52 protein-coding genes (2 of these 52 cut by a window edge) are annotated in these 57,671 nt (G+C 36.2%); all 52 read left to right on the forward strand.

Annotated features, from left to right (window positions below):
• Positions 1-92: the 3' portion of a PolC-type DNA polymerase III gene (locus GHC26_RS10655; RefSeq protein WP_163971253.1), read on the forward strand. Its footprint begins 4,198 nt before the window's first position; only the last 92 of its 4,290 coding nucleotides appear in the window; its start codon lies beyond the left edge, outside the window; its stop codon occupies positions 90-92.
• Positions 93-1,143: 1,051 nt separating this feature from the next.
• Positions 1,144-2,013, forward strand: coding sequence for an STAS domain-containing protein (locus tag GHC26_RS10660; RefSeq protein ID WP_163971254.1), 870 nt, complete (start codon positions 1,144-1,146; stop codon positions 2,011-2,013).
• Between the two features lie 250 nt (positions 2,014-2,263).
• Positions 2,264-2,734: a ribosome maturation factor RimP gene (rimP, locus tag GHC26_RS10665; protein ID WP_163971255.1), complete on the forward strand. Its 471-nt coding sequence runs from the start codon at positions 2,264-2,266 to the stop codon at positions 2,732-2,734.
• A 14-nt stretch (positions 2,735-2,748) separates the two neighbouring features.
• On the forward strand, positions 2,749-3,870 hold the full coding sequence (gene nusA, locus GHC26_RS10670; protein WP_163971256.1) for a transcription termination factor NusA: 1,122 nt from the start codon (positions 2,749-2,751) through the stop codon (positions 3,868-3,870).
• 13 nt (positions 3,871-3,883) lie between these two features.
• A complete protein-coding gene (gene rnpM, locus GHC26_RS10675; RefSeq protein WP_163971257.1) occupies positions 3,884-4,165 on the forward strand; it encodes an RNase P modulator RnpM in 282 nt (93 codons plus the stop codon).
• Positions 4,158-4,457, forward strand: a complete 300-nt coding sequence (locus GHC26_RS10680) for a YlxQ family RNA-binding protein (RefSeq protein ID WP_163971258.1) — start codon at positions 4,158-4,160, stop codon at positions 4,455-4,457. The genes rnpM and GHC26_RS10680 overlap by 8 nt, the downstream gene beginning before the upstream one ends.
• A 15-nt stretch (positions 4,458-4,472) precedes the next feature.
• Entirely contained in the window at positions 4,473-6,629 is a 2,157-nt protein-coding gene (gene infB, locus GHC26_RS10685) for a translation initiation factor IF-2 (protein WP_163971259.1), read from the forward strand.
• A complete protein-coding gene (locus GHC26_RS10690; RefSeq protein ID WP_163971260.1) occupies positions 6,626-6,904 on the forward strand; it encodes a DUF503 domain-containing protein in 279 nt (92 codons plus the stop codon). Before infB ends, GHC26_RS10690 begins: the two co-directional genes overlap by 4 nt.
• Positions 6,905-6,931: 27 nt before the next feature.
• Entirely contained in the window at positions 6,932-7,276 is a 345-nt protein-coding gene (gene rbfA, locus GHC26_RS10695; RefSeq protein WP_163971261.1) for a 30S ribosome-binding factor RbfA, read from the forward strand.
• 101 nt (positions 7,277-7,377) lie between these two features.
• Positions 7,378-8,274, forward strand: coding sequence for a tRNA pseudouridine(55) synthase TruB (truB, locus tag GHC26_RS10700; RefSeq protein ID WP_163971262.1), 897 nt, complete (start codon positions 7,378-7,380; stop codon positions 8,272-8,274).
• A gap of 58 nt (positions 8,275-8,332) precedes the next feature.
• The gene (locus tag GHC26_RS10705; protein WP_163971263.1) at positions 8,333-9,271 is read left to right on the forward strand and encodes a bifunctional riboflavin kinase/FAD synthetase; all 939 of its coding nucleotides are present in this window, start codon (positions 8,333-8,335) and stop codon (positions 9,269-9,271) included.
• A 521-nt stretch (positions 9,272-9,792) separates the two neighbouring features.
• Positions 9,793-10,062, forward strand: a complete 270-nt coding sequence (gene rpsO / locus GHC26_RS10710) for a 30S ribosomal protein S15 (protein WP_163971264.1) — start codon at positions 9,793-9,795, stop codon at positions 10,060-10,062.
• A 704-nt stretch (positions 10,063-10,766) separates the two neighbouring features.
• A complete protein-coding gene (pnp, locus tag GHC26_RS10715) occupies positions 10,767-12,884 on the forward strand; it encodes a polyribonucleotide nucleotidyltransferase (RefSeq protein ID WP_163971265.1) in 2,118 nt (705 codons plus the stop codon).
• A gap of 109 nt (positions 12,885-12,993) precedes the next feature.
• On the forward strand, positions 12,994-13,950 hold the full coding sequence (locus GHC26_RS10720; RefSeq protein WP_163971266.1) for a polysaccharide deacetylase family protein: 957 nt from the start codon (positions 12,994-12,996) through the stop codon (positions 13,948-13,950).
• 31 nt (positions 13,951-13,981) lie between these two features.
• On the forward strand, positions 13,982-15,205 hold the full coding sequence (locus GHC26_RS10725; protein WP_163971267.1) for a M16 family metallopeptidase: 1,224 nt from the start codon (positions 13,982-13,984) through the stop codon (positions 15,203-15,205).
• Between the two features lie 73 nt (positions 15,206-15,278).
• On the forward strand, positions 15,279-15,512 hold the full coding sequence (locus GHC26_RS10730; protein ID WP_163971268.1) for a YlmC/YmxH family sporulation protein: 234 nt from the start codon (positions 15,279-15,281) through the stop codon (positions 15,510-15,512).
• A 392-nt stretch (positions 15,513-15,904) separates the two neighbouring features.
• On the forward strand, positions 15,905-16,792 hold the full coding sequence (gene dpaA, locus GHC26_RS10735) for a dipicolinic acid synthetase subunit A (RefSeq protein WP_163971269.1): 888 nt from the start codon (positions 15,905-15,907) through the stop codon (positions 16,790-16,792).
• Positions 16,789-17,394 (forward strand): dipicolinate synthase subunit B, encoded by a 606-nt coding sequence (gene dpaB, locus GHC26_RS10740; protein WP_163971270.1) that lies wholly within the window; start codon positions 16,789-16,791, stop codon positions 17,392-17,394. The genes dpaA and dpaB overlap by 4 nt, the downstream gene beginning before the upstream one ends.
• Positions 17,395-17,434: 40 nt before the next feature.
• On the forward strand, positions 17,435-18,478 hold the full coding sequence (gene asd, locus GHC26_RS10745; protein ID WP_163971271.1) for an aspartate-semialdehyde dehydrogenase: 1,044 nt from the start codon (positions 17,435-17,437) through the stop codon (positions 18,476-18,478).
• A gap of 15 nt (positions 18,479-18,493) precedes the next feature.
• A complete protein-coding gene (gene dapG, locus GHC26_RS10750; RefSeq protein WP_163971272.1) occupies positions 18,494-19,720 on the forward strand; it encodes an aspartate kinase in 1,227 nt (408 codons plus the stop codon).
• A gap of 31 nt (positions 19,721-19,751) precedes the next feature.
• Positions 19,752-20,618 carry a 4-hydroxy-tetrahydrodipicolinate synthase gene (dapA, locus tag GHC26_RS10755; RefSeq protein ID WP_163971273.1) on the forward strand — a complete coding sequence of 289 codons (867 nt, stop codon included), beginning with the start codon at positions 19,752-19,754 and terminating at the stop codon, positions 20,616-20,618.
• Between the two features lie 112 nt (positions 20,619-20,730).
• Positions 20,731-21,486 carry a ClpP family protease gene (locus GHC26_RS10760; RefSeq protein WP_163971274.1) on the forward strand — a complete coding sequence of 252 codons (756 nt, stop codon included), beginning with the start codon at positions 20,731-20,733 and terminating at the stop codon, positions 21,484-21,486.
• The gene (locus tag GHC26_RS10765) at positions 21,483-21,689 is read left to right on the forward strand and encodes a YlzJ-like family protein (protein WP_163971275.1); all 207 of its coding nucleotides are present in this window, start codon (positions 21,483-21,485) and stop codon (positions 21,687-21,689) included. Before GHC26_RS10760 ends, GHC26_RS10765 begins: the two co-directional genes overlap by 4 nt.
• A gap of 133 nt (positions 21,690-21,822) precedes the next feature.
• Positions 21,823-24,120: a DNA translocase FtsK gene (locus GHC26_RS10770; protein ID WP_163971276.1), complete on the forward strand. Its 2,298-nt coding sequence runs from the start codon at positions 21,823-21,825 to the stop codon at positions 24,118-24,120.
• A gap of 246 nt (positions 24,121-24,366) precedes the next feature.
• On the forward strand, positions 24,367-25,092 hold the full coding sequence (locus tag GHC26_RS10775; RefSeq protein WP_163971277.1) for a GntR family transcriptional regulator: 726 nt from the start codon (positions 24,367-24,369) through the stop codon (positions 25,090-25,092).
• Positions 25,093-25,204: 112 nt separating this feature from the next.
• Positions 25,205-26,311 (forward strand): BMP family lipoprotein, encoded by a 1,107-nt coding sequence (locus tag GHC26_RS10780; RefSeq protein WP_163971278.1) that lies wholly within the window; start codon positions 25,205-25,207, stop codon positions 26,309-26,311.
• 430 nt (positions 26,312-26,741) lie between these two features.
• Positions 26,742-28,250, forward strand: a complete 1,509-nt coding sequence (locus GHC26_RS10785) for an ABC transporter ATP-binding protein (RefSeq protein WP_163971315.1) — start codon at positions 26,742-26,744, stop codon at positions 28,248-28,250.
• Entirely contained in the window at positions 28,250-29,296 is a 1,047-nt protein-coding gene (locus GHC26_RS10790) for an ABC transporter permease (protein ID WP_163971279.1), read from the forward strand. The genes GHC26_RS10785 and GHC26_RS10790 overlap by 1 nt, the downstream gene beginning before the upstream one ends.
• A complete protein-coding gene (locus GHC26_RS10795; protein WP_163971280.1) occupies positions 29,297-30,256 on the forward strand; it encodes an ABC transporter permease in 960 nt (319 codons plus the stop codon).
• A gap of 210 nt (positions 30,257-30,466) precedes the next feature.
• Entirely contained in the window at positions 30,467-31,759 is a 1,293-nt protein-coding gene (gene yfmF / locus GHC26_RS10800) for an EF-P 5-aminopentanol modification-associated protein YfmF (RefSeq protein WP_163971281.1), read from the forward strand.
• A complete protein-coding gene (gene yfmH, locus GHC26_RS10805) occupies positions 31,752-33,035 on the forward strand; it encodes an EF-P 5-aminopentanol modification-associated protein YfmH (protein ID WP_163971282.1) in 1,284 nt (427 codons plus the stop codon). Before yfmF ends, yfmH begins: the two co-directional genes overlap by 8 nt.
• A gap of 9 nt (positions 33,036-33,044) precedes the next feature.
• Positions 33,045-33,764: an elongation factor P 5-aminopentanone reductase gene (gene ymfI, locus GHC26_RS10810; protein ID WP_205599216.1), complete on the forward strand. Its 720-nt coding sequence runs from the start codon at positions 33,045-33,047 to the stop codon at positions 33,762-33,764.
• Positions 33,765-34,639: 875 nt separating this feature from the next.
• Positions 34,640-34,900: a DUF3243 domain-containing protein gene (locus GHC26_RS10815; protein ID WP_163971283.1), complete on the forward strand. Its 261-nt coding sequence runs from the start codon at positions 34,640-34,642 to the stop codon at positions 34,898-34,900.
• Positions 34,901-35,041: 141 nt separating this feature from the next.
• Complete coding sequence (locus GHC26_RS10820) at positions 35,042-35,833, forward strand: YmfK family protein (protein ID WP_163971284.1); 792 nt, start codon at positions 35,042-35,044, stop codon at positions 35,831-35,833.
• A 17-nt stretch (positions 35,834-35,850) separates the two neighbouring features.
• Positions 35,851-36,765: a helix-turn-helix domain-containing protein gene (locus GHC26_RS10825; RefSeq protein ID WP_163971285.1), complete on the forward strand. Its 915-nt coding sequence runs from the start codon at positions 35,851-35,853 to the stop codon at positions 36,763-36,765.
• A 74-nt stretch (positions 36,766-36,839) separates the two neighbouring features.
• Positions 36,840-37,421 (forward strand): CDP-diacylglycerol--glycerol-3-phosphate 3-phosphatidyltransferase, encoded by a 582-nt coding sequence (gene pgsA, locus GHC26_RS10830; protein WP_163971286.1) that lies wholly within the window; start codon positions 36,840-36,842, stop codon positions 37,419-37,421.
• Positions 37,418-38,659: a competence/damage-inducible protein A gene (locus GHC26_RS10835; RefSeq protein ID WP_163971287.1), complete on the forward strand. Its 1,242-nt coding sequence runs from the start codon at positions 37,418-37,420 to the stop codon at positions 38,657-38,659. Before pgsA ends, GHC26_RS10835 begins: the two co-directional genes overlap by 4 nt.
• 147 nt (positions 38,660-38,806) lie before the next feature.
• Entirely contained in the window at positions 38,807-39,844 is a 1,038-nt protein-coding gene (gene recA / locus GHC26_RS10840) for a recombinase RecA (protein WP_163971288.1), read from the forward strand.
• Positions 39,845-41,440: 1,596 nt separating this feature from the next.
• Positions 41,441-43,006, forward strand: coding sequence for a ribonuclease Y (gene rny / locus GHC26_RS10845; protein ID WP_163971289.1), 1,566 nt, complete (start codon positions 41,441-41,443; stop codon positions 43,004-43,006).
• A gap of 128 nt (positions 43,007-43,134) precedes the next feature.
• Positions 43,135-43,932 carry a TIGR00282 family metallophosphoesterase gene (locus GHC26_RS10850; RefSeq protein ID WP_163971290.1) on the forward strand — a complete coding sequence of 266 codons (798 nt, stop codon included), beginning with the start codon at positions 43,135-43,137 and terminating at the stop codon, positions 43,930-43,932.
• Positions 43,933-44,039: 107 nt separating this feature from the next.
• Positions 44,040-44,300 carry a stage V sporulation protein S gene (locus GHC26_RS10855; RefSeq protein ID WP_163971291.1) on the forward strand — a complete coding sequence of 87 codons (261 nt, stop codon included), beginning with the start codon at positions 44,040-44,042 and terminating at the stop codon, positions 44,298-44,300.
• Between the two features lie 166 nt (positions 44,301-44,466).
• Positions 44,467-46,035 carry a tRNA (N6-isopentenyl adenosine(37)-C2)-methylthiotransferase MiaB gene (gene miaB / locus GHC26_RS10860; protein ID WP_163971292.1) on the forward strand — a complete coding sequence of 523 codons (1,569 nt, stop codon included), beginning with the start codon at positions 44,467-44,469 and terminating at the stop codon, positions 46,033-46,035.
• Position 46,036: 1 nt separating this feature from the next.
• Positions 46,037-46,465, forward strand: coding sequence for a RicAFT regulatory complex protein RicA family protein (locus tag GHC26_RS10865; protein ID WP_163971293.1), 429 nt, complete (start codon positions 46,037-46,039; stop codon positions 46,463-46,465).
• Positions 46,466-46,722: 257 nt separating this feature from the next.
• Positions 46,723-47,298, forward strand: coding sequence for an outer spore coat protein CotE (locus tag GHC26_RS10870; protein WP_163971294.1), 576 nt, complete (start codon positions 46,723-46,725; stop codon positions 47,296-47,298).
• Positions 47,299-47,852: 554 nt separating this feature from the next.
• The gene (gene mutS / locus GHC26_RS10875) at positions 47,853-50,444 is read left to right on the forward strand and encodes a DNA mismatch repair protein MutS (RefSeq protein WP_163971295.1); all 2,592 of its coding nucleotides are present in this window, start codon (positions 47,853-47,855) and stop codon (positions 50,442-50,444) included.
• A gap of 17 nt (positions 50,445-50,461) precedes the next feature.
• Positions 50,462-52,324, forward strand: a complete 1,863-nt coding sequence (gene mutL / locus GHC26_RS10880; protein ID WP_163971296.1) for a DNA mismatch repair endonuclease MutL — start codon at positions 50,462-50,464, stop codon at positions 52,322-52,324.
• 68 nt (positions 52,325-52,392) lie between these two features.
• Positions 52,393-52,842 (forward strand): Dps family protein, encoded by a 450-nt coding sequence (locus GHC26_RS10885; protein ID WP_163971297.1) that lies wholly within the window; start codon positions 52,393-52,395, stop codon positions 52,840-52,842.
• Positions 52,843-52,865: 23 nt separating this feature from the next.
• Positions 52,866-53,801, forward strand: coding sequence for a tRNA (adenosine(37)-N6)-dimethylallyltransferase MiaA (miaA, locus tag GHC26_RS10890; protein WP_163971298.1), 936 nt, complete (start codon positions 52,866-52,868; stop codon positions 53,799-53,801).
• Positions 53,802-53,842: 41 nt separating this feature from the next.
• Positions 53,843-54,067, forward strand: coding sequence for an RNA chaperone Hfq (gene hfq / locus GHC26_RS10895; protein ID WP_163971299.1), 225 nt, complete (start codon positions 53,843-53,845; stop codon positions 54,065-54,067).
• Between the two features lie 140 nt (positions 54,068-54,207).
• Positions 54,208-55,134, forward strand: coding sequence for a stage V sporulation protein K (spoVK, locus tag GHC26_RS10900; RefSeq protein ID WP_163971300.1), 927 nt, complete (start codon positions 54,208-54,210; stop codon positions 55,132-55,134).
• 91 nt (positions 55,135-55,225) lie between these two features.
• Positions 55,226-56,458 carry a GTPase HflX gene (gene hflX, locus GHC26_RS10905; RefSeq protein ID WP_163971301.1) on the forward strand — a complete coding sequence of 411 codons (1,233 nt, stop codon included), beginning with the start codon at positions 55,226-55,228 and terminating at the stop codon, positions 56,456-56,458.
• Between the two features lie 13 nt (positions 56,459-56,471).
• A protein-coding gene (locus GHC26_RS10910; protein WP_163971302.1) for a methionine gamma-lyase family protein crosses the window boundary here: on the forward strand, positions 56,472-57,671 show its 5' portion. 42 nt of this gene lie beyond the right edge of the window; the window shows 1,200 of its 1,242 coding nt (coding positions 1-1,200); its start codon is at positions 56,472-56,474; its stop codon lies off the right edge, out of view.

Genomic DNA, 57,671 nt, shown 5'->3' on the forward strand with positions numbered 1-57,671 from the left:
GTAGTAAAATTTCAAAAACAGTCTTAGAGTACTTGGACAATCACGGTTGTTTAGAAGGAATGGCCGAGAAAAACCAGCTTTCATTATTTTAGATTGATGGATTCTATTCGTAAATATAAGAGGTCTAGTAGTGACCTCTTATATTTTTTAAGGTGTTTTCAAAAAGATTGTTGCTTTTTCAAGTATAAATCTTAATGCATAGTTGATTTATTATGCGCAGTAAATGTTTAGCATAGCTTCCTTACATTCTTTATAAGATGACTGTTAAACCAACGCTGTGGAAAACACTCGCTTTCACCATGGGCACAAGTGCGACATCTGTTCAAACTCTCTCTGTTCGTTTTCACGGTGTCTTCTTTGCCACGGGGAACGCTTCAGCCTCCTCGCGAGCATTGTCTAGGTCTAGCACCTCCCCCTCGAGGTCTTAAGTCAATCCTCTTTGTGGCACAAAACGCCACGCCGAGGCTCGTCTTAAGCTTGGCAGATAAGAAAAACTTTCTTACTGCATAAGTGCAACTAAGGCTTTCGCCACTTGGCGAAAAGCCAAGTTTTCTAATCGGGGGTGACCAAGTCGCTAGACCTTTTCTATTAAAAGCGCTCGCTGTGGGGTCTTCAGACTGTTCCTTTTCCCATATGAGTCTCGCATTTTCCACAGCTCCGAATAGTTTTCTAAATTAAAAAGACACAATATTGACAATGTCTATCATTCGCTTTGATCAACTGTTATATTGTCAATAGTAATGATAAAAACGAGGGCAGCACAACTTAGCGGAGGAAAAACACGAAGACTCCTGCGGAAAAACGAGCCCAAGAGACCCCGCAGTGTGGGTTTCACGAGGAGGCTCGTGGGGAGTCCGCGGAAAGCGTAGTGTTTTTCCGAAGCGGAGCAATGTGCCTATTCTAGTTACTGCGCATCATATAGATGTTGCGACGTTAAAAACACCAAAGAATACGAAAATAGCCTTTTTTAAAATCAGTTTTTTAAAAGGAATTTACTTTTCAAGTATAGATTTTTATGAATAGTTCAACTGTTTTGGAGAGAAAAGAACAAGATTACTACCTTGATAATAGTGCTAATTAATGTTCTCTTTGGATAAATTCATATATAATAATATAAATAATCGGATAATGGGAGTGAGCGTTTTGGACTTAACATTTTATCAAGGTCAAAAAATACGTGAATTTTTAATGAACAATAGAGAATTATTTGAGGAGAAGTTACTTGAAGAAGCTGTAAATGTACGAGATAAAATTGAAGAAATTAAGCTAATAGGAAATATTAATTTAGTAAACAATGCTCATAAACTTGTCTTACTAGTTGTCGATGAAAAGCAAACTGAGGTAACAGAGTTTGCCAAGCAAGAGGGAATTGTATGGGCAAAGTTTAATTTAACATTGTCATTTAAATTAGAGTGGGTTCAAGCAATACGTCGTACACTGTGGCATTTCCTTTATCAATATGATAAATTAATTCAAAAAGATAATGATATTGTTGAATTTTATACCATGGAAAATAAAGTAAATACATTGATTGATGAGTTTTTAAATAATTTCTTTTTAAGTTATTCGAAATACAAAGATGAATTAATTGAATCACAACGCCAATTGGTTGAAAAACTCTCTGTACCTATTATCCCAATCAATACATCAATTAGTATTTTACCGTTAATCGGGAAGATTGACTCCTATCGAGCAAATATTATCGACGAAAAGGTTTTACAGGAGATCGGTACAATGCGTGTACAGACCTTAATTATGGATTTATCTGGTATTGCACAGATGGATTCAGATGCCGTTCAATATTTTATGAAGTTATTAGATGGTATTTCTATGATGGGGTGTGAAGCAGTTATAACTGGAATGCGGAGTAAAATAGTTAGAGATTTTATTAAGTATGATACATCATTCGGTAAAAATATTGAAACAAAAGGGACATTACAACAAGCATTAAAAGAGTATTTAAATAGTAAGGAAACAGCTCAATATAATGAAATAGGAAAGAAATTATTATAATATTAATGCTAAAAAGGTGATATTCTTGCAATTGAAATTTTCTTATGATATATTTTAAAAGGTAAGTAGTAATGAATCGAACGGTTAAAAGAGTGGGAGCCTTCCCACTCTTTCTTCATACTATCTAGCTTCTGTCAACCCTCCCTTGCCACTAATTTGGCAGGGGTTTTATATTGATTCAAATTAAATTGGGTAGGTTAGTTCATACTAAAAAATAACAACTACAACTGAATAAAGGAGGAAATGCACGTTGACTTCGCAAGTTGTAAAAACAACCGAAACCTTAATAGAGCCGATATTACAAGATATGAATCTTGAACTAGTCGATGTAGAATATGTAAAAGAGGGAAAGAATTGGTTTCTTCGTATCTATATTGATAAACCAGGCGGTGTGGACATTAGTGAATGTGGCATTGTGTCGGAACAATTAAGCGAAAAATTAGATGAGGCAGATCCAGTACCTGAAGCTTATTTTTTAGAAGTTTCCTCACCAGGTGCAGAAAGGCCTTTAAAAAAGAAAGAGGACTTTCAGGAACATTTATATAACAATGTTTATGTAAAATTATACGAACCGATTGATGGGAATAAAGAATATACAGGGGAATTAATCGCATTTGAGGATGATATTGCGACAATTTCATATAAAGAAAAAACAAGGAAAAAAGAAGTCGAGATACCATATAACAAAATTGCAAAGGCTAGACTGGCCGTAACATTTTAAAGGGGGAAAAGAAAGTGAGCAGTCAATTGTTTGATGCGATTGATTATTTAGAAAAGGAAAAGGGTATTGATAAAGACATTTTGTTAGAAGCATTAGAAGCTGCATTAATATCAGCATATAAAAAGAACTTTAAATCAGCTAATAATGTACGTGTCGATTTAGATGAAGAGCATGGATCTATGCGTGTATATGCTCGTAAAACGGTTGTAGAAGAAACAGATGATCCACAACAGGAGATTTCATTAGATGAAGCAAAAGAAATAGATCCAAATTATGAATTGGACGATATTATCGAAGTAGAAGTAACCCCAAAAGATTTTGGAAGGATTGCGGCACAGGCAGCGAAACAAGTCGTCACTCAACGTGTCCGTGAAGCGGAACGAGGCGTGATTTTTAATGAGTATGTCGAACGAGAAGAAGATGTAATGACAGGAATCATTCAACGAAAAGATCCGCGCTTTGTGTATGTTCATTTAGGTAAAGTAGAAGCAAAACTAGCCGCTTCTGAACAGATGCCAACAGAGGAATACCATGTCCATGATCGAATTAAAGTGTTTGTTACAAAAGTGGAAAGTACAAGTAAAGGACCACAAATTTATATTTCTCGAACACACCCAGGACTTCTTAAACGGTTGTTCGAAATGGAGGTTCCGGAAATATATGATGGGGTTGTGGAAATCAAATCTGTAGCTCGTGAAGCTGGGGACCGTTCTAAAATTTCTGTTCATGCAGAAGACCCAGAGGTGGATGCAGTTGGTTCTTGTGTTGGTCAAAAAGGTCAGCGTGTTCAAGCGATTGTGAATGAATTAAAAGGGGAAAAAATTGATGTAGTAGAATGGTCAGAAGACCCTGTCGTATTTGTAACCAATGCGTTAAGCCCATCAAAAGTATTAGAAGTAATTGTAGATGAAGAAGAGAAAGCAACAACGGTCATTGTCCCTGATTATCAATTATCATTAGCAATTGGAAAAAGAGGGCAAAATGCACGACTTGCTGCTAAGTTAACGGGTTGGAAGATTGATATTAAAAGTGAATCAGAAGCTAGAGAAGAAGGACTGCTATCCGATGATGTAGATGAAGAAAATACGAATGAGGAGAGTGCTTATTCTGACATTGATGGCGATTTGTTTGAATAAGGAGGAGATTTAAATGGTCCGAAAGCGAAAGGTACCTTTACGAAAATGTATTGTTACAAATGAAATGCGACCAAAAAAGGAGTTAATCCGTATTGTTCGAAATAAAGAAGGAAAGGTTTTTGTCGACCCAACAGGTAAACAAAATGGTCGAGGTGCCTACCTAACAAAAGATTCAGATGTCATTCGAAAAGCTAAAAAAACAGGTATCTTAAATCGACAGTTTGATACGGAAGTCGATATAAGTATCTTTGATGAACTAGAACAATATGTACAAGGAAACTCAGGTAATGAATAGTTACTTAAACATTGTTGGTCTCGCATTTCGAGCTAGAAAATGTTCCATTGGGGAAGAAAGCATTATCCGTGACATTAAAGGAAAACGTGCTAAGTTAGTGTTATTAGCTAATGATACAGGTGCACAAACAAGAAAGAAAATAACAGATAAATGTAATTCGTATGGTATACCTTTACGAATTGTAGATGATAGAGAAACACTATCACAAGCTATAGGAAAGTCACATAGAGTAGCTGTTGCGATTTTAGACGAAGGATTTGCAACTAAAATTAAATCGTTACTCGCTAAATAATTCGGGGGTGAATGTATGAGTAAAACACGAATATATGAATATGCAAAAGAAAAGAATACATCAAGTAAAAATGTGATTGAACATCTAAAAAGTATTGGGGTAGAAGTGTCCAATCATATGTCAACAATAACGGAAGATACTAAAGCAAAATTAGATAAGCAATTCGCACAAAAACAAGAGACTTCTACTAAACCAGATTCTACTAATAAAGCGGACAAATCGAAAAATGAAGATAAACAGCAAAACCGTAAACAAACAAAGCCAAATCAATCTAACCAAGATTCAAAAAAGCATTCAAATAAAAGGAAACAAAAACCTAATCGGAAACAAGATAAACATAAAAATAAGCATCAAAAGAATGGAAAAGGAAAAGCTAATAATCCATCAGGAAATCAACAGCAGCCAAAGAAACAAAATACCCCGAACAAAATCACGTATAGCGAAACATTAAATGTAAGTGATTTAGCGGAAAAACTGCATAAAGAGCCGTCTGAAATTATTAAAAAGCTTATGTTTTTGGGTGTAATGGCCACAAAAAATCAAGATTTAGATGATGATGCTGTTGAACTAATCTGTTCTGAATATGGAGTCGAAGTTGAAAAAGAAATTATTTTAGATGAAACAGATTTTGATAAATATCGTGAAGAAGATAAAGAAGAAGATCTTGACGAGCGTCCTTCTGTTGTAACGATCATGGGCCATGTTGACCATGGTAAAACTACACTATTGGATGCAATACGCCATACGAAGGTTACAGAAGGTGAAGCTGGTGGAATTACCCAACATATTGGTGCATACCAAGTAGAAAGTGGCAATAAAAAAGTAACGTTTTTAGATACACCAGGTCATGCCGCTTTCACAAGCATGCGTTCTCGTGGAGCACAAGTAACTGATATTGCGATCTTAGTAGTAGCTGCTGATGATGGTGTGATGCCACAAACAATTGAAGCAATTAACCATGCTAAAGCTGCTGAGGTACCGATTATTGTTGCTGTCAATAAAATTGATAAAGAAGGTGCAAACCCTGACCGAGTAATGCAAGAACTGACGGAGTATGAATTGATACCGGAAGATTGGGGTGGCGACACAATCTTTGTACCTCTTTCTGCTCTACAAGGTGAAGGTATAGATGATTTACTGGAAATGATTTTACTTGTAGCAGAAGTAGAGGAGCTAAAAGCGAACCCAAATAAAAATGCATTTGGTAGTGTAATTGATGCACAATTAGATAAGGGAAAAGGTTCTGTTGCCACATTACTTGTTCAAGAAGGAACATTACGTGTTGGCGATTCACTCGTTGTAGGGAACACATTTGGTCGTGTTCGTGCAATGGTGAATGAACTAGGGCAACGCTTAGAGGAAGCAGGGCCTTCAACACCTGTCGAAATAACTGGCTTAAATGATGTTCCACAAGCAGGGGATCAGTTCCTAGTATTCTCCGATGAGAAAAAATCACGTCAAATTGGCGAAGCACGTCAACAAAAGCACATTCAAGAAACACGAACTGAGCAAACAAAAGTTAGTTTAGATGATCTATTTGAGCAAATAAAACAAGGTGAAATGAAGGATATCAACATCATTATTAAGGCAGATGTTCAAGGATCTGCGGAAGCCTTAGCAACTTCTTTACAAAAAATTGATGTGGAAGGTGTCAAAATAAATATTATCCACACTGGTGTTGGTGCAATTTCAGAATCTGACATTATCTTAGCATCTGCATCCAATGCAATTGTTATTGGTTTCAATGTTCGGCCAGATGCCAATGCAAAAAAAGCAGCAGAAACAGAAAAAGTAGATATTCGCTTGCACCGTGTCATTTATAAAGTGATGGAAGAAATTGAATCAGCAATGAAAGGGATGCTTGACCCAGAATACGAGGAAAAAGTAATTGGGCAGGCTGAGGTACGTGAGATCTTTAAAGTGTCGCGTATTGGTACAATTGCTGGAAGCTATGTAACAGATGGCAAAATCACAAGAGATTCTGGAGTTCGACTAATTCGGGATGGCGTTGTGCAATTTGAAGGTGAAATTGATGATTTAAAACGTTTTAAAGATGACGTGAAAGAAGTTGCACAAAACTATGAATGTGGAATTACCATTAAGAACTTCAATGACATTAAAGAAGGCGATATTATTGAAGCCTTTGTTATGGAGGAAATTGAACGAAAATGATCCTTTATGCTGAGATTGAGTGTATGATGTATGAAGGTCACTCCTTAAAGGATAAACGCTCGATTATAAAACGGTTATTTCAAAAATTACGTCAAGAATTTAATGTGGCATTAACAGAGCTAGACTATCATGATTTATGGCAAAGAACTAAAATCGGTATTGTTACCATTTCCAACAATACGAAACACGCTGAACAAGTCTTACAACGAGTTCTACAACGAATTGATAATTATTCTGAACTAGAACGTACCATAACGAACATTGAACATGTATAAAGGCTGCTAATTGATAGAGGTGATTCGATGAGCGATTTACGTGCAAATCGTGTAGCAGAACAGATGAAAAAAGAACTTGGTGGGATACTAACCCAGAAAATTAAAGATCCACGCGTTGGGTTTGTAACAGTAACCGATGTTGAAGTAACTGGTGATTTGCAGCAGGCTAAAATTTATATTTCTGTGTTAGGTGACGAAAAACAAAAGCAGGACACATTAGTTGGATTAGCAAAAGCAAAGGGATTTATTCGTTCTGAAATTGGTAGCCGTATTCGACTACGGAAAACTCCGGAGCTTACGTTTGAATTTGATGAGGCTTATGAATATGGCAATCGGATTGAAACGATTTTGCGTGATTTAAATAATAAATGATACATGTGATGGTGAAAATCTGGCTTAACCGACGTAGGTTTAAGTCAGATTTTTCCATAGTTTTTCAAGAATATGCAGGACGTAAAATGGAGGGCTTAATTATGGATGGTATTTTGCCGTTATGGAAGCCAAAAGGAATGACATCCCATGATTGTGTTGTGAAAATTAGAAAATTATTTGGTACCAAAAAAGTAGGTCATACTGGTACACTAGACCCAGAGGTAGAAGGTGTCTTACCAATCTGTATTGGTGCTGCGACTAAGATCGTTCCTTTTTTAACAGATACGAAAAAAACATACATAGCAGAGTTAGAATTAGGCAGTGCAACAGATACAGAAGATGCTCAAGGGGAAATAATAAAGCAAAAGTCAGTTGCAAACATGCCATCTAAACAAATAATTGAAAACATGCTACAATCATTTAAGGGAAAACAAATTCAAATTCCACCAATGTATTCAGCTGTTAAAGTAAACGGCAAAAAACTATACGAGTATGCAAGAGCAAATGAAACAGTGGAAAGACCTACAAGAGAAATCACAATTTATACGTTAGACTATTTAGATCATGATCCAAAACATAAACGAATTAAATTTAAAGTGGTTTGTTCAAAAGGTACATATATACGGACATTATGTGTTGATATTGGAAAAGCACTTGGATATCCAGCACACATGTCAGATTTAACCCGAACAGCTACTGGCTCAATTACATCAAATGAGGCATGTTCCTTTGATGTAATTGAAAAAAAAGTTCAACAAGATCAAGCGATGTCGCTCCTTTTACCGCTAACAGAAGGCTTAAGCCATTTAGATCGTGTAGATGTTGATTCATCAACAAAGGAAAAAGTACTACATGGGCAGAAACTAAAAAAAACAGGTCAATTAGTAAAATCTGACCCATTTATGGTAATGTACGGTCAACAATTATTAGCAATCTATCAAAAGCATCCAACAAATTCAAACGAAATCAAACCTGTACGTGTCTTTCCAGTTGGATAGGTGGTAGGAATAGAAGCATTTTAATTAAGAGAAATGAAATAAGTGTAGGTGAAAACCATTGCAAACGATTGAATTGATCTATCCTCATACGTTTATTCAAGAAGATCTACCGGAAACTATAGCAGCTATCGGTTTTTTTGATGGGATACATAAGGGACACCAAAAAGTTATTCAAACTGCTAGCCAAAAAGCAAAAGAGCAACAGATGGAAACAGCTGTTATTACGTTCTATCCTCATCCATCAGTGGTATTAAGTAAGGGGACAAAAGATGTAAAATATATTACCCCTTTCCGAGAGAAGCAAGAAATTTTAGAAGCACTTGGTGTAGATCGGCTTTATATTATTACGTTTGATATATCACTTGCCTCGTTAGCACCAGAACAGTTTATTAAACATTTCATTATTGGATTGAATATTAAACATTTAGTTGCAGGTTTCGATTTTACGTATGGTCATAAAGGAAAAGGAAATATGCAAGTAATAGCGGATCACGCTAAAGGTTTCTTTGATTATACAACCATCGACAAAGTTACTTCAAATGAACAAAAGGTTAGTTCTACTAGAATCCGAGAACTCTTGCAACAAGGTGACATGGAGGAAGCTAATTACCTATTAGGGAGACCCTTAAGTACTTATGGTACTGTTGTTGAAGGTGAACAACGAGGTAGAACAATTGGTTATCCGACTGCTAATTTACGTGTGAGTCCAGATGCTTTATTACCTAAAAACGGTGTTTACGCTGTAAAAGTGCAGTATAGGGGAGATATATACGAGGCAATGGCAAGTATTGGTGTGAAGCCAACCTTTACATCAGATATTATCGAGCCAATTGTAGAGGTTCATATATTTGATGTTACCCATAATTTGTATGGAGAAGAATTAAAAGTGTTTTGGTACAAATTTATTCGAAATGAAGAAAAGTTTAGTGGAGTAGATGAACTGGTCGAAGAAATCACAAATGATGAAAAGATTATTCGTCAATATTTTGCTAAATAATAGGAACAAAAGCTAGAAGCGTCTTGATTATCCCGATTAGAAAGCTTGGCTTGTCGCCAAGTTTTAATGGGGAAAGCCTTAGCTGCACTTATGCAGTAAGTAGTTTCTTATCTGCCAAGCATAAGTCAAGCCTTGAGGTGGTGCTTTTTGCGCGTAATGTGGCTTGACTTATGAACTCGAGGGGGTAGGCGCTGGCCGATGAAAACTCGGGCATCCTTATTTCTATCGGCACTAGGAGTCAATCGCTCTCACTGGCTAAAATCGTCACGTCAATCGCAACGCCAGCACTAGGACGTCAATCGCTCGAAGCTGGACGTGGCTTTTCCTATGAGAGGTAGTAATGAGGCCAACTTTTTTATACTTTCTTGTAAAAAAAACCAATTCTAGTATTTTCACAGTTTATCCTTGCATTTCTCGTCTAAATCATGTAATCTAAGGAACGTAAAACCTTCTCTTGGCAAATCGAAACTCCGACGTTTGCTAGGGGATAGGGGATATGAAAATAATAGGAGGTGCGCCAAATGGCTATCACAAAAGAACGTAAAAATGAAATCATTAATGAATTCAAAGTTCATGACAATGACACTGGTTCTCCAGAGGTACAAATTGCAGTACTTACGGAAGAAATCACTAAATTGAATGAGCATTTACGTACCCATAAAAAGGACCATCACTCACGTCGTGGGCTCTTAAAAATGGTTGGTAAACGTCGTAATTTACTTAATTACCTACGTAAAAAAGATGTTACACGTTACCGTGAACTAATTAAAAGGCTGGGACTACGTCGCTAGTAAGAAAAAAGCAGGAGCAATCCTGCTTTTTTTGCAGAGAAAATAATTTTTTCTCTATCTATCAGAACAAAAGCTAGAAGAGCCTTGATCACCCCCGATTAGAAAACTTGGCTTGTCGCCAAGTGGCGAAAGCCTTAGTTGCACTTATGCAGTAAGAAAGTTTTCTTATCTGCCAAGCCTCGACCTGGTGCTTTTTGCGCGTAATGTGGATTGACTTATGACCTCGAGGGGGTAGGCGCTGGCCGATGAAAATTCATGCGTCCTTATTTCTGTCGGAACTAGGACATCAATCGCTCGGAGTTGGACGTGGCCTTTCCTATAAAAGAGTAATAAGGCCAACTTTTTATACTTTCAAAAAAGGTTTTTCTTTTAAATACAATAAATAAGGCTGTTTTCTAAAAGATTAAGCATAGTTGATAAATGATGCGTCTTAACTTACCGTTCCAGCAGAACATTTCGCTTTCACACAGCATTGAATTGCACTCATCTTTAAAAGGATCGAAGTAAAGGAAGTTGAATAACGACGCATTATATAGAAGAAGAAACATTAAAAATAACAAAGAATACGAAAAGAGCTTAAACAAAGTGCTCTTCTAAAAGGTCATCTAATCATGCAGTAAAATTTTACTTACATAAAATTTACAATTACGCTTATAAACTATAAAATGAGAGATAGAATGTTTAAAGAAAGGAGTACAACATACATGGCAGAAGAAGAAAAACAAGAATTCTCCACTGAAATTGCTGGTAAACCATTTATCGTCGAAACTGGAGAATTAGCAAAACAAGCAAATGGTGCATGTATGATCCGTTATGGAGATACATCTGTATTATCTGTAGCGACTGCATCAAATGAACCAAAAGATTTACCTTTTTTTCCATTAACCGTAAATTATGAGGAGCGGCTATATGCTGTCGGAAAAATTCCAGGGGGTTTCATTAAAAGGGAAGGAAGACCAAGTGAAAAAGCGATTCTGTCGTCCAGATTAATTGATCGTCCAATTCGTCCGATGTTTCCAGACGGATTTCGAAATGAAGTACAAGTGATCAGTACGGTTATGAGTGTGGATCAGGATTGTTCATCTGAAATAGCTGCGATGATTGGTTCATCCATTGCCTTAAGCATTTCAGATATCCCATTTGCTGAACCAATTGCAGGTGTTCATGTTGGACGAGTTGATGGTGAATTTGTCATTAATCCAACCATTGAACAAGAGGAAAAAAGTGATATTGATTTAACGGTTGCAGGTACAAAAGATGCCATAAACATGGTAGAAGCTGGTGCAAATGAAGTACCAGAAGAAGTGATGTTAGAGGCTATCATGTTTGGTCATGAAGAAATTAAACGACTTGTTGCCTTTCAAGAAGAAATTGTACAAGCAGTTGGAGCTGAAAAATCAGATGTTAAATTAATTCAATTAGATGAAACTTTAACTGCTAAGGTAGAAGAAGAAGCAAAAGACAAAATTAAAGAGGCCATACAGGTTAAGGAAAAGCATGCACGTGAACTAGCAATTAGTAATACTAAAGAGGAAGTACTTGCTGCTTATGAAGAAGAAGAGGAAGAAATTATAAAACAAGTACAATCCATTTTAGATAAGTTAGTTAAAGAAGAAGTTCGCCGACTTATTACAAAAGAAAAAGTACGTCCTGATGGTCGTAAAATTGATGAAATACGTCCTCTTTCTTCTCGTGTACGTGTACTTCCAAGAACGCATGGTTCAGGTTTATTTACAAGAGGACAGACACAAGCACTCAGCATTTGTACATTAGGTGCATTAGGAGATGTACAAATACTAGATGGGCTTGATTTGGAAGAATCAAAGCGGTTTATGCATCACTATAATTTTCCACAATATAGTGTAGGGGAAACAGGTCCTATTAGAGGCCCTGGTCGTCGTGAGATTGGTCATGGAGCATTAGGGGAACGGGCACTTGAAAAAGTAGTTCCTTCTGAAAAAGAGTTTCCATACACCATTCGTTTAGTTTCCGAAGTATTAGAATCCAATGGCTCTACTTCCCAAGCAAGTATTTGTGCGAGTACACTAGCAATGATGGATGCAGGCGTTCCAATTAAATCACCAGTTGCAGGTATAGCAATGGGGCTAGTGAAGTCTGGGGATGACTATACGATCCTTACAGATATTCAGGGGATGGAAGATGCTTTAGGTGACATGGACTTTAAAGTAGCTGGGACAGAGCAAGGTGTTACAGCATTGCAAATGGACATTAAGATTGATGGTCTATCACGTGATATTTTAGAAGAAGCACTAAACCAAGCGAAAAAAGGCCGTATGCAAATATTAGATTCAATGTTAGCTACCATCCGGGAACCTAATGCCGAACTTTCGCAATATGCGCCGAAGATTTTAACGATGAGTATTAATCCAGATAAAATTCGTGATGTAATCGGTCCAAGTGGTAAACAAATTAATAAGATTATTGATGAAACAGGCGTTAAAATTGATATTGAACAAGATGGTAAAATTTTCATTTCATCTACGGATGCGAAAATGAACGATAAAGCTAAGCAAATTATTGAAGATTTGGTTCGTGAAGTCCAAGTTGGTGAAATGTATTTAGGGAAAGTAAAACGAATCGAAAAATTTGGTGCTTTTGTTGAACTGTTTAAAGGTAAAGATGGCCTTGTTCATATTTCTGAACTAGCTGAGGAACGTATTAACAAAGTAGAAGATGTCGTCTCAATTGGTGATGAAATCCTAGTAAAAGTAAAAGAGATTGATAATCAAGGTCGTGTTAATGTTTCCCGTAAGGCAGTTTTAAAAGAACAAAAGGACAAGGAAGCTAAATCTAAATCGTAATATAAAACAAGAAGCTGGCAAACCAGTTTCTTTTTTTATTCTAAGGATATTCATTTTTCATATCTTGTCCCCCTCCTTCATAAGAATGAAGAGAGGAGGAGGCATGGATATGTATCGTTATGGTAAATATATTCATATGATCGTGTTTGCTTTTGTTGTTCTAATAACATTTAATTATGATTATAATCCATTTGAACTAAATGAGAGGATGGATGATTTTCAATTTACGGAAGGTGTAGCAAAGACGGAGGATCCCTTGTACATCGAAATATCAGAAAAAAGCTATGACTATACTGAACCTCCTCAAGATGCTGTGATTGATGAGGTATGGAAAAAGATGCCTGGTCTAAATGGACTAGAAGTGGATATCGATAAATCGTATAAACAAATGAAAAAGGAGAAAACATTTAATGAGTCATTACTTGTATTTAATGAAATTCCACCAGATGTAACATTAAAGGATTTACCAGCTGCACCGATCTATCGGGGACATCCCGAAAAAGACATGGTTTCCTTCTTAATTAATGTTTCTTGGGGTGGAGAACATATCCCACACATATTGAACGTGTTGAAAAAACATGATGTGAAAGCAGCATTTTTTATAGAAGGTAAGTGGGCAAAAGAGAATTCTGATTACGTCAAAATGATTGATGAACAAAATCATGTGATTGGTAATCACGCATATAATCATCCTAATATGGAACGATTATCTAAACAAGAAGTACGGGAACAACTGACACAAACAAATGAAATTATTAAGGCAATTATAGGTGAAACTCCAAAGTGGTTTGCACCACCAAGTGGTAATTACAATGATCAAGTGGTGGATGTGGCATATGATTTAAAAATGGAAACGATTCTTTGGAGTGTAGATACAATTGATTGGAAGAATCCGTCAGTTTCTGTTATGATAAACCGCATAAATAATAAAATCCACCCAGGTGCAATGGTTTTAATGCATCCTACATCGTCCATTGCACAGGGGTTAGAAGAAATAATTGTCACGATACAAGATAAAGGGTATAGAATAGGCCCAATTGACAAATTATTGAGTGAAGAAAGGTAAGAATGAACTAGTACACATAGGAGGATCTATTGTGATTGAAAAACATACAAGTAAAAATGGTCTACGAATTGTAACGGAACATATCCCAACAGTTCGTTCTGTTACCATTGGAATATGGATATTAACTGGATCTAGAAATGAATCAGAAAAAAATAATGGTATTTCTCATTTTTTAGAGCACATGTTTTTTAAAGGAACGGAAAATCGCTCTGCCAAAGACATTGCTGAAGCATTCGATGCTGTTGGAGGCCAGGTTAATGCATTTACATCTAAGGAGTATACATGTATTTATGCAAAAGTAATTGATACACACAAAGAATATGCTCTTGATATTTTAGCAGATATGTTCTTCCATTCCTCCTTTGATGCGGAGGAAATGGAACGGGAAAAGAAAGTCGTACTAGAAGAAATTAAAATGTATGAAGATACACCAGATGATATTGTCCATGATTTGTTAGCACGTGCATCATTTGGCGACCATCCATTAGGCCATCCTATATTAGGAACAGAAAAGCAGCTACAATCTTTTACACCTGACCACCTACATCAATATATGAACAGTCGTTATACACCAGAGAATGTAGTGGTATCTGTAGCTGGGAATGTGGATGATGCATTTGTAAAAAAAATTGATCAATATTTTGGAAACTATACGACGGAAGCAGGAACGACTAAGATAGATAAACCAACTTTCCTGGGCAATCATATCGAACGAAATAAAGATACCGAACAAGCCCATCTATGTATTGGCTATAATGGACTTTCGGTAGAAGATGAGGCTATTTATAGCCTGATTGTAATGAATAACGTTCTTGGAGGTTCAATGAGTTCAAGGTTATTTCAAGAAGTCCGTGAAGAACAGGGACTAGCATATGCCGTGTTTTCCTACCATTCTTCGTTCCTGGATCATGGATTGTTGACCATTTATGGTGGAACAGGAAAAGAGCAGCTCCCACTGCTGCAGGATACAATCCACAAAACGGTTGATACACTGCGAAAAGAAGGATTAACAAATAAAGAACTAAATAATAGTAAAGAACAACTTAAAGGCAACTTGATGCTAAGTTTGGAAAGTACAAATAGTCGGATGAGTCGCAATGGTAAAAATGAATTATTATTACAACGTCATCGTACATTAGATGAAATGATTCATCAAATTGATGCTGTTGATCATGATTCAATTAGCCATGTGATCCAAACTGTATTTAATCAACCAAATGCAACAGCTTTAATAGCACCTGAGAAGCAAAAATAACCTATGTGTTAACGCATAGGTTATTTTTATACGCATATATTGTAATAATAGCAGTTGCTGGGAGGGGATAGTAGTGCGATATAGTGATATTAGTGGGAAAGAAATCGTTAATATCAGACATGGATCACGTTTAGGGGTTTTAGGTCAAACTGATTTGGAAATCGATGAAAAGTCTGGTCAAATCCAGTCGTTTATTATCCCAAATTATAAATGGTTTGGGCTAAAAAAAGAAGGAGAAGAAGAAAAAATACATTGGAATGCGATAAAAAAAATAGGAGAAGATATGATTATGGTCGAAATGGATTAATCCTATTCTATTTTTAGGAAAGGCTAGTACCTCTTATAGGTACTAGCCTTTTTTTGCACGTTGGGAAAGTATAAAATTTTAGCTAAGGAGTGGACTCGATGTTGCAAAATTTTAATGTCCCAAGTATAAGAAAAACTAACACATTCGTTAAAGTACGAGCGAATGCGAGTTTTTCTAACACGTTAGGAAAGTATAAAATTTTAGCTAAGAAGTAGACTCGACGTTGCTAAAATTTAGATGTCCCAAGTATAAGAAAAACTAACACATTCGCTAAAGGACGAGCGAATGCGAGTTTTTCTAAGATTTTTTTAAATGAGAATCACCAACCAATGATAGCAACATAAGCTATAACGAAATGTAAAAAGTGCATAATCCAGAGAGGTGTTAACATAATGAATCAACATATCGCTGTAATAGGCGGGGACGCTAGATATTTAGAATTAATTCATCAACTACAAACATTGAACGATACCACTATATATATCATTGGATTCGATAAAATTAACCAAGGTTTTACAGGGTTAAAGCAGGTTGAATTCTCAGACTTAGAAGTTGATCAGCTAGATGCTGTCGTTTTACCCATAACGGGTACAGATGAAAATGGTAACGTAGAGACAGTGTTTTCTGATCATACCATTCAATTAACAGAAGATTGGTTTTCACAATTAAGAAAAAATACGATGATCTTCACAGGAATTGCCAACGATTATTTAGAGAAGGTATCAGCACATGGAAATCTTTCGTTAATTCCACTTTTAGATCGTGATGATGTAGCTATCTATAATTCCATACCAACTGCCGAAGGAACAATCATGATGGCAATTGAACATACTGATTATACTATTCATGATTCACGAGTCATTGTAACTGGATTTGGTAGAGTAGGGCACACCGTTAGTAATAAATTTTCCGCTCTTGGTGCAAAAGTATCGGTCGCATCCAATAGCATAAAAGAATTAGCTCGAATCACAGAAATGGGTCTAGAAGCAATTCCGCTAAAAGATCTTCATTACTATACACATCGATGTGATATTTTAATTAATACCATTCCTGCACATGTCATTACAAAAAAATCTATTCAACATCTTCCCACACATGCACTGATTTATGACCTAGCTTCAAAACCTGGTGGCACAGATTTTGATTATGCTGAGCAGCGGGGAATTAAAGCAATCTTAGCAAAGAGTTTACCAGGTGTTGTTGCTCCAAAAACCGCTGGTAAAATCATAGCGGATGTCATCATTCAATTTATGGAAGATGGAAAGGAGTTAACTGTATGACATTAGAAGGAAAACGTATCGGTTTTGGTTTAACTGGGTCTCATTCTACTTATCATAAGGTGATTCCACAAATAGAGCGACTAGTTGACTTAAAGGCAGATGTAGTTCCGATCGTGTCGTATACGGTTAGGAATACGGATACAAAATTTGGTAAAGCTAATGATCATATTGCAAAAATTGAGGCAATTGCAGGGAAACGTGTCATTTCTACGATACCGGAAGCAGAGCCATTAGGTCCAAAAAATCCAGTAGATTGTATGGTCATTGCACCTATGACAGGGAACTCTTTAAGCAAGTTTGCAAATGCTATGAATGATTCACCTGTTTTAATGGCGGCAAAATCAACATTAAGAAATGGAAATCCTATTGTGTTAGGTATTTCTACAAATGATGCTCTTGGCTTAAATGGTGTTAACCTAATGCGTTTAATGGCCACAAAAGGAATCTATTTTGTTCCATATGGGCAAGATGATCCATTTAAAAAGCCTAATTCCTTAGTATCTCACATGGAATATATACCAAGTACGATTGAAACTGCTCTTCAAAATGAACAACTCCAACCAATTATTATTCCTCATCATACGTCAAATATGGTAAAATAAATTCGTTATATGTTTCATAAGTGTGAAAGGAGTCATCTATATGGCAAAAGATCTTTATAATGTAGCAGTAGTTGGTGCAACAGGTGCAGTTGGTGAAAAGATAATACAAATGTTAGAAAAGAAAGCTTTTCCAATTAATCAACTTAAATTATTAGCATCCAAACGTTCGGCAGGAAATAAGGTTATGTTTAAGAATGAAGAAGTAACCATAGAAGAGGCTACACCAGAAAGTTTTAATGGGGTAGATATTGCCTTATTTTCTGCAGGTGGTTCCGTATCTAAACAACTTGCACCAGAGGCAGTAAAACGTGGTGCTGTTGTAATTGATAATACGAGTGCTTTTCGTATGGACGAAAATGTGCCATTAGTAGTACCAGAAGTAAATGAAGCTGATATAAAACAGCATAATGGAATAATTGCGAACCCGAACTGTTCAACAATCCAAATGGTTGCAGCTTTAAAACCAATTCAAGATTCTTTTGGGTTGAAGCGTGTTATCGTTTCAACTTATCAAGCAGTATCAGGTGCAGGTACTCAGGCTGCAGATGAATTAGAAAATCAGTCGAAACAATTTTTAGACAACAACGAATTAGAAGCTTCTATTTTACCTGTAAAAGGAGAAGAAAAACATTATCCAATTGCATTTAATGCATTACCACAAATTGATGTATTTCAAGATAATGGCTATACGTTTGAAGAAATGAAGATGATTAATGAAACGAAAAAGATAATGCATGCAGATAATTTATCTGTTGCAGCTACTTGTGTTCGTTTACCATTCTTCACCTCTCATGCTGAAAGTGTTTATGTTGAAGTTGGAAATAATGATATAACTGTTGAGGACTTGTGGAATAAACTTCGAGATGCAGAAGGAATTGTATTAGAAGATGACCCAAGTTCTCAAACATACCCAACTCCATTAAGTGCCGCAAATAAAGAGGAAGTTTTTGTTGGCAGAGTTCGAAAAGATTTGGATCAACCAAATGGTTTCCATCTTTGGATTGTGTCTGACAATCTTCTAAAAGGTGCTGCATGGAATACGGTTCAAATTGCAGAGCGTTTAGTGGAAAATAAATGGTTATAAGATAGAGGTGTGACAATGCAGGTTTTAGTTCAAAAGTTCGGTGGAACATCTGTACAAACGGAAGAAAATCGCGACCATGTGATTAAACACATTAAGAATGCGTTAGTAAAAAATTATAAAATTGTTGTTGTTGTTTCGGCATTAGGAAGAAAACCTGCCCCATATGCGACAGATACACTATTAAATATGGTCGATTTTCCTGCAGGCTATAGTTCAAATCGTGAACTTGATTTACTAATGTCTTGTGGGGAAACGATTGCCTCTGTTGTACTATCTAATGAACTTAAAAAACATCATATTACAGCCACCGCTTTAACTGGAGCACAAGCAGGCTTTGTCACAAATGATGACTTTACAAAAGCAAAGATAAAGGAAGTAAACCCAAAACGAATATTGGAAGAACTTGAAACAAATGATGTTGTTGTTGTAGCAGGATTTCAAGGACAAACCAAAGATGGTGATATTACGACGATTGGTCGGGGTGGCAGCGATACTACTGCAGCTGCTCTAGGTGCTACATTACAAGCAGAGTGTATTGAAATATTTACTGATGTTAACGGAATTATGACAGCCGACCCACGTGTTGTTGAATCTGCTAGGCCTTTAGATGTTGTAACCTATACAGAGATTTGCAACTTAGCTTATCAAGGTGCTAAGGTTGTTCATCCACGTGCAGTTGAAATTGCAATGCAAGCTAAAATTCCGATGCGTGTACGCTCGACGTATTTACAAGATGAAGGAACTTTAGTTACTGCATCTAGAGCACAAGAGATAGGAAGAGATATTACAGATCGTTTGATAACAGGGATAGCACACATCGATTCCATTACGCAAATAAATGTGCAAACAAAAGAAGAATCCTACCACTTACAATCGGAAATTTTTAAAGCGATGGCTGAAGCTGGTATATCGGTAGATTTTATCAATATTTCACCAACAGGGGTTATATATACCGTTCCAAAAGAAAATACGGAAAAGGCAATTCATATCTTAGAAACATTAGGATTTGAACCGACGATCGTAGAAAATTGTGCGAAAGTCTCTGCTGTTGGGGCTGGTATGACTGGGGTTCCTGGTGTTGCTTCTCGAATTGTGCAAGCCTTAACAGATGAAGGTGTACAAATATTACAATCAGCTGATAGCCACACAACCATCTGGGTGTTAATCCGAGAAAAGGATGTAAAAACTGCGGTCAACGCATTGCATGAGGTATTTGAACTAGGTAATATCACACAGTCCTGATTAATTATCGAAAAAAGAAGGGTGAAGCGTAATGAATTTTGGAAATGTATTAACGGCAATGGTTACACCGTTTGATAAAGCAGGAAATGTTGATCTCGATCAAACCACTAAATTAATTGAATATTTATTAGCTAATGGAACAGAAGGATTAGTAATAACTGGTACCACTGGAGAATCCCCAACACTATCAAAGGATGAAAAAATTGATTTATTTCACCATGTTGTACGTGTCGTAAACAAACGTGTCCCTGTTATTGCTGGTACAGGTAGCAATAACACTAAAACCACCGTCGACTTAACGAAGGAAGCCGAAAAAAGTGGTGTCGATGGTGTGATGCTAGTGGCTCCATATTATAATAAACCAAACCAACAAGGTTTATATGAGCATTTTAAGACAGTTGCCAATGAAACATCATTACCAGTTATGCTTTATAATATTCCTGGTCGATCGGTTGTGAAAATGTCTGCAGATACTATTATACGATTGAGTGAAATCGAAAATATCGTATCAATCAAAGAAGCAACTGGTGACTTTGATCAAGCAGCGGAAATTATCGAAAAAACACGAGATGATTTCTCTGTTTATTGTGGAGATGATGGGTCCACATTACCGATGCTATCCATTGGTGCTGATGGTGTTGTATCCGTTGCATCTCATGTGATCGGAAAAGAAATGCAATCTATGGTAGAAGCATATCGACAAGGCAATGTTACCGAAGCTGCTTCTATTCATCGGAAATTATTGCCTGTTATGAATGGATTATTCCAAGCACCATCTCCTACGCCAGTAAAAGCTGCTTTAGCATTAAAAGGAATTGATGTTGGAAGTGTACGTCTTCCATTAGTACCACTGACTACAGAAGAGAATAACAACCTAGAACAATTATTAAAATCATAAGAAAAACATCGGCCTTAGATAAGCCGATGTTTTTTTATCCTATTTCGCATGTTACTCTTTTTTTCGCTCATACTAAAGGGTAATGATGAATTAGGATAGGAGTGATTGAAATATGAATAACCATACACAAAATAATAATAAAGAAAAGAAAGATGACCAAAATCAAAACCAAGGTGATAATACCCAACAAAGTTCCTTAGTTCAAAAAATACAGCAACTAGGACAATCAAATGTTCCAACAGCACCGGATTCTAATATTCATGTACTCTCTATTATTGGTCAAGTCGAGGGGCATATTCAGTTACCTCCTCAAAATAAAACGACTAAATACGAACATCTTCTTCCACAGTTGATCGCGATCGAACAAAATCCCAAAATTGAAGGGGTTGTAATCCTTTTAAATACTGTAGGAGGAGATGTTGAAGCTGGCCTAGCTTTATCCGAAATGATTGCATCCATTTCAAAACCGACTGTATCCATTGTTCTAGGCGGTGGTCATTCGATTGGTGTACCTATAGCAGTTGCTACAGATTATTCCTACATTGCACCAACAGCTACTATGACAATACATCCAGTACGACTAACTGGTTTAGTCATCGGTGTTCCGCAAACCTTTGAGTATTTAGACAAAATGCAGGAACGTGTCATAAACTTTGTTATCCAACACTCGAATATTAAAGAAGAAAAATTTAAAGAGCTTATGTTTGCTAAAGGAAATTTAACCCGTGACATAGGAACAAATGTAGTTGGAACAGATGCTGTAGAATATGGTTTAATTGATGGAGTTGGTGGGGTGAAAGAAGCAATGGATAAAGTTAACGAGTTAGTAGGGAATTCACCAAATAATGAGGATCAGGTGATACAATGATATTATATACTCCATTGACACAAGAAGAAGTATTCCCAAATGATCAAGAAAGCACCAATCGTCATCACATTACGTTTCAAGGGAGAGAATGTTACGTAGAAGAAACAAAAGATGGTACCTATCAATTAATCCAATTATTATCAACTGATCCGCAAGACTTCTTAGATGAAAACTTTGCACCTGGCACTGTTATTCCTAAGTAATATTCATGCTTAACCAAAGTTAATATATGGTATAATGAAAGTAGTATGTAAGATATGCCCTTGTCTGTTATAATGACAAGGGTTTTTCATTAATCTCTACTAGTAAGGCTAGTTAATATAGAGGTGAAGAAACATGGCTAAAAAGCGACAAAAAAAGAAAAGTAAATTAAAAAAACAAGTAAAATTTGAATTAATAGGGCTGCTATTTATATTTTTAGCTATTCTTGGAAGTGGTGCCAGTATCATTAGTGAAGGTATGATTCCAAGTGGTCTTGAATACATATTTCGATTTTTTCTTGGAATTTGGTATTTTGTTGCATCCATTCTATTGCTTGCTACTGGTGTCGTATTAGTTGTTAAAAGACGTTATCCAGATTTTTTTAATCGTAAACTGATTGGCTTATTTATCATGTTATTGGGTTTATTATTATTTACTCATATAAATACATTTGAAAGGGTATTAATGACACCCGAGGACACATCTATTTTAAAAGCCACTTGGGATATGTATTTTGCGTTTATAAATGGGGAGGGTAGTGCAGCACAAACAGGTGGCGGAATGATTGGAGCATTACTATTTACATTCTGTTACTATCTATTTTCGGTGCCTGGTGCTAAAATCGTGGCAACATTTTCGCTTTTAATTGGTTTTATTTTCTTAACAGATATTTCTGTCGGTGATTTAACAACCAAACTTGCAAAGAAACTAAAGGAAAAGATGAGTATATTAAGTGCAAAGGTAAAAAGCCTTCAAGAAAGAGTTAGAGAAAATAGAGAAAGTGATGAAGATGTAGAAACTGAAATTCAAATGCCTGAAATAAATCAGCAATCAGAACAAAGTGAACCATTAATTGAAGACTTTACAGACGTGACTTACTCAGTAGATCAAATGGAAGAGCCTAAATTGGATAGTGAAACGACAGAAGGTAATGATGAAGGTAAGGAAGATACAAATAAAGAGGAAGTAGATTTAACAGCTATTACACCAATGACTGAAGAAGAGAATGATGCATATGAGCTTCCTTCTATTGAACTATTAGCCGAGCCCAAGAAAAATGCACAGCAAAATGAGAAATCTGTCATTCAAGCTACTGTCCGAAAGTTAGAACGGACATTTAATAGTTTTGGTGTGAAAGCAAGAGTAACAAAGGTTCATGTGGGACCAGCCGTTACAAAATATGAAGTATATCCAGAGGCGGGTGTGAAGGTTAGTAAGATAGTTGGATTACATGATGACCTTGCATTAGCTTTAGCTGCTAAAGATATTCGCATCGAGGCACCAATTCCTGGTAAATCTGCAGTAGGTATTGAAGTGCCAAACCAAGAAGTAGCCCAAGTTTCCTTAAGAGAGGTACTAGATACGACGATTACGAATCAAACATCAAAACTATTATTTGCTTTAGGTCGTGATATTTCAGGAGATGCAATCGTTTCTGAGTTGAATAAAATGCCACACTTATTAATTGCAGGAGCAACAGGAAGTGGGAAAAGTGTATGTGTGAATGGTATTATTACTACTATTTTAATGCGTGCAAAGCCACACGAAGTGAAAATGATGATGATCGATCCAAAAAAAGTAGAATTAAATGTATATAATGGCATCCCACATTTGTTGGCTCCTGTTGTGACAGATCCCAAAAAAGCTTCACGGGCATTGAAAAAAGTGGTTGCAGAGATGGAAAGAAGATATGATTTATTCTCTGAAACTGGTACACGTAATATAGAAGGTTATAATGAGTACATTCGAAAATACAATCAAACTACTGAAGAAAAGCAACCAAATCTACCATACATCGTTGTATTGGTAGATGAATTGGCTGATCTAATGATGGTTGCTTCAAATGATGTGGAAGATGCTATCACACGATTAGCACAAATGGCTCGTGCAGCAGGTATTCACTTAATCATCGCTACACAACGCCCTTCTGTAGATGTTATAACAGGGGTGATTAAGGCGAATATACCATCACGGATTGCATTTAGTGTATCTTCGCAAACAGATTCTAGAACCATTTTAGATTCAGGCGGAGCCGAAAAACTTTTAGGTCGTGGGGATATGTTATTTATGCCTGTTGGTGCATCAAAACCGACACGTGTACAAGGAGCGTTTTTATCAGATGAGGAAGTAGAACGAATTGTAGATCACTGTGTGGAACAACAAAAAGCATCTTATCAAGAAGAAATGATCCCAGAAGAAACGAGTGAAGTAACCAGTGAGGTAGATGATGATTTATATGATGAAGCGGTACAGCTTGTTACAGAAATGCAAAGTGCTAGTGTTTCCATGTTACAAAGAAGATTCCGTATTGGCTATACACGAGCAGCACGTTTAATTGATGCGATGGAAGATAGAGGGATTGTTGGGCCTTATGAAGGTAGTAAGCCAAGAACAGTTCTTATTTCACAGACAGCTGAAGAAAAAACATCATAAAATTATTTGGTATCGGGCTGTACTCTTCTAGTACCGCTCGATAATCTACTAAAATTCGACATATTATTCTAAAAATAACATATATCGCTAAAATTCTTGCCACAGATACAAACCTTTTAGAAATTTGTCGTTTATCTATTTATTTATCTTACAAAACGTGATATAGTAAGAACGTAAAATTAGTCGAACGTCAGAGGTCAGTCGTCTAAATTGAATAACAATAAAGGTTGATGATGGGAGGCAATCATGTCTATTAAAACAGATACTCGCCATTTATATTTACAAGTCATTGATGAAATTAAACGAGATATTGAAAACGATTTATATAAGGAAAATGAAAAGTTGCCTTCCGAGTTTCAATTATCCAAGAAGCTAGGGGTATCGCGAGCTACTTTAAGAGAAGCATTACGAATATTAGAGGAAGAGAATATTGTAACAAGAAGACACGGTGTTGGTACATTCGTTAATCCTAAGCCAATCTTCTCTTCTGGAATAGAAGAATTAACTAGCGTAACGTATATGATCGAACAATCCGGGAAAAAACCTGGATCACAATACTTATCAACTGAAATATTACGACCAACTGAGGACGATTTAAAGAAATTTAACCCATTAAAAATGGACAAGGTTGCGAAAATTGAACGAATACGTACAGCAAATGATGAACCAGTTGTATTTTGCATAGACAAAGTACCAGATGGAATAATACCATTGGAGCTCGTTCATAAAGAAGATTCTTTATTTAAATTAATGGAGGTGCATGCAAGAAAGTATATCACCTATGCGGTAACCTATATTGAACCAATAGGATATCATGATCGAATTTATGACATCCTAAACTGTAGTCCAGATCAACCATTACTACTTTTAAAACAGATGCATTATACAGCAGATGATGAGCCTGTATTATATTCTGCAAATTATTTTCGCTCTGATGTGTTTAGTTTCTATGTTTTAAGAAAGAGATTGTAAAGGCTTACATTATAGCCTTTCAGGAGGTGATTGCTTAAAAGATAATTTTATCACATTTATATTTTTTTTGTACAATATGTTATAAAACGAAACCAATTAGGGGGTATTTTAAGTGAAAAATCGTAAATATTTATTACTCTTTACTGTATTACTTAGTCTTGGATTAGTATTAGCAGCTTGTGGTGGCGGTTCTGAAGATGATTCAGATAACGCTGGTAGCGATGATGCAGGTTCAGATGGAGAAACTCCTGAATACACTTCTGCAATTGTAACAGATGAAGGTGGCGTAGATGATAAATCCTTTAACCAATCAGCATGGGAAGGCCTTCAAGCATGGGGAGAAGAACATGGATATTCAAAAGGTGAGGGATTTGACTATGCACAGTCAAATAACGAATCAGATTATCTACCTAACTTGACTCGTCTTGTACGTAATGATTATGACCTAGTGTTTGGGATTGGATTTTTACTAGAGGATGCAGTCGCTGAAATTGCAGAGCAAAATCCAGATAATGATTTTGCAATTGTGGATACAGTAGTGGAAGCTCCAAACGTAGCAAGCATTACGTTTGCCGAACATGAAGGTTCATTCCTTGTTGGTGTAGCGGCAGCATTAAAAACACAAACTGATAAACTAGGTTTTGTCGGTGGTGTTGACTCTGATTTAATTAATAAATTTGAAGTTGGCTTTGTCGCAGGTGCGAAGTCTGTAAACCCTGATATCGAAGTAGATATTCAATATGTAGGTGATTTCAGCTCAGCCGATGACGGAAAACTAATCGCAACACGTATGTATAATGATGGAGCAGACATCATTTATCACGCAGCAGGAGCGGCTGGTAACGGTGTGTTTGCACAAGCAAAAGACATTAAGCAAAATGATCCAGAACGTGAAGTTTGGGTTATTGGTGTAGACCGTGACCAACATGAAGAAGGACAAATTGGGGATCATAATGTAACGTTAACATCTATGGTTAAACGTGTAGATATCTCTGTACAAGAAGTAAGTAACATGGGGCTTAATGGAGAGTTCCCTGGTGGAGAAATCCTTGAATTTGGATTAGAAGATAATGGAGTTAGTGCGGCTAGAACAAATGAAGAAGCTTTAACTGACGAGATTATTGAAGAAATTGAAAATTGGAAAGCACAAATCATTGATGGTGAAGTTGAAGTTCCACAAACACATGATGAACTAGAAACATTTGAGTCATCATTATAACAGGTGAATGGAAAGGGCTGGAATTGCCAGCCCTTTTCTTCCTTATCATGTAAAGATCTTCAAATGAAGAGATTCTAGCCCTTTTCATTTGGCGATTTTTACAAGCAGTAAAAATTCTCCAATAAAATTTAATAAAAAGATCAGCCTTTCTCTTAATGGCTAATTTTTCAAAACTAAAGGCTCTTTTCGCATTTTTTGTTGTTTTTTAACGTCGCATCTTCTATATTATGCGCAATAACTAGAATATGCACATAGCTTCGCTACGGAAATCAACGGCTTTAATTTACTGCGTATAATACATCAACTATGCATTAAGATTTATACTGAAAAAGCAATAATCTTTTAGAAAAAAGCCAAACTAAAAAAGGTAGACGACGTATATTTCTACCATTAAAGGAGTGAGACGATAGTGGAGGATTACGTTATTGAAATGTTAAATATCCGTAAAGAATTCCCCGGGATCGTTGCGAATGATGATATAACGATTCAATTAAAAAAAGGTGAAATTCATGCGCTATTAGGTGAGAATGGTGCTGGAAAATCCACACTTATGAATGTACTTTTTGGATTATACCAACCTGAAAAAGGTGAAATTCGTGTGAAGGGAGAAAAAGTTAATATCACTGATCCAAATGTTGCCAATGACTTAGGGATTGGTATGGTGCACCAACATTTTATGTTAGTTGAGCCTTTTTCTGTAACACAAAATATTATATTAGGTAGTGAACCAACTAAAAATGGGCGAATTAATTTAAAAAAAGCAGAAAAAGAAATACAAGAACTATCAGATCGGTATGGACTAAAAGTTGATCCTACCGCAAAAATTAGAGATATTTCTGTAGGGATGCAGCAACGCGTGGAAATTTTGAAAACCCTTTATCGTGGAGCAGATGTGTTAATATTTGATGAACCTACTGCAGTGTTAACACCACAGGAAATTACTGAATTAATTGAAATCATGCATTCATTAATCGCAGAAGGAAAATCAATTATTCTCATCACACATAAACTAAAAGAAATTATGCAAGTTTGTGATCGTTGTACGGTTATTCGTAAAGGAAAAGGGATTGGAACAGTCAATGTTGCAGGAACAACAACGAATGAACTCGCTTCTTTAATGGTTGGGCGAGAAGTGAGCTTTAAAACAGAAAAAACACCAGCAAAGCCTAAAGAACCTGTGCTAAAAATAGAAAACTTAGTTGTGAAGGATACTAGGAAGGTAGACATGGTGAAGAACTTAAACCTTGATGTACGTGCTGGTGAAATTGTCGGAATTGCTGGTATCGATGGCAATGGACAAACCGAATTAATAGAGGCGATTACGGGCCTTGTGAAATCAGAGTCAGGATCCATTAAGTTAAACGATAAAGAAATTAAAAATCTCTCACCACGAAAAGTAACGGAAAGTGGCTTAGCACATATTCCACAAGATAGGCATAAATACGGACTTGTGTTAGACATGCCTATTGGAGAAAATATCGTATTACAAACCTATTACCAGAAACCATACTCGAAAAATACTATTTTAAATTATAAAGAAATTTATAAAAAAGCAAATGAATTAATTGAAGAGTATGATGTTCGTACACCATCTCCATATACACCTGCTAGAGCCCTATCAGGTGGTAACCAACAAAAAGCAATTATTAGTCGTGAAGTAGACCGTTCACCTGACTTATTGATAGCGGCACAACCAACACGAGGATTGGATGTTGGAGCAATTGAATTTATTCATAAAAAATTAATTGAAGAGCGTGATAAAGGAAGAGCTGTCTTATTAATTTCTTTTGAGTTGGACGAGATCTTAGATGTTAGTGATCGAATTGCTGTTATCTTTGATGGTCAAATTGTATCTGAAGTGAAACCAGAAGATACGAATGAACAAGAATTAGGATTATTAATGGCTGGTAGTAAGAAAGAAAAGGCAGGTGGCGAGTAGTGACTTCAAATAAAACATTTAATATTTTAGTTCCCATTATTTCTGTCTTAATTGGACTCATAGCTGGGGCCCTTATTATGTTAGTCTTTGGATATAATCCAATTTCTGGGTATGCTGCCTTGTGGCAAGGAGCGTTTGGTGATTTATATTTCTTTGGAGAAACAATCCGCCAAACAACACCATATATTTTGACAGGTTTAGCTGTAGCATTTGCCTTTCGTGCTGGACTGTTTAATATTGGTGCAGAAGGGCAAGTATTTGTTGGCTGGGTTGCAGCAGTATGGGTAGGTATAGCTTTTGATGCACCGATGATTATTCACTTGCCTCTTGCCCTCATTGTAGCAGGTTTAGCAGGTGCAGTGTGGGGCTTCATTCCCGGAATTTTAAAAGCAAGATTAGGGGTACATGAAGTAATTGTAACCATTATGTTGAATTATGTTGCGTTATATGGAGCAAATGCACTCATTAGGGGTGTATTGTCTGATAACGAAGATAAAACAGAAAAAATTGCTGGATCAGCCTCATTGGCATCTGATTGGTTGCAATCATTAACGTATTTTTCACGTATGCACTATGGTATATTAATTGCCTTGTTCGCAGCCATTATCATGTGGTTTATACTGGAGAGAACAACAATCGGTTATGAACTGCGATCTGTTGGTTTCAACCAACATGCTTCTAAATATGCAGGAATGAATGTAAAACGAAATATTGTTTTAGCGATGGTTATTTCAGCTGTATTCGCTGGATTAGCTGGAGCGATGGAAGGTTTAGGAACATATGGTAATATGTCTGTAAACTCTGGGTTTACTAATTTAGGGTTTGATGGAATTGCGGTTGCACTATTAGGAGCTAATACGGCATTAGGTGTCGTGCTTGCAGCGCTTCTATTTGGTGCTTTAAAAGTTGGTGGTTTAAATATGCCAACTGAAACAGGTGTCCCAACTGAGTTAGTTGATATTATTATCGCACTAATTATATTTTTTGTTGCTTCCAGTTATATAATTCGATGGGTAATACTTCGCTTCAAAAAGGGGGAGAAATAAATGGGATTCATTGATCTCTTACAATCGATTATTCCACCAGCACTATTCTTTTCGGCACCTCTTATATTTACAGCCTTAGGCGGGGTATTAAGTGAGCGTTCTGGAGTTGTAAACATTGGACTAGAAGGTTTAATGGTAATGGGTGCCTTTGTCGGAATTGTGTTTAATTTAACGTTTGAGAGTGCTTTAGGTGCATGGACACCGTGGGTATCCATTATTGTCGCAATGCTAGTGTCTGCTATTTTTTCAGTCATTCATGCGATTGCCTCTGTTTCCTTTAGAGCAGATCAAGTGGTAAGTGGTGTGGCAATTAACTTCTTAGCGTTAGGGTTAGGTGTGTTTTTAACAAAGCAATGGTACAACAAAGGTCAGACAGACATGGTAGAACAACCATTTTATACAACTGATATTCCATTATTAGCTGATATACCAATTATTGGCCCAATCTTTTTTCAAGGTATATATACGACATCCTATGTAGCGATTATTTTGGCGTTTGTTGTATGGTATGTGTTATATAAAACGCCATTTGGTTTACGTTTACGTTCAGTAGGAGAACACCCGATGGCTGCAGATACAAATGGTATTAATGTGTATAAAATGCGTTATATTGCAGTTATTCTTTCAGGTGCCTTAGGTGGTTTAGGTGGTTCCGTATTTGCACTTACAATTGCCTTAAACTTCTCTCACGCTACCATCGTTGGTCAAGGGTTTATGGCTTTAGCAGCAGTTATTTTTGGTAAATGGCATCCATTAGGTGCATTAGGTGCTGCCTTATTCTTTGGCTTTGCACAAAGTTTAAGTGTTATCAGTGCTGGTATTCCTTTATTACAAGATGTACCACAGGTATTCTTGTTAATCGCACCATACGTATTAACAATACTAGCTCTAGCTGGCTTTATCGGTAGAGCAGAAGCACCAAAAGCAAATGGGGTACCTTATATTAAAGGTAGCCGCTAATGTGAAACTTAAATCAGCGACGTTTTTTCGACTCGAAGGATGGCCGAGTTTATGTTGATCTGTCCATTATAAATGAATTAAAAAACTGACTTGTTACATGTGTAAACAAGTCAGTTTTTTATTGTCAAAAATTGGTCTATACTGTATGGTGATTACAATAAAAGGAATAGAACAAACTATAATGGACAAATACGTATTGGAGGAATTCTGGTGGAATCAGTAAATGAAAAAATAATCAATGAAGGTAATTTCCGTCTACATATTGTACCAACATCAAAGTATAAAACAATTAATATTGTCGTGAAGTTAAAAGCTCCTTTATCTAGAGACACGATAACCAAGCGTGCTTTATTACCTTATGTATTGCAACAAGGAACTAAAAACTTTCCTAGTCGAACTGATTTACAGAACAAACTTGATGATTTATATGGTGCGGTACTAGCCATAAATGGTTCGAAAAAAGGAGAAAACCATATCATATCAGTTCGACTCGAAATTGCTAATCCAAAATTTATTCCCAATGCATCTAATCTAAAGGAAGAGGCATTACAGATTCTACAAGAAATCATTTTTAATCCAAAAACAAATGGAGGTTCCTTCGAGGAGACAATTGTCGAACGCGAAAAAGAAACACTACGGCATAAAATAGATTCGATTATCGATGAAAAAATGAGTTATGCCAATATGCGACTTATTGATGAGATGTGTAAGGATGAGGCCTATCAATTACATGTTAATGGGTATAAAGAAGATTTAGACGAAATAAATGCAACGTCGTTATATACCTATTATCAGCAGATATTACAGGAAGATCAGATGGATGTTTATGTATTAGGGGATATCGATCAAAAAGAGATAGAACAAAAGCTTCCTACATTACTTAGTAAAAGCAGAAAGGGAGAATCTGCTGAGGAAACGAAAACATCGTCTTATCAGAAAAAAGGGGAACCTAAAGAAGTGATCGAACATCAAGATGTACAACAGGCTAAATTGCATATTGGATATCGTACTAATACAATATTTTCCGATAATGATTATTTCGCATTACAAGTATTTAATGGCTTGTTTGGAGGATTTCCAAGCTCTAAATTATTTATTAATGTAAGAGAAAAAAACAGTCTTGCTTATTATGCATCTTCTCGCTTAGAAAGTCACAAAGGCTTATTACTTGTATTTAGCGGAATAGCTCCAACAGACTACGAAAAAGCAAAAGATATTATTATAGAGCAAATGAATGCCATGAAAAATGGTGATTTTACGGAAAATGAATTAGAAGAAATAAAAGGTTTAATTGAAAATCAATTACTGGAAACAATGGATCATCCTCAAGGATTTATTGAATTATTGTACCAGCAAGTAATAGGTGGAAAGCAAATTACACCAGAAACCTTAATGAATCAAGTGAAGCAAGTGACCAAAGAAGATGTTATAAAAGTTGCAAATAAAATGGAAGAGGATACAATTTATTTGCTAACCAACAAGGGAGGCAGTAATAATGAATAAATTGGAGTATGACGTTATTAATGAGACAATATATACAGAACAGCTTGATAATGGATTAACGGTGATCTTGTTACCGAAAAATGATATGGCAAAAACGTATGGTGTTTTTTCAACAGATTATGGCTCAATTGATCAAACGTTTGTACCAATTGAGCAATCTGACTATATTACGGTCCCAGAGGGGATTGCTCACTTTTTGGAACATAAACTATTTGAAAAAGAAGATCGAGATGTATTTGCAGACTTTGGAAAACAAGGTGCATCCCCAAATGCGTATACATCATTCACAAAAACAGCCTACCTGTTCTCTGCAACCACTAATATTGAAAAAAATGTAGAGACACTAATTGATTTTGTACAAGATCCTTATTTTTCAGAGGAATCTGTTGAAAAAGAGAAGGGGATTATTGCACAAGAAATTCAAATGTATAATGATCAACCAGATTGGCAATCGTTTATGGGTACGATTAAGGGAATGTTCCAAAACCATCCTGTCAATATTGATATAGCAGGTACAGTGGACTCAATTAAAACCATTTCAAAAGATGATTTATATACATGTTATAACACATTTTATCATCCAGAAAATATGGTATTATTTATAGCTGGAAACTTTGATCCATCATCCATGATGGAAATGGTTAAAACAAATCAGTCCAACAAAACCTTTAAGAAAATGGAAGAATTACAACGTGACTACCCAGAAGAACCAAAAGAAGTTACGGAAAAAGAAACGACCATTCAGATGCCAGTCTCGGTTCCTAAATGCACAGTAGGTATTAAAGAATCGAATCAACCGTTAGGTAAAGCTAAATTTTTAAAAAGAGATTTATGTCAAAGTATGGTATTAGACTTTTATTTTGCAAAAGGTGGTCCATTTTATCAGGAACTATATGAAGATAAATTAATTGATGATAGTTTTTCATTTGAAACGAACCTAGAAAAAAATTTCGGGTATTCTTTAATCAGTAGTAATACAGCACAACCTAACGTTTTCGCATCTAAAGTAAAATCGTTATTACTTTCCACAAATGAACAAACCTTTACAGAAGAAGAAGTTAACCGTATGAAGAATAAGCAAATTGGTCACTTATTAAGAGCCATGAATTCCTTAGAATTTATAGCGAATAAATATATTCACTATTCAACACTCGATATTGATTTATTCGACATCATTCCGACGATTCAGTCATTGACAGTAGAAGATATGAATCAATTTATTCAAAGTTGGATTGAGGAAGATCGAATAGCAATATGTAAAATTGTCGCAGAATAAGGAGCCGAAATGATACAGAAGAACATATTAATTATTGGTGCAAGTGGGGATATCGGGAGTGCCATAGCGGAACAATTGGCCTGTGACGGTTATCAGTTGCTGTTACATTATCACACGAATGAAAGCAGGATCCGAACGTTACAAAATCATCTCCCTGAAGAACAAATTATTTCTGTTATACAAGCTGACTTAACCAAGAATGCTGATTTAAAAAAATTGATGACAGGTATTGTGTATCCTATTGACGGTATTATTTTTGCCAGTGGGGTGACACATTTTGGATTATTGCAAGATACGAGTGAGGAAACGATGGATGCCATGTTAACGGTCCATGTGAAAGCACCATGGTTTATCACGCAACAGTTATTACCAAATATGATCCGTAAACGAGCTGGCACTATTTTACTAATTACATCCATTTGGGGAGATATTGGTGCAAGTAATGAAGTGATTTATTCTTCTGTTAAAGGTGCACAAAATAGCTTCGTGAAAGCATTAGCTAAAGAAGTTGCAGGAAGTGGGATTTCCGTTAATGCGATTAGTCCAGGGTTTATTGACACAAAGATGAATGACCATTTTACAGATCAAGAAAGAAAAGCAATCGTTCGGGATATACCAATGAATCGAGCAGGAAAACCCGAAGAAGTTGCACAAACTGTCTCTTTTTTAATGGATCATAAATCAAATTATATACAAGGTGAAGTCATCCATGTGAAAGGTGCATGGTAATTAGAGAAACTCGCATTTGCTCGTCCTTACCGAATGTGTTAGTTTTTCTTATACTTTCCCAACGTGAAACAAAAGCTAGAAGTGCCTAGATAGCGAATTAAATGGTGTCTTTGAATAAAGCTCTTTTCGCATACTTTATTGCTTTCTTAAATTCACATCTTTTATATAATGCGTCGTAAGGTTACGAATTGATTTCCGATCCGGACAGTCGCTTTCACCATGGGCACAAGTGCGACATCTGTTTAAACTTTTCTTTTTCACAGCGTCTTCTTTGGCGCAGGCACGGCCTCAGCCACCTCTGTCGAAAAGCGTAAGCGCCTTGGTCACCCCTGATTAGAAAACTTGGCTTGTCGCCGAGTGGCGACAAGCCTTAGTTGCACTTATGCAGTAAGAAAGTTTTTCTTATCTGCCAAGCTTAAGACGAGCCTCAGCGTGGTGCTTTTTGCGCGTAATGAGGATTGACTTAAGATCTTGAGGGGATAGGCGCCGACACTAGAACGTCCTCGCAAAAAAGACACTTTTGCTTCGTGCGATGTTTCGCTGTCGAAGCTTTCCTTGTCCTGTCCGTCAAAACGAGCCTAAGAGACCCCGCAGTGTCGGTTTCACAACGGAGGCTCGTGGGGAGTCCTAAGGTGCGCGAAGTGTTTTTCCGAAGCGGTAAATTTAGCTAACCTACTGCGCATAATACATTAATTATTCATTAAGTTTTATACAAGAAAAAGCAGCAATCTTTGATAAAACAACCTTAAATAAGGCAATAATACGGCTGGTTTTTAAGCTTTCCTACCTGCTACAAAAGTTATAACATATTAATGTATAAAGCCTCCAAAAGCACAAATACTATACGTGACAAAACTTGAAGGAGGCAGATCTATATGTCAGTACTTGATAATTTTGATACGTGGAAAGACTTCTTGTCAAACCGCCTACAGCAAGCTCAAACACAAGGAATGGACCAACAAACCATTTCCAATTTAGCATATGAGGTTGGTGACTACCTCTCTAAAAGTGTAGACGCTAAAAATAGTGAGGAAGCTGTACTAAGAGAACTTTGGAACGCTGCTTCTGAAGAAGAACAACATGCTATCGCAAACAGTATGGTAAAATTAGTACAAAATGAAGGAAATACCAACTAAATAAAAAGCTATAAAATAAAGAAGCTTACACAGCTTCTTTATTTTATTAAGAAAATACACAATCTCCTTTTCACTGAACTAAAAATCATTTATGATATAGATAGACTAACCATAGTTAAGATTATGTAAAAGGGGCTTATTATGGAAAAAACAGAATGGTACCTCGAGTACGAAATCCAATACAATCGTCCTGGTTTATTAGGCGATATATCCTCTTTATTAGGAATGTTATCCATTAATATTATTACCATTAATGGAGTAGAAGATGATAGACGGGGTATGTTGTTATTATCAAAAGAAGATGAACAAATTACACGATTACAATCTATTTTACAAACAATGGATACAATTTCTATAAAAAAATTACGAAAACCTAAATTACGGGATCGTTTAGCAGTTAGACACGGTCGCTTTATTCATCGCGATGCTGAAGATCGAAAAACAATTCGTTTTGTTCGTGATGAATTAGGTGTTTTGGTTGACTTCATGGCAGAACTTTATAAAAAAGAAGGGCATAAATTAATTGGAATTCGCGGTATGCCTCGAGTTGGAAAAACGGAATCAGTCGTTGCGGCTAGTGTTTGTGCGAATAAACGTTGGCTTTTTGTGTCTAGTACATTACTAAAGCAAACAGTTCGTAATCAGTTAATAGAAGGGGAATACAGCAATAATAATATCTATATTGTTGATGGTGTTCTATCCAAACGGCGTGCTAATGAAAAGCATTGGCAATTAATACGCGAAATCATGCAACTACCTGCTGTCAAGGTAGTTGAGCATCCAGACATATTTGTTCAATCAACAGAATATGAAATGGATGATTTTGATTATATTATCGAATTAAGAAATAACGAAGAAGAAGAAATTACATATGAAGACATGAAGCAGCCACAATTTGAACAAGAAAATGGTTTTTCTATGTTTGATTTTTAAAATGGATGGTGTTATGGATGGAAATAGGATCGAGGCTTAAAGAGGCTAGAGAACAAAAAAATATCTCGCTTGAAGAGTTACAAGAAAAAACAAAAATACAAAAGCGATATTTACAAGCAGTTGAGCAAGGGGATTATCATATTTTACCTGGAACGTTTTATGCAAGAGCATTTATTAAGGAATATGCGGCTGCTGTGGGGCTAAATGGAGATGATTTACTAGAAGAATTTAAAGATGAGCTCCCACAAACAAAAAGTGAAGAAACACCTCAATATACACGAATTCAACGTTCTCGTAAGGATAATCACCCAACAAAACAATCTGCTATATTTTCGATCATCCCAACTGTTATTACAGTTTTATTGGTGATTGGTATTATTTTTGCTGCATGGTATTTTATCCAATTAACCATATCAAATGATGATCAAGAAGATAGAGAACCAGTGGAAGAGTCTGATGATAATGAAATTATTATAAGTGATGAGTCAAATGAGCCAAGTACTGACGATGAGTCAGAATCCACACCAGAAAATGAAGAAGAAAATGATAATCAAGCGGAACAAGACAACTCTGAAGAAGAAGCCAAGGAAATGGAATTACGCGTAGTGGAAGAAGGAACAGGAACCGTACCAGAATCTACATTCGAAGTTGTAAATGGAGCTGATGACATGATACTAACGTTAGAATCAACAGACAATTCATGGCTTGAAGTAAATAATGGAGAGGGAGATACATTTTATAGTAATCCATTTACACCAGAAGAATCACCATTGGAGATCGATATATCAGATGAAGATCGAATTTACTTAAATATAGGAAGTGCTCCAAATCTACAAATTACGATAAATGAGACATTGTTAGAGTACCCTGTTGATCCAGATTCCCATGTGCATCAAAAAATATGGATAAATTTAACGGAATCAACTGAATAACAACCTAGCGTAAACCCTTCCTTCTCTACAACGTGGAAGGGTTTTTATGCAGCATTTAAGGAGGAAAAAGAAACATGAATATACCAAATAAAATTACACTATCCCGTATTTTTTTAATCCCCATTTTCATTGTTTTATTAAGTGTGCCTTTTGATTGGGGAGAATGGAATATTGGAGATGAAACAACAATGCCAGTGGCTCATTTTGCTGCAGCTATATTATTTATCATCGCCTCTACTACAGATTGGATAGATGGCTACTATGCTAGAAAATATAACCTTGTCACCAATCTAGGGAAGTTTTTAGATCCATTAGCAGATAAGCTGCTCGTTTCTGCTGCACTAATATTATTAGTTGAAATTGGCTTGTCACCAGCATGGGTGGTTATCGTTATTATTAGTAGGGAATTTGCTGTTACTGGTCTTCGATTAGTTGCTGCAGGGGAAGGAGTTGTGTTAGCAGCTAGTTCACTAGGAAAATTAAAAACGGTAACACAAATTGTGGCAATTGCAGCTTTATTATTATATAATTTTCCATTTGCCTACATAGGGATTCCATTTGCTACCATTATGTTGTATATTGCTCTCTTCTTTACCATCTGGTCTGGATATGATTATTTTGTTAAAAATTGGCATGTGATGAGGGATTCCAAATGAACATTAGAACGGAAATAATAGCAGTTGGTACAGAACTGTTATTAGGTCAAATTGCAAATACAAATGCACAATGGATATCTCAACAATTAGCGTTAAATGGGATGAGTGTATATTATCACGGAGTTGTAGGAGACAACATAGATCGTGTCTCAGAAGCATTTAATCAGGCACAAAAACGATCTAATATTGTCATTGTAACTGGAGGGTTAGGCCCAACAGAGGATGACTTGACACGGGAGGCATTCCAACTCTTAACAAACATGGAAATTATCGAGCATGAATCTTCTATAAATAAAATTAAGAAATATTTTCAACAGCAACAAATGAAAATGACTCCAAATAATCGTAAACAAGCACATGTATTTAAACAAGCAAAAATACTTGATAATCATGTAGGGATGGCTCCAGGGATGATTGTTGAATATGAGGATACGAAATGGATCTTCCTTCCAGGTGTTCCAAGAGAGATGAAAGCAATGGTATCAGAAGAGGTGATACCATATCTCCAACAGACAACAGGTGTAAAGCAAATTATTCAATCAACAATGCTAAAATTTATTGGTATTGGTGAATCCGTATTGGAAGATGAAATACATGATTTAATTGTAAACCAAACCAATCCAACAATTGCTCCATTAGCACTTAATGAAGGTGTTGCCATTCGATTAACCGCGAAGGCAGATACAACCGAATTTGCGAATCAATTAATTGAACAAATGAAAACAGAAATTTTAAATCGGGTGGGGGACTATTTCTATGGTGTCGATGAAGATACTCTAGCATCTAAAGTAATCACCTTATTAAAAAAACATAACCATTCTATTGGCGCAGCTGAAAGTTTAACAGGTGGGATGTTTACAGATGAAATGATTGCAATACCAGGAGCTTCAACGGTTTGTCGTGGGGGACTTGTTTGTTATCAGCCATTGGTTAAACAAAATGTTTTAGGCGTATCACCTGAGACAATTACAAATTATGGAACAGTAAGTGAACAATGTGCATCCGAAATGGCGACAAAGATTTGTGATATGATGGATGCTGACATTGGAATAAGTTTTACGGGAGTAGCAGGCCCAAACGAGGAAGAAGGAAAACCTATAGGCACCGTATTTATTGGCATTCATGATAAAAGTGGTAATTCAATAGTAAGACAATTTCAACTTCCAGGAGACCGCCAAGAAATAAGAAGGAAAACAATTTTAAAAGGATATGAACTTTTATTTCAGCATTTAAAATAATATATAAAATAGCATTTTCCTAGGATAAAATACTATTTTAATAGGAAAACTTTATTAGAAAGCAAGGGAACACCTATTCGATTATTGCTTGGCAAATTCTTAAAAACAAGTTATGATAGAATTACTTAATTAAAGGAGGTAAGCTCGTTGAGTGATAAAAAACAAGCTTTAGATATGGCTTTACGCCAAATTGAGAAACAGTTCGGAAAAGGTTCGATCATGAAATTAGGGGAACAAGAAGGACAAAAAATTGCAACAATCCCAAGTGGGTCCTTAGCACTAGATGTAGCTTTAGGAATAGGTGGTTATCCTAGAGGTAGAGTGGTTGAAATTTATGGTCCAGAGTCTTCTGGTAAAACAACAGTGGCCTTACATGCGATCGCAGAAGCACAACGTAAAGGGGGACAAGCAGCTTTTATTGATGCTGAGCACGCACTTGACCCAACCTATGCTAGAGCATTAGGTGTGAATATAGAAGAATTATTACTATCTCAACCTGATACAGGAGAACAAGCGTTAGAGATAGCTGAAGCACTTGTTCGCAGTGGTGCGGTCGATATTATTGTGGTAGACTCAGTTGCAGCTTTAGTACCAAAAGCTGAAATTGAAGGTGAAATGGGCGACTCTCACGTTGGTTTACAAGCTCGTTTAATGTCTCAAGCACTTCGAAAACTTTCAGGGGCCATTAATAAATCGAAAACTACCGCTATTTTCATTAACCAAATTCGTGAGAAAGTCGGTGTAATGTTTGGAAATCCTGAAACAACACCAGGTGGTCGAGCACTTAAATTCTATTCGTCTGTAAGACTAGAAGTAAGACGTGCAGAAACATTAAAACAAGGAAATGATATGGTCGGAAATAAGGCTAGAATAAAAGTTGTTAAAAATAAGGTAGCACCACCATTTAAGCAAGCTGAAGTCGACATTATGTATGGCGAAGGGATCTCTAAAGAAGGAGAAATAGTTGACATTGGTTCTGATTTAGATATTGTCCAAAAAAGTGGTGCATGGTATTCCTATCAAGGTGAAAGATTAGGACAAGGAAGAGAAAATGCAAAACAATTTTTAAAAGAAAATGAGGAAATGATGGCCGAAATTCATAGTGAAATTAGAAATCATTATAGTTTAGATGATGATGGATCTGAAACACAAGAAGAAGTCGGACAAGAAACCTTAGATGTATAAACATAAATCATTAGATGCCTTTATTACTGGATACACTAGTAATAGAGGCATTATTGTTTGAATGCGGACCTATATGCTGCAATCTTAAGGTTCAGACAAAGACGCTTTCGTTTACTTTGTTGCTTTTTAACCTCACATCTTATATATTATGCGACTTAAAATAGAGTCTCAATTTCCACAATGCAGCAATAGATTTTCACGCAGTCTCTTATTGGAAGGCTGTTTTCTAAAAGATTGTTGCTTTTTTTAAGTATAAATCATAATGCATAGTTGATGTATTATGCGCAGTAAAAGTTCCTTATTGATTTCCGCTACGGACAGTCGCTTTCACCACGGGCATAAGTGCGACATCTGTTCAAACTTTACGTTTTCACAGTGTCTTCTTTACCGCGGACAGACGCTTTTAGCTTCCTCAATAGAAAAGCGGAAGCGCCTTGGTCACCCCCGATTAGAAAACTTGGCTTTTCGCCAAGTGGCGAAAGCCTTAGTTGCACTTATGCAGTAAGAAATTTTTTCTTATCTGCCAAGCTTAAGTCGAGCCTCGGCGTGGTGCTTTTTGCCACAAAGAGGATTGACTTAAGACCTCGAGGGGGTAGGTGCTGGCCGATGATAAAGCCACGTCCTTATGACTATCGGCACTAGGACGTCCTGTCCGTCGAAGCTAGACACCGGAAGCAAAAACCGCTTCCTGTGGGATCTTCAGCTGTTGTTTTTTCCACAGGAGTCGACTGCCCTACACTCCAATCAACTAGTATATTAGCAATAGCAATGATTAGAAAGAGGACAGCACACATCAGCGAAGGAAAACACGAAGACTCCTGCGGGAAGTAGGAGATAGGTGAGACCCCACAGGGCGCTAGCCCGAGGAGGCTCACCACTCCCCCGCGGAAAGCGTAGTGTTTTTCCGTAGCGAAGCTATGTGCATATCCTAACTACTGCGCATAATATACATTATGCGTCGTAGAAAACAACAAAGTATGCAAAAAGAGCTTATTGGAAAGAGAATGTTGCACTGAGCAGCGGTATCAATTTACTTTCGATCACTTTTCATAACGATTATGCACTGACGAGTAGCCTCAATGCATTTCTGGCTGATTTTCAGATTCAAATGTGCACTGAGCAGCAGCCTCGATTAAATTCTGACTACTCTTCGAACTCGTTTGTATACTGACAAGCAAAGAATGCCAAAACCTATAGTGAACAGTGAACGGTTCTATACATACGATAGTGATCTATCTCCATCTCACTAAAGTATATTTCCGTAGTGATGAGTTACGATACATCACCTAACAACTATTCATTAAAATTTCATACTTGAAAAATACAATCTTTTGGAAAATAATCTACGACAAAAGAGTAATAGAAAGGTAGTGTAGGACATATGGTGCAAAAAAACGCGAAACATGACAAAAAAAGTATATATATAGGAAGGAAGTTGTGACGTTTCCTTGACATTGAGCTGGATGACAATTAAAATTAGTTATGTATAATTTTATAATTTTTATTATACAATTTTTTTCCTTTAACAATCATTAAACATGGTACATGCCGACAATAATGAAATGTAAAAATTTGATAGCAATAGGAGGTGAAAACATGGACAGTCCTTTAATCATCTCCATTTTGCTTACCTTAATCCTAATCGTCGGTATTGTTGTTGGTTATCTGATTCGTAAGTCAATTGCAGAAGCAAAGATTTCCAGTGCGGAAACGTTAGCGAAACAAATTGTTGATGAAGCCCATCGAAATGCAGATGCCGCTAAGAAAGAGGCGCTTCTTGAGGCGAAGGATGAAAATCATAAACTTCGCCAGCAGACAGAAGATGAGTTGCGTGATAGGCGTAATGAAATACAAAAACAAGAAAATCGTCTGATGCAAAAAGAAGAAAGTCTTGATCGAAAAAGTGAAACACTTGATAGTCGTGAGCTCTTGTTAGAGAAAAAGGAACAATCACTAACAGACAAACAACAACAAATTGAAGAAATGGAAAGCAAAGTGGAAGCTATGTTACAAGAGCAGCAAACCGAGCTTGAACGCATTTCAGGATATACTACTGATCAGGCTAAACAAGTTATTTTAGAACGGATTGAGAAGGAAGTATCACATGAGTCAGCGCTTATGATAAAAGAGGCGGAGAATCGCGCGACAGAGGAAGCTGATAAAAAGGCAAAAAATATTCTATCATTAGCCTTACAACGTTGTGCAGCCGATCACGTTGCTGAAACAACTGTATCTGTTGTTAACCTTCCAAATGATGAAATGAAAGGACGAATTATTGGTCGTGAAGGACGTAATATTCGTACACTGGAAACATTAACAGGAATTGATTTAATCATCGATGATACACCAGAAGCTGTTATTTTATCTGGATTCGACCCAATAAGACGTGAAACTGCACGTTTAGCCCTAGAAAAACTAGTACAAGATGGTCGTATTCATCCTGCTAGAATTGAGGAAATGGTGGACAAAGCTAGACGTGAAGTTGATGAATATATACGTGAAATTGGTGAAGAAACAACGTTTGAGGTTGGAGTGCATGGATTGCATCCAGACCTTATTAAAATACTTGGTCGTTTAAAATATCGTACAAGCTATGGTCAAAATGTACTGAAGCATTCAACAGAGGTTGCATACCTTGCTGGGTTACTTGCTGCTGAATTAGGAGAAGATGAAACACTCGCAAGACGAGCTGGATTACTTCATGATATTGGTAAGGCGATTGATCATGAAGTAGAGGGTAGTCATGTTGAAATCGGAAAAGAATTAGCAATGAAATACAAAGAACATGAGGTAGTTATAAATTCCGTTGCATCTCATCACGGAGATGAAGAAGCTACTTCAGTTATCGCTGTATTAGTAGCTGCAGCTGATGCATTATCTGCAGCTCGTCCAGGAGCAAGAAGCGAAACATTAGAAAACTATATCAAACGTTTAGAAAAATTAGAAGAAATCTCGGAATCGTTTGATGGAGTTGAAAAATCCTTTGCAATTCAAGCAGGTAGAGAAATTCGTATTATGGTAAAACCTGATGAAATTGACGATATTGAGTCAGTTCGAATTGCTCGAGATATTCGTAAGAAAATAGAAGGTGACCTTGATTATCCTGGTCATATTAAAGTCACTGTTATTCGAGAAACTAGATCTGTGGAATACGCTAAATAGCATTTATTGTAAATAGAAGTGGTCATATGGCCACTTCTATTTTTTTGCTTATTTTATCCACTATTTTTGACAATAGATATACATATATGAAACACTAATACCATATTAAAAGATAGGATGAGCAAAATATGAAAATATTATTTATTGGTGATATCGTAGGATCCCCAGGTCGAGATATGGTTCAATCTTATTTACCAAAATTAAGGGAAGCCTATCACCCACAAGTAACTATTGTTAATGGGGAAAATGCTGCTTCTGGTAAAGGTATTACAGAAAAGATATACAAACAATTTTTAGAATGGGGTGCTCAGTTAGTTACATTAGGAAATCATACATGGGATAAAAAGGAGATTTTTGAATTTATTGATGATGCCAATAAAATGATAAGACCTGCAAACTTTCCTGAAGGTACTCCAGGCAAAGGATTAGCATTTATTAATGTAAATGGAATGGAAATTGCTGTAATTAATTTGCAGGGTCGTACATTTCTTCCTCCGCTTGATGATCCATTTAGAATGGCCGATAAATTAATAGAAGAAGCAAAGAAACGAACAAATATTATTTTTCTAGATTTTCATGCTGAAGCAACTAGTGAAAAGCAAGCAATGGGGTGGTATGTAGATGGTAGGGTTAGTGCAGTTGTTGGGACACACACGCATACGCAAACAGCAGACGAGCGAATTCTACCACAGGGTACTGGCTATATTACGGATGTGGGTATGACAGGCCCATATGATGGCATACTAGGTGTTGAGAAGGAATCTGTCATGAAACGTTTTTTAACAAATTTACCAGTTCGTTTTGAAATTGATAAAAAAGGACGAACACAATTAAATGGAGTTCTCATAACGATAAATGATCAAACAGGGTTGGCCACCAAGGTAGAACGTATCATCATTAATGATGACCACCCATTCTTCAGCTGATTTATTGAATTTTTTGAATTATTCATGCATAATAAATGTAATAAGCTAACATCTCCAAGAATATAGTAGCAGTAGGACTACATTAGTAAATGAAGGAGGTACTAGTAATGGAAGTATTAAAAGTCTCAGCAAAATCAAATCCAAACTCAGTAGCAGGTGCACTTGCAAATGTCTTACGGGAACGAGGTACAGCGGAGATACAGGCAATAGGAGCTGGTGCATTAAATCAAGCTGTTAAGGCAGTAGCTATCGCTAGGGGATTTGTTGCACCAAGTGGAGTAGACTTGATTTGCATCCCAGCATTTACAGATATCATGATTGATGAAGAAGAGCGAACTGCCATCAAATTAATTGTAGAGCCAAGATAATGGAATGAATGCTATTTAGTGTTACGTATGAATGCGTAACACTTTTTTGTGTCTATCAATAAATAGGCACAGTAATGTTTTAGATTGTGAAATTCGCCATTAGCGTTTATACTTATATAATGTACGTTTATGTAGATTTTATGTGTATATGGAAAGGGGTATCGTCATGAATGAAGAACAACGTAAAGCACAGTCGCAAATCATACAGGTAGATGCCGCGGACAGAAAATCCGGACAGGACAAGCCACTCAGTGAAAAAACAACAGCTGATTTTGCGAAGTATTTTGAAACAACCTATGAACCACCAAATATTAACAAAGCACGGAAGCGTGGTCGTGATGAAGTAAAAGTGCATTATGATTTTGGTATCCCAGAAGATATGGAAAATATAGGAGAAGGAAAAAAATTCTTAATCCGTACATATGGATGTCAAATGAATGAACATGATACCGAAGTAATGGCTGGAATTCTAACGGAAATGGGATATGAAGCAACAGCTGATACAGAGGATGCAGACATTATTTTACTAAATACATGTGCGATCAGGGAAAATGCTGAAAACAAAGTTTTTGGTGAAATAGGCCACTTAAAAGCTCTCAAAAGGGAAAAGCCTGATTTAATTCTAGGTGTATGTGGTTGTATGTCACAGGAAGAATCTGTCGTCAATCGGATTATGAAAAAGCATCCACAAGTTGATTTGATTTTTGGTACACACAATATTCACCGCTTGCCACATTTAGTAAAAGAAGCGATGTTTGGAAAAGAAAAAGTGGTGGAAGTTTGGTCTAAGGAAGGAGACATTATTGAAAACCTTCCGAAAGCGAGAAAAGGAAAAATTAAAGCATGGGTGAACATTATGTACGGTTGTGATAAGTTTTGTACCTACTGTATTGTTCCGATGACTCGTGGGAAAGAACGTAGTAGAAGACCAGAAGACATTATTCAAGAGGTTCGTCATTTAGCAGCACAAGGTTATCAAGAGGTAACTTTATTAGGACAAAATGTAAATGCGTATGGAAAAGATTTTGAAAATATGGATTATACCTTTGGTGATCTAATGAATGACATGCATAAGATTGATATTCCACGTGTAAGATTTACCACATCTCATCCTAGAGATTTTGATGATCATTTAATTGAAGTATTGGCTAAGGGTGGTAATCTTCTTGATCATATCCATTTACCTGTACAGTCTGGTAGTAGTGAAGTATTGAAGAAAATGAATCGTAAATATACACGAGAAGATTACTTAGAATTGGTGCGTAAGATTAGAAAGGCAATGCCTAATGCAACATTAACAACTGATATCATTGTCGGTTTCCCTAATGAAACAGAAGAACAATTTGAGGAAACCATGTCACTTATGGAGGAAGTAGGTTTTGAGTCAGCCTTTACATTTATCTATTCCCCACGTGAAGGTACTCCAGCAGCGCGAAAAAAGGATGATGTTCCAGAAGAAGTGAAGAAACAACGCTTATACCGTTTAAATGAACTTGTGAATAAGCAGTCTGCTGAATCGATGATGGCCTATAAAGATAAAGTTGTGAAAGTACTTGTCGAAGGGGAAAGCAAAAAAGACCCAGATATTTTAGCAGGCTATACAGAAAGAAATAAACTGGTTAATTTCAAAGGACCTAAATCTGCTATTGGAAAAATTGTTGATGTTAAAATAACAGATGCAAAAACTTGGTCATTAGATGGTATAATGGTAGAAAATACAGTAGAGGTGAACTAACATGGCTGAATACACACGAAAACAAATATTAGATGAGGCGAAAAATTTAGCAACGATGCTTGCGAGTACAGAAGAAATTGATCGTTTTAAGCAAGTGGAAGCAAAAATAAATGAAAACCAAAAGGTCCAACAATTAATTAGTCGCATTAAAGCATTACAAAAACAAGCAGTAAACTTCCAAGCATATGGGAAGTCAGAAGCACTGAAAAAGGTGGAGGCAGAAATTGATAGGCTCCAAGAAGAAATTGATGCTATTCCAGTAGTACAGGAATTTAAAGAAACACAAGTTGTTGTTAATGACATCTTACAACTTGTTTCCGGTACAATTGCACGGGAAGTAACCAATAATGTTATATCCTCTACTGGTGGCGATCTGTTATCTGGTAATACTGGCTCAAAAGCACAAAATAGCACCACATGCGGCTATTAATCGCTATATAATGAAACCGAGTATCAAGGTGAATCCTTGATACTCGGTTTTTTTACTACAATAATCTAATCCTCTAAATAAATATAGGCACTAGCTATGATCTGTTTTCATAGGATGTTATTAAGATTGTAGTTTTTTAATCTCCAACTTAAATATGGAGATTTTAAAGTGCCTAATACACTTTCATAGAAACACTATGCACTTTAGGTATTTGTCTTGCATAAAATGACTATGAAAAATGAGGAGGGTAACGTCATATGAGTTTTCTTGATAACGATTATAGAGAAATCATTACAAAGGCTGTGTGTGGTAAAGGCCGTAAATTTACGCAAGCAACTCACAATGTTTCACCGTCACATAGGCCATCAAGCATTTTGGGTTGCTGGGTAATTAATCATTTATATAATGCGAAAAAGAAGTCAGATGATACGGTTGAAGTGAGTGGCAGCTACGATATTAATATATGGTATTCGTACAACGATAATACAAAAACAGAAGTTGTAACAGAACGAGTAACGTATACAGATACTATTCCTTTATCCGTAAAGGATGATAATACGCTAAATGATGAATATGATGTGATTGCAAAAGTACTACAACAACCGAATTGCTTAGAGTGCAAAATAGCAAATCAAGGACAAAAAATTATCGTTGAAATTGAACGTGAATTTTTAGTTCAAATTATTGGCGAAACAAAAGTAGCTGTTAAAGTAGATCCAGATGGTGCTAAAGTTGCAGACGATGATGATGATTGGGATTTTGAATTAACAGATGATGAATTAAGTGATGTCAATCCAGATTTTCTTGATGAAGAAAGCAGTAAAGAATCATAAAATTACGAGGTCATTCCTCGTAATTTTTTTTGATATTGGAAATTATAAAAAATAGAGTTGAGGGTTACTGAACAACAGGAACAGCCACGTCCAGGACCAGCACTAAAGCTGTAGCGAGACTTCCCTCACCTCCGTACGACGACCAGGAGGGTCTAGTAACGGCGTCGGTCACAGGACGTGAGGAGTATTTAGCCGATAAAGCGGGCATCGACTCCTACAGGGGAATGTTCGACTAAGACCGTCACTTTGCGCGACAAGATCAAACCACCTGGCATGGCTAGGAGCAGTCCGTACGTCGGTAACCGAGTGTTTCTAACTTTTGTTCCACGTTAGGAAAGTATAAAATTATAGCTAAGAAGTGGACTCGACGTGGTCAAAATTTTAATGTCCCAAGTATAAGAAAAACGAACACATTTGCTAAAGGACGAGCGAATGTGAGTTTTTCTAATGATTATAATACGCAGATCCTACAAATTCTGTCGCAACTAGTCGCCTATAAATAGGAAAATATGATATAATTTTAGAATAATAATGTAGTTTTTGGAGGATTAAGCATGGCAAAAAATACACCGATGATGGAACAATATTTAAAAATAAAAGCGGATTACCAAGATGCATTTTTGTTTTTTCGCTTAGGTGACTTTTACGAAATGTTCTTTGATGATGCGATAAAGGCTGCAAGAGAATTAGAAATTACATTAACAAAACGAGATGCCAATCAAAAAGAACCAGTTCCGATGTGTGGGGTTCCGTATCATTCAGCTACCAATTACATAAAAAATTTGGTGGATAAAGGCTATAAAGTTGCAATCTGTGAGCAAGTTGAAGATCCAAAAGTAGCGAAAGGTGTTGTCAAAAGGGAAGTTGTTCAGCTTATCACTCCAGGAACGGTTATCGAAAGTAACATGTTAACGGAACAAGAAAATAATTATATTGCAAGCATCTCCCATTTTGACGATGGGACATTTGCAATTGCCTATAACGATATATCAACAGGAGAAAATAGTATTGCGCTAATTGAACAGGGTTGGGATCGGGTAATCCATGAATTATTTAACCAGCCAACGAAAGAGGTTGTTATTTCCTCCTCATTACCAGAATCCTTACAACATGATTTAAAAGCGAAATTACAGGTGACCATATCTTATCAAGATGAAATCACATTTAATGCGGAGTATCGTCATCTTTGTGATAATCTAGATGATGAACGATTGATGAAAGCATTTAGCCGACTGTTAAACTATATTCAATACACACAGCGTCGGTCATTAGATCATCTGCAAACCGCAAATGTCATTGAATTGAATGAGTACCTTTCATTAGATATGTATTCCAAACGAAACTTAGAATTAACGGAAACTATTTTAAAAAAAGGAAAACACGGAAGTTTGTTATGGGTCTTAGATCAAACCGTAACAGCAATGGGGTCCCGAAAATTAAAAAAATGGATCGAACGACCATTATTATCGAAATACCAAATTGAATCACGATTAGAAATTGTCGAGGCATTTCTCCATGCATTTATGGAACGTGATACCTTAAGGGAAATATTAAAGTCTGTTTATGATTTAGAACGGTTAGCAGGGCGAATAGCATTTGGAAATGTCAATGCGCGTGACTTAATTCAATTAAAACAGTCTTTAGTGAGAATACCTGAGTTACAATCTTTATTAATGCAATTTCCAGAAACGTCTTTTCAACAGTTAGCAAAAGAATTAACCATTCCAGAAGATATTGTGACATTACTAGAAGCTAGTATTATAGATGAACCTCCTATTTCTATTAAAGAGGGGTCTATCATAAAGGATGGTTATCATGAAAAACTAGATACTTACCGTGATGCAACAAGAAACGGAAAACAATGGATTGCCGAATTAGAACAAAAAGAAAGACAGGCAACAAATATTAAGTCGTTAAAAATAGGCTATAACCGGGTGTTTGGATATTATATTGAAGTAACAAAAGCAAATCTGCATTTATTGCCGGAAGATCGCTATGAGCGAAAACAAACCTTAACAAATGCTGAACGATATATTACACCAGAACTAAAAGAAAAAGAAAGTATCATATTAGAAGCAGAGGAAAAAAGTGTTGCATTGGAATATGAGCTTTTTATCGAAATACGTGATCAAATTAAAGAATATATCCCAACGATTCAACATTTAGCTGACCTGGTAAGTAAAATAGATGTCCTACAGTCATTTGCAACGGTAAGTGAACAAAATCATTATAAGCGGCCTCGATTTACAGGTAATACATTACAGATAAAAAATGGAAGACACCCTGTTGTCGAGCAAGTAATGCAAGATGGTTCCTTTGTACCAAATGACGTTACGTTAGATCGAAATACAAATATACTATTAATTACTGGACCTAATATGTCAGGGAAAAGTACCTATATGAGACAGTTAGCATTAACAGCAATTATGGGCCAAATCGGCTGTTTTGTTCCGTGTGATGAAGCAGATTTAATTATTTTCGATAAAATCTTTACACGCATTGGTGCAGCTGATGATTTAGTGTCTGGTCAGAGTACGTTTATGGTGGAAATGTTAGAGGCGAAAAATGCACTAAGTAATGCAACTGATAAAAGTTTAATTTTATTAGACGAAATTGGCCGTGGGACAAGCACGTATGATGGAATGGCTTTAGCTCAGGCGATTGTAGAATATATTCATCATCATGTTGGTGCAAAAACACTATTTTCAACCCATTATCATGAATTAACCGCATTAGAAGAAAGTTTAAATAAATTGAAAAATATACATGTACGAGCTGAAGAATATGAAGGAAATGTTGTATTTTTACACCAAATTGAAGAAGGTGCTGCAGATCAAAGTTATGGGATTCATGTTGCCAAACTAGCAGACTTACCCGAATCGTTAATAGAACGTGCTCGCACTATTTTGAAAGAGTTAGAAACAAAAGATACAAGTAATATAGTTGAGGAGTCAGGTGAGACGAGTCAATTATCTTTCTTTATAGAAGATGAAAAAGAAACTATTTCGACAAACAGTCAACAGGAATCTAATCTCAATCAAAAAATAGTACAGGCCTTGGCTGATATAGATCTATTTGACATGACACCGTTGGATGCGATGAATGAATTGCATCGACTACAAAAAAAGATTAAAAGAGGATCATAGAAAGGACTGTTTTTTCGATGACTATCTATCAACTGCCTGATTCACTTGCAAATAAGATTGCAGCTGGTGAAGTAGTTGAACGCCCTGCTTCCGTTGTAAAAGAATTAGTTGAAAATAGTATTGATGCAAAAAGTACATGGATTAAAGTGGATCTAATGGAAGCTGGTTTGCAGCAAATTAAAATAACAGATAACGGGATTGGGATGGATGACGAGGATGTACAAAAGGCTTTCTTGCGCCATGCTACCAGTAAAATTAAAAATGAAACAGATTTATTTCATGTGAAAACACTCGGTTTCCGTGGTGAAGCTTTGGCTAGTATTGCAGCAGTTAGTAAATTAACCATTAAAACGTCTAAAGGTAATGAGGCAGGAACACTTCTAACTTTAGAAGGTGGAAAAATTGTAAAAAGAGAAAAGAGTGACGCACGCCAAGGTACAGAAGTTAACGTGGAAAGTCTCTTTTATAATACACCAGCTCGTTTAAAATATATGAAAACAATTCATACAGAGCTCGGTCACATTACAGACTTGTTAAATCGCTTAGCATTATCTCATCCAGGAATACGGTTTGAAGCAACACATAACGGAAAGCAGCTATTTAAGACAACTGGTTCTAATGACTTACTTCAAGTTATTGCCAATGTTTACGGCATGGGAGTAGCAAGGCAAATGCTTCCCATCCAAAAAGAAACATTAGATTTTTCGATTAGTGGATATATTGCTAAACCAGAAATCACAAGGGCTTCACGAAATTATATATCCACCATTATAAATGGTCGTTATATTAAGAGCCTTTCGTTAACAAAGGCGATCATGCAGGGGTATCATACATTGCTTCCTATAGGTAGAAATCCAATTGTTGTTTTATCAATTGATATGGATCCAATTCTAGTCGATGTAAATGTACATCCTACCAAATTAGAAGTTCGTTTTAGTAAAGAGAAGGAATTGTTTGAAGCAATGAAAGATGGGATTCAATCGAAGTTTCGAGAAATCACGTTAATTCCAGAAATGGAAAAATCTAACCAACAAAGTAATTATCGGTCAGAACAGCATTCTTTCAATCTAGACCAATATACTACAACAGATGCAGAGCAAATACAAGAGAACGATCAAAGTTGGGATAGAAGAGCTTTTACTGAAGCTGACCAGACAACAATCATGTCTCCATCCTCGACAACCAGTGAATCCTCACAAATGAATGAAGAACTGCAGGATTTAGCTATTTACGATAATAAAATTCCTACTTCTGTTGCACCAGCAAAAGAAGTGCAACAAACAACAGAAAAAAGAGAACGAGTACCAACGATGTATCCAATCGGTCAATTACATGGAACTTATATTTTAGCGCAAAATGATGACGGTCTCTACATGATTGATCAACATGCTGCACAGGAACGTATTAAATATGAGTTTTTTAAAGAAAAATTAGGTCGACCAATCAATGAGTCACAGGAATTATTGATCCCTTTAACGTTTGAATTCTCCAAGCAGGAAGCAATTATCATTGACCATTATAAAGAAGACTTAGAACATGTAGGGATATTTTTAGAGCCTTTTGGCAATCAAAGCTATATTATTCGTTCCTATCCCACATGGTTTCCTAAAGGATTTGAAGAGGAAGTTCTAAGGGAGATAGTGGAACAAGTAATGAAAGAAGAGAAAATTAACATTGAATCTATTCGAGAAGAAGCAGCCATTTTAATGTCATGTAAACGCTCCATTAAGGCGAATCATTATCTGAATCATGACGACATGTTTCGGTTATTAGAAGATTTACGCAGCACTACAGATCCATTTACTTGTCCACATGGCCGACCAATTATTGTACACTTTTCGTCTTATGAGTTGGAAAAAATGTTTAAGCGTGTTATGTAAGCGAATGGTATAATTTATATGCACCTTGGCAATCCTAATAGAAAAAATGACAAGGTGTGTATGCAACGATGGAGAATCAAAAATTAATTAACTTTCTCAATCAACTTTTATCAAACTATACCGTTATGTATATAAAATTACATCGGTATCATTGGTTTGTCCAAGGGAGACATTTTTTCACGTTACATGAAAAATTTGAAGAAATGTATAATATGTTTGCAGATCAAATAGATGAAGTGGCTGAACGTATTTTAATGATAGATGGTAAGCCATTAGCTACAATGTCTAAATATTTAAAGGAAACAACACTAGAAGAAGCGACTGCTGACGATAAAGAAGATGAAATGATTGCACAACTCAAAGCTGACTATGAACAAATCATTAAAGAAATAAAAGAAGAAGGACTCCCTCTTGCATCAGAAAGAAAAGATGAGCCAACTGCTGATATGTTGATTGGACAACAAGCTGCTTTTGAAAAGTATTTTTGGATGTTACAAGCATATCGTGCATATGAATAGGAATTTTATATAGGGGAATACGCATGAAAAAAACGATAATTGCAATAGTTGGACCTACTGCTGTAGGAAAAACAAAATTAAGTATTGAAATTGCTAAACAATTTAATGGTGAAATTATTAGTGGGGATTCCATGCAAGTATATAGAGGGATGGATATCGGGACAGCCAAAATTAAAGAACACGAAAAACAAGGAATCCCACATTATCTAATTGATAGTTTAGATCCACATGAATCATTCTCGGTTGCCGATTTCCAGTCCTCTGTCAACGATCATATTGAAGAAATCACTTCCAGAAACAAGTTACCTATAATTGTTGGTGGAAGTGGTTTATACATACAAGCAGCGTTATTTGACTATAATTTCGCAGATGAAAAAAGAGATCCCACTATAACCAAAAAATTCGAAAGCATTATTGCAAAACAAGGAATTAAGCCTTTATATGAGCAGTTAAAAAGAGTAGATCCTGAAGAGGCTTCTAAGATTCATCCTAATAATCATCGCCGTGTTGTACGTGCACTTGAAATAGTTGAAACAACAGGAAAAACAAAGTCTCAATTACAGGAAGAACAAAATCAATCATCACCATATAATGTTATTCTTATTGGACTGGAAATGGATCGACAGCTACTCTATGAACGAATAAACCTGCGAATTGATCAAATGGTTGCAGATGGATTGGTAGAGGAAGTACGTACACTATATAAACAAGGTTTACAAAATGCTCAATCTATGAAAGCAATTGGTTATAAGGAATTTATTCCATTTTTTAAAGGAGAACAGGAGCTCGAACATTGTATCGACATTCTCAAACGTAATTCAAGAAGGTATGCAAAACGCCAATACACTTGGTTTAAAAATAAAATGGATATCACTTGGTATACGGTAGAACCTAATACAATTAATGAAAAATTTGGAATTATATTAAGAGACTTGGCAGGAATCTTAAAAGATAAGTAGAAATAATAATATATAGATAGAAAAGAGGAGGAAATAATACGATGGCGCAATCGGTAAATATTCAAGACCAATATTTAAATCAACTTAGAAAGGACCACATTTCGGTAACCGTATTTTTAACGAATGGATTTCAATTAAGGGGGATTTTGAAAGCATTTGATAATTTTACGGTATTATTAGAAACGGATGGAAAACAACAATTAATCTATAAACATGCAATTTCAACATTTGCCCCTAGTAGAAATGTAACATTGGAAAAGGAATAGCGTAAATTATAACGGACGCTCTTATGTGTCCGTTTTTTAGTTGATACAGTAGTTCTCCTGATGTTTTCGAATTGGTATATAGGCGTTTGTCACAATTTTATTCATCTCTACGTATAATATCGTGACTAAGGGGTGATGATGTGGGAACGCAAAAATTACAAAAACGAAATGGTCAAATCAATATTGTGTTAAATAATAAAATAAAAGAAAACATTGAGGAACCAACACACGTTTATGATGCATATGATAATCCGTTTAGCCATATAGAAAAAGAATTTGCTCCCTTTATCGGGTTAGACCATTTAAAACAGACAATCAAAGAAATTTATGCCACAATTGTGATTAATCAAAGACGTAATGAATTAGGATTAAAAGCGAATAGTCAGGTCCTCCACATGTTATTTAAAGGAAATCCTGGTACTGGGAAAACAACGGTTGCTAGGAAATTAGCGAAATTATACTTTGATATGAATTTATTGTCCAAAGGGCATTTCATTGAAGCAGAAAGAGCAGATTTAGTTGGGGAATATATCGGCCAAACAGCACAAAAAACCCGCGCCATTATCCAAAAATCAATGGGTGGTATGCTTTTTATTGATGAAGCATATTCATTAGGTCGTGGTGGCGAGAAAGACTTTGGAAAAGAAGCAATTGATACATTAGTCAAACATATGGAAGACCACCATAATGATTTTGTCCTTGTGTTAGCAGGGTATCCAAACGAGATGGAACGCTTTCTTATGTTAAACCCAGGACTAAAATCACGTTTTCCGTTTATTTTAGATTTTGATGACTATAATGTTAATCAATTGGTAGAGATAGCAAAACAAATGGTAACATTAAGGGAATATGAACTGACCAAAGAGGCTGAATGGAAATTACGAAATCATTTACATCATAAAATACAACAAAAAGAGCGAAATTTTGCAAATGCTCGTTATGTGCGCAATGTTATGGAACAATCTATTCGAAAACACGCGGTTCGACTACTACACGCTAGATCTTATACAACAGAAGACTTAATTAAACTTAGAGGTAGTGATTTATGCTTTGACCATGGCAATTAGCATGTTTGACAACGATTGTGATGCAATTTATTCTTTACAAAGATAACTACAATACCATGGAACAACATTTCACATGAAAGAGGGTAAATACATGACAGAGACAGTACTAATCATTGCGGTTAAAAAACCGAATCAAACAGAACAACGATTCCAATCCTCTTTAGACGAATTAATATCATTAAGTCAAACAGCAGGTGGATCGGTCGAAAAGGTTATTACCCAAAAGAGAGACCGAATCCATCCTGCCCACTATATTGGAACAGGTAAACTTCATGAAATCAAAGACTTTGTACAAGAATTAGCCATCGATTTGGTAATTGCAAATGATGAGCTATCTGCAGGTCAATCGCGAAATTTGGCAAATGAACTAGGTGTCCCACTTGTAGATAGAAGCCAGCTTATTTTAGATATATTTGCACAACGAGCACAAACAAAGGAAGGGAAACTTCAAGTAGAATTGGCGCAATTAGAATATCTACTACCAAGACTTCATGGACAAGGACAAGCAATGTCTAGATTAGGCGCTGGAATCGGTACACGTGGTCCAGGTGAAACAAAACTTGAAACCGATCAACGACATATTAGACGAAGAATTTATGATATAAAACGTCGCCTGCAGCAAGTAGTGAACCAACGAGAGCAATATCGGCAAAGAAGGAAAATGAATCAAGCTTTTCAAATAGCGATTGTTGGGTATACCAATGCCGGTAAATCAACATTATTTAATCGATTAACAAACGAAAATGCATTAGAGGAAAACCAGTTATTCGCTACATTAGATCCTTTAACACGACAAATTCAACTGCCATCAGGATTTCATACACTATTAACGGATACGGTAGGATTTATACAAGATTTACCAACAACATTAGTTGCCGCCTTTCGTTCTACATTAGAAGAAGTAACAGAGGCAGACTTCATTTTACATGTTGTGGATGCTTCCCATCAGGATAACCAACAACATCAAAAGACGGTAATGAATTTATTAGAGGAATTGGATGCTAATACCATTCCAATGTTAACCGTTTATAATAAACGGGACCTTTTAGACGATTCCTTTATCCCAATGTTGCACCCAAATATTCAAATAAGTGCTTATTCAGAGGAAGATATAAAATCACTAACACAGAAGATCGAAACGGTATTAAAAAGCGATTGGGAATGGTACTCCATTCAAATTGAACCCAATGAAGGGAAGCTTTTACACCGATTGGACCATGAATCGATCGTAACAGAACGTTATTTTGATAACGAATCAGAGTGTTACCATGTTACAGGATATGTAGAAAAGGATTCACCATTACTAAATCAACTAAAGGAGTAAACAGATAAAAGCGATGATTGAACAATTAATGACACAAGCAGAAAATGATGTTGCTACACAACATAAAGCAGTACAACAAATTGTTTTAACAAATCAAAAACGAGTGTTAGAAGCGTTTCAACATAATCGAGTAAGCGACACCCATTTTAATTCAACAACTGGTTATGGATATGATGATATCGGTCGGGATACATTAGAATCTATTTATGCAGATGTATTTGGTGGAGAAGCTGCTATTGTACGCCCGCAACTTGTCTCTGGAACCCATGCAATATCAACTACATTATTTGGACTATTACGGCCAGGGGATGAATTAATTTATATTACAGGTAAGCCATATGATACCCTACAATCTGTTATAGGCTATGATGTTGAGAATGCAGGATCATTAAAGGAATATCACATTAACTATAAAGAGATTCCTTTACAAAATGGAAATGAAATAAATTACCCAGCCATAAAGTCTAATATTACCAAGAATACAAAAGTAATTGCGATCCAACGTTCTAAAGGATATGATGAAAGACCATCTTTTACTATTAATGACATTCAAGAGATGGTTCAATTTGTGAAATCGATAAATGAAAATATCGTTATATTTGTTGATAATTGTTATGGAGAGTTCGCCGAAACAAAGGAACCTTTACATGTTGGCGCTGATATTATGGCAGGTTCGCTAATTAAAAATCCAGGTGGTGGAATTGTTCGAACAGGTGGTTATATTGTTGGACGTGAAGAGTTACTTAATCAATGTGCTAATCGATTAACTGCCCCTGGCTTGGGAAAGGAAACAGGAGCAACTTTACATATGCTTCAAGAAATGTTTCAAGGGTTCTTTTTAGCACCTCATATAGTTGGAGAAGCATTAAAGGGAGCTATTTTGACGTCCCGTTTTTTAGAGTTAGTTGGATTTAAAACAACACCAGATTATGTATCAACACGAACCGATTTGATCCAGTCTGTCTCATTTGACACAGCTGAACAAATGGTTGCCTTTTGTCAATCTATTCAATTAAGTTCACCGATCAATTCATATGTAACACCACAGCCTAGTCCCATGCCTGGATATAAAGATAAAGTCATTATGGCTGCAGGAACATTTATTCAAGGTGCAAGCCTTGAATTAACAGCTGATGGACCAATACGATATCCATATACCGCTTTTGTACAAGGTGGCTTAACCTATGAGCATGTAAAGATTGCCCTGCAAAAT

Source organism: Oceanobacillus halotolerans (assembly GCF_010993955.1).
Lineage (GTDB): Bacteria > Bacillota > Bacilli > Bacillales > Amphibacillaceae > Oceanibacillus_A > Oceanibacillus_A halotolerans.

Bases quoted from the DNA above. Each gene is read 5' to 3' on its own strand.
- GHC26_RS10765 (WP_163971275.1), top strand. From the start codon at position 21,483: ATGATATTATATACTCCATTGACACAAGAAGAAGTATTCCCAAATGAT.
- pgsA (WP_163971286.1), top strand. From the start codon at position 36,840: ATGAATATACCAAATAAAATTACACTATCCCGTATTTTTTTAATCCCC.
- GHC26_RS10720 (WP_163971266.1), top strand. From the start codon at position 12,994: ATGTATCGTTATGGTAAATATATTCATATGATCGTGTTTGCTTTTGTT.
- GHC26_RS10825 (WP_163971285.1), top strand. From the start codon at position 35,851: ATGGAAATAGGATCGAGGCTTAAAGAGGCTAGAGAACAAAAAAATATC.
- GHC26_RS10855 (WP_163971291.1), top strand. From the start codon at position 44,040: ATGGAAGTATTAAAAGTCTCAGCAAAATCAAATCCAAACTCAGTAGCA.
- dapG (WP_163971272.1), top strand. From the start codon at position 18,494: ATGCAGGTTTTAGTTCAAAAGTTCGGTGGAACATCTGTACAAACGGAA.
- GHC26_RS10795 (WP_163971280.1), top strand. From the start codon at position 29,297: ATGGGATTCATTGATCTCTTACAATCGATTATTCCACCAGCACTATTC.
- GHC26_RS10760 (WP_163971274.1), top strand. From the start codon at position 20,731: ATGAATAACCATACACAAAATAATAATAAAGAAAAGAAAGATGACCAA.
- GHC26_RS10770 (WP_163971276.1), top strand. From the start codon at position 21,823: ATGGCTAAAAAGCGACAAAAAAAGAAAAGTAAATTAAAAAAACAAGTA.
- rnpM (WP_163971257.1), top strand. From the start codon at position 3,884: ATGGTCCGAAAGCGAAAGGTACCTTTACGAAAATGTATTGTTACAAAT.
- miaA (WP_163971298.1), top strand. From the start codon at position 52,866: ATGAAAAAAACGATAATTGCAATAGTTGGACCTACTGCTGTAGGAAAA.
- yfmH (WP_163971282.1), top strand. From the start codon at position 31,752: ATGAATAAATTGGAGTATGACGTTATTAATGAGACAATATATACAGAA.
- GHC26_RS10785 (WP_163971315.1), top strand. From the start codon at position 26,742: ATGTTAAATATCCGTAAAGAATTCCCCGGGATCGTTGCGAATGATGAT.
- ymfI (WP_205599216.1), top strand. From the start codon at position 33,045: ATGATACAGAAGAACATATTAATTATTGGTGCAAGTGGGGATATCGGG.
- dpaB (WP_163971270.1), top strand. From the start codon at position 16,789: ATGACATTAGAAGGAAAACGTATCGGTTTTGGTTTAACTGGGTCTCAT.
- GHC26_RS10680 (WP_163971258.1), top strand. From the start codon at position 4,158: ATGAATAGTTACTTAAACATTGTTGGTCTCGCATTTCGAGCTAGAAAA.
- GHC26_RS10835 (WP_163971287.1), top strand. From the start codon at position 37,418: ATGAACATTAGAACGGAAATAATAGCAGTTGGTACAGAACTGTTATTA.
- GHC26_RS10850 (WP_163971290.1), top strand. From the start codon at position 43,135: ATGAAAATATTATTTATTGGTGATATCGTAGGATCCCCAGGTCGAGAT.
- GHC26_RS10870 (WP_163971294.1), top strand. From the start codon at position 46,723: ATGAGTTTTCTTGATAACGATTATAGAGAAATCATTACAAAGGCTGTG.
- asd (WP_163971271.1), top strand. From the start codon at position 17,435: ATGGCAAAAGATCTTTATAATGTAGCAGTAGTTGGTGCAACAGGTGCA.
- truB (WP_163971262.1), top strand. From the start codon at position 7,378: ATGGATGGTATTTTGCCGTTATGGAAGCCAAAAGGAATGACATCCCAT.
- pnp (WP_163971265.1), top strand. From the start codon at position 10,767: ATGGCAGAAGAAGAAAAACAAGAATTCTCCACTGAAATTGCTGGTAAA.
- GHC26_RS10815 (WP_163971283.1), top strand. From the start codon at position 34,640: ATGTCAGTACTTGATAATTTTGATACGTGGAAAGACTTCTTGTCAAAC.
- mutL (WP_163971296.1), top strand. From the start codon at position 50,462: ATGACTATCTATCAACTGCCTGATTCACTTGCAAATAAGATTGCAGCT.
- hfq (WP_163971299.1), top strand. From the start codon at position 53,843: ATGGCGCAATCGGTAAATATTCAAGACCAATATTTAAATCAACTTAGA.
- GHC26_RS10820 (WP_163971284.1), top strand. From the start codon at position 35,042: ATGGAAAAAACAGAATGGTACCTCGAGTACGAAATCCAATACAATCGT.
- miaB (WP_163971292.1), top strand. From the start codon at position 44,467: ATGAATGAAGAACAACGTAAAGCACAGTCGCAAATCATACAGGTAGAT.
- infB (WP_163971259.1), top strand. From the start codon at position 4,473: ATGAGTAAAACACGAATATATGAATATGCAAAAGAAAAGAATACATCA.
- rbfA (WP_163971261.1), top strand. From the start codon at position 6,932: ATGAGCGATTTACGTGCAAATCGTGTAGCAGAACAGATGAAAAAAGAA.
- mutS (WP_163971295.1), top strand. From the start codon at position 47,853: ATGGCAAAAAATACACCGATGATGGAACAATATTTAAAAATAAAAGCG.
- GHC26_RS10775 (WP_163971277.1), top strand. From the start codon at position 24,367: ATGTCTATTAAAACAGATACTCGCCATTTATATTTACAAGTCATTGAT.
- GHC26_RS10865 (WP_163971293.1), top strand. From the start codon at position 46,037: ATGGCTGAATACACACGAAAACAAATATTAGATGAGGCGAAAAATTTA.
- dapA (WP_163971273.1), top strand. From the start codon at position 19,752: ATGAATTTTGGAAATGTATTAACGGCAATGGTTACACCGTTTGATAAA.
- GHC26_RS10690 (WP_163971260.1), top strand. From the start codon at position 6,626: ATGATCCTTTATGCTGAGATTGAGTGTATGATGTATGAAGGTCACTCC.
- rpsO (WP_163971264.1), top strand. From the start codon at position 9,793: ATGGCTATCACAAAAGAACGTAAAAATGAAATCATTAATGAATTCAAA.
- dpaA (WP_163971269.1), top strand. From the start codon at position 15,905: ATGAATCAACATATCGCTGTAATAGGCGGGGACGCTAGATATTTAGAA.
- rny (WP_163971289.1), top strand. From the start codon at position 41,441: ATGGACAGTCCTTTAATCATCTCCATTTTGCTTACCTTAATCCTAATC.
- GHC26_RS10885 (WP_163971297.1), top strand. From the start codon at position 52,393: ATGGAGAATCAAAAATTAATTAACTTTCTCAATCAACTTTTATCAAAC.
- hflX (WP_163971301.1), top strand. From the start codon at position 55,226: ATGACAGAGACAGTACTAATCATTGCGGTTAAAAAACCGAATCAAACA.